Source organism: uncultured Campylobacter sp. (assembly GCF_937980635.1).
In the GTDB taxonomy this organism is placed as follows: Bacteria; Campylobacterota; Campylobacteria; order Campylobacterales; family Campylobacteraceae; genus Campylobacter_B.
In genome coordinates, this window is sequence record NZ_CALJPG010000020.1 from 1 (window position 1) to 57,671 (window position 57,671).

Genomic DNA, 57,671 nt, shown 5'->3' on the forward strand with positions numbered 1-57,671 from the left:
AACCTTAAGCGGGGCGAGCTTCTCGTTTTAAGTGGTATAAACAAAGACGTAGCCTATTCAAAACGCAACGGCGTGCCGCTACTCAAAGACATACCTATTTTAAAATACCTCTTTTCCATAGAGCAAAATTATAAAAGCACTAGCATTATAACCCTTACGATAGAGGTAAATTAAGATGAGTATGAGAGCATACGGCATATTATTCGGGCGACGGCCGCAGAGAAAAGCAAGCGACGAGGCACGAGGAGCGCGCTTTTCTCTGCTCCCTTGTCAATTTAATAAAAAACTGTTAGTTTGAAACAAAGCTTAAAATGTTCGGTTTAAATGAGGCTGATTTTTCAGCCGTAAAACTTAAAATTAACAGACAACGAAAGTTTTTGCAGGACTATAAATTTGTAAATTCTTTCGGCGAAGAAAAAAGCCTGCTTTCATTCTCAAAGTCCGCAAACTTTTCAAGCACCTATTACGCCGAAGTAGCTAATAGGACAAATACCATACACATGCTTTCTGTAAAGCACGAATTGGTGCCCGTGTTTCTAACCATTACCTTAAACGGCTGCTTCCGTAAGGCGCTAGTGGGAAATTTTGCCACATTCACTACAAAAGATATTAGATCGCTTCCTATCGAGCAGAAGCAAAAGCTAAATGAGGGCGTTCCCTTTAGTATAAAGGATTTAGCCAACGTGCTAAATTATAATTTTCATAAATTTACTATGCGATTTCGTTATTCTTACAAAGGCGAGGTATTTCAGTATATACGCACTTTTGAGCCGCATAAGAAGGACGGCGTGCCTCATATCCACGCTTTGATATATGCTCCAAGGCATACGATCCCGTATCTGCTTAAAATTTACAAAGACGTGTTTTATGCCCCGCAGAATTTGCGTAACGAGCGTTTAACTGCGTCCCAGATAGCAAACGGCGAGATAAACGGGTTTCAGACCTCGATTAACAACGCTACGGGCTACGTGATGAAATATATCACCAAGACCTTTATAAATTTTAACGAAACAGACGATATTAACGAGGTTCAGGCGTGGTTTATAAAGCACAAAATTCGCAGGTTTCTATCCTCGCAAAACCCAATTCCGCTTTGGGTTTATCGCAAGATAAATTTTATTAAAAGCCTGCGTGATCTCGGTAACCTCAATATTCTAAAAGACTTTGATAATACTCTTATAGAATGGGATTATAAGAGCCAAAGTATCTTTATGAGTATTCCTTATACTTCAGAGGAGCTTATATACGAGGACGGACACTTGCTGTATTACGTCTGCGGTCGGCTCATGCACGAATACGTAAAAAATATCAATCCAGTTCAAAGTAGCGGTAAAATCCAATCTCATGAACTTAAATCTATTAGGGAGGCTTATAATAGCGGTGTCGAGCCTATAATCTACAAGCCAAGCAAGATATTCCGCACCGCTTGGAAAGACATGAGCGATGAAAGGCTTAAACTCTATTGGCGCGATAATTGCAAAGAAATGACCGATGATATTTTAAGCGTTCAAGATTACGCTATGCTTGAGAATGAGATGATTGAGCGTGGCTTCTTGCAACGATATAAAAATCATATCAGATATTTTACCGAGCATGCTTTAGAGGATATCAGGGAGCTGGAATTTAAGTATTCTAACAATGGCGTTATGCCATATCCATTCTAAAAGGCTTTACAATGCTGCTTAACGAACTTTTTAACAATTACGTAGAATTTTACGAACTTATACTTCGTAAGCACACTTTAGAAAGTGATATATCAACCTACAAGAAACATATAGCTTCAAGCTTGGGCGAAAAAGACGTAAGCGATATAAGCTTTCTAGATATTCAAAGGCTTTGTAATAACTTAATTAAAGCTGATTATAAAATCAAGACCGTTAAAAATATCCTTGCAAAGCTGCACGTAATCTTTAAATTTGCTCAAAAGCTTGAGCTTATAGCTAAGAATCCCTGCGATTTCGTTGAATTGCCTAAATTTGATAATAAGCGATACTTTGATTATCCGCTATCTGTCCAAAGGCAGTTTATAAAAGCTATCTGTGAAAATGAAGCTGATAGCGCCGATATATTCTTTTTTCTACTTCACGGCAGGCGTAAAAATGAGGTTTTAAGCTTGTGTTGGAGCGACGTAAATTTAAAAACTAGAACTTACGTCATACCTTTTCAAATCAATAAAGCTAAGCGTGATATGGTCTATTCTATGAGCGACGAACTTTATAAAAGGCTGCTAAAGCGCTATATATCCGCAAAACAGAATAATCAGCTAAATAGCTACGTTTTTATTAATCCTGCCACTAAAACAAAATTTGTTGATCTACGTAGAAGTTGGAATTCTTTGCTTAAGCGAAACAATTTACCCAAAATCAGGCTTCACGACATAAGGCATCTTATTGGCACTTACTGCATAAATTATCTTAAGCTTCCGATCGAGCAAGTGAGTTTTACTCTCGGTCATACGAATATCATTACTACGCAAAAATATATCACTGCCAATATAAAACAATCGAAAAATACTATCGAAAATTTGATGTTTTCTGCTTTGGAAAAATAAGAATATTTTAAGATTTTATCAAATGGCCTTGTAATGGGTGTTTGGTTGCAGAGGGTGGATTTGAACCACCGACCTTCGGGTTATGAGCCCGACGAGCTACCACTGCTCTACTCTGCGATACAAGAAGTGCGAAGATTTAACAACATTCACCAAATGGATGGGGTAGGAGGATTCGAACCTCCGAATGATTGGACCAAAACCAATTGCCTTGCCGCTTGGCTATACCCCAATAAATTAACGAACTTAAATTATACATAATTTAAAATAAAAAGTCAAGCTTTTCAATAAAATAATAGCAATTGAGTATAAAATTTAGATATATTAAAATAGAAATAAAAATATTAAATTAATGTAAAAAGCCCTGGCTAAAATACCAGGGCTAAAAAAGTAAAGCATAATAATACTAGTTATAGTTTACGTTGCTTCCACCAAATTTAAATGTCTTATTATCACTCGCAATCTTATCGCTTAATTGGATTAGGCCAGGCATACTCCATACTTTTTTGCATAGACCAGTATTGTTATGAACGGTTACACCAACTGTATCATTTGTTATAGCACCAATTACCAAGCACTCTTCTTGTTTAACTTTTACTGGAGTAGCAACATTTGTCATAACACTTATAGTATTATTAAAGTGACCTTGTGCTGTATAATAAGCACCTAGATCTGTTGCTAAAGTCTGAATATTTGTAGCTGCTTTAGAAACCTCAGCGTCATCACGAGTAGCTGCAAGTCTTGGAATAGCAACAGCTGCCAAAATACCTAAAATAACGATAACGAAGATCAACTCGATCATAGTAAAACCTTTTTTCATGGTTTACTCCTTAAATAAAATTCATTCCGCATACCTATATGCGAAACTTGGCGTAATTATAGAGAAAAATTTAAAAATTGTCAATAGTTTTTGGTAAATTTTTTACAATTTATTTACAAAGTCCGATTTTGCAGGCATTTCAAAATCAAAATTTTAAACCAATTTGGTCTATTGATGTATTTCGGCGGCGCCTCTACACATTGATACCATAAAAATTATTTGCTTTCATTCTGTGCGCGTCCGATAAACCATATGTCTATTCGAGATACAAAATGCTACAACCCGTATCTCTTCGTAAGAATTCCATACTCCTCCACGCGTCTATCTCGCAAAAACGGCCACCAACGGCGCACATTTTCGCATCTTTGCATATCGATGGTTACGACTTCACATAGCTCGTCGGTGCTATTTGCGCGAAATAGCTGTTCGCCCTGTGCGCCAAAAACAAAGCTATTGCCCCAAAACCTAATCCCCTCTTCGCTGGCAAGCTGGTCTACGCGCTGTTTATTCGGCAGCACCTCTAAAGTTTCGCCGTTAAATTTTATCTCTATCGAAATCTTTAAATTCTCTCGTGCTGCCTCATTTTTCGCGGGCAAAATTTCGCCGCCGATCGCCATTTTGCCGCTATCCGTTAGCGCATCGTTATTAAAAGATAAAATTCCGCCCTCGCTTAAAATTTTACTCTCGCCTCCCGTATCCGCGGAGCGTAAAATTTTATCGCTGACTGCTCCGCCGTCGCTTGCTGGCGAAATTTTATTTCCCCCGGACAAAATTTCATCCGGCGAAGCTTCGCTCAGCGCGGCGCTCTCAAAGCCCACGCGATTTACGGCGATTACGGGCAGGGAGTTTGCCACCGCATGCCCGCGCTGTACCGCGACCCAGGCCTCCAGCTGACGCGCCTTTTCGTCCTCGTCGTCGCCGTCAAACCACCCGATAGCGGTCGGATATATGAGCAGCTCGGCACCGCGTAGCGCCATCGCGCGCGCCGCCTCGGGATACCACTGATCCCAGCACACTAGCACGCCGAGCCGTCCCACGCTCGTATCTATGGGCTCAAAGCCCAGATCGCCCGGCGTGAAATAAAATTTTTCGTAAAACTGCGGATCGTCGGGGATATGCATCTTGCGGTACCGCCCCGCGATAGAGCCGTCGCGCTCGAAGACCACGGCGGTGTTGTGATACAGCCCCGCGGCGCGGCGCTCAAAAAGCGAGCTTACCAACACGACGCCGAATCTCTTCGCTACCTCGCTCCACAGCCGCAAATCGCGCTCGAAATCCTGCGCATAGTCGAAATTTTCGGTATTTTCGCGCTGACAAAAATAATGCGTCTGATTAAGCTCTTGCAAAACGATTAACTGCGCGCCCTTCGCCGCTGCGCGCGCGATTAGCTCGATGCTGCGTGCTATCGTGCGCGATTTGGTACCTTCAAATTTATGCGAAATCAGCCCAACTTTTAAAATTTTCATATTTTTCCTTCGGTCTAAATTTAAAGCCTGAATTTATTCATGCACGAACAGTGTAGCGAGCCGTTTTGGCGGATGAAAACGCGCGCGTTTACTCCCACTACTTCGCGATCCGCGCACGCAGCTCGCAGACGCGACATCGCCAGCTCGTCCGCCGCGCGGTTTGGATCGTGCGGATCTGCGGGGTCTGCGTAGGTAGGCACGATGAGCGCGCCGTTTAAAAAGACGAAATTTGCGTAAGTCGCGGGCAGCCTACGCCCATGATAAAAGATCGCGCGCGGGATCGGTAGTTCGATCACGTCGTACCCAAGCGATAAAATTTCATCCTTCATCGTGCCAAGCTCCGCATAGTGCAGATCGCTCGGATTGTCGCACGATGAAACCGCCACGACGCGCGGGCTTAGAAAGCGCGCGAGGGTATCAACGTGGCTGTCGGTATCGTCGCCTTTTATGAAGCCGTGTTCAAGCCAAATTATGTTTTTTAGGCCGAAAATTTCACGCAGCCGCGCGTCCAGCTCGGCCTTGCTTAGGGAATTGCGATTTTCGTTCAGCAAACACGCGCTCGTAGTTAGCATCGTGCCCGCGCCGTCAAAATCGACGCTGCCGCCTTCTAAGATCAGATCTATGTCTCGTAGCGGGCGGGCGCTCGCAGCGTAAAGCTTAGAATTTAACGCGTCGTCCTTGGCGCTTGCGAACTTGCCGCCCCAGGCGTTGAAGCGAAAATTTAGCCCCGTGATTTTACCGCCCTCCTCTACGTCGATCGCGCCGTAATCGCGGATCCACGTATCGTCGGTATCGATTTGCGCGAAGCTCGCGTTTGCTAAGCCGCCACAAATTTGCTCAAAATCCTCGCGGTTCGGCGCGATCGCGACGACCGGCTCAAACCTCGCTGCAGCGGTGATAAAGTCGCGATAAGCCGCTCGTATCTCGCCCAAATACGGCGCCCAGTCGGTGCCCGCGTGCGGCAAAGACACCAAAAGCGCCTCTTGTTCTTCCCATTCGGCGAATGTTCTCATTTTTGCTCCAAGATTAAAATTTCACGGATTATAGCGAAGCTCGGTTTAAAAAGATATTTGTGGATGGTGCGCCCGGAGGAATTCGAATCCCCGACCTTTTGAACCGCAATCAAATGCTCTATCCAGCTGAGCTACGAGCGCACGAAATAAAAGAAACGGGATTATAGCGTTTTTAGCTTAAATTTAACCAAAAAGGCGGTTTAAATTTCGACATGCGATAAATTTCAGCTTCACATTTTTTTGCATTTTTGCGTTTGCCTTATCGCGACGCCTAATTTTTCGTTTAAATTCCAACTTGCAAGAATTTTAGCTTGCTCAAATTTATCGTGTATCGCGCCGAAATTTAACTTACTTAAGGATTCTGCTCGCATCTTGGAATTTAGAATTTAGCTTACTTAAAATTCCGCGAGCCAGATTTAAAATATCCTAAAAATTTTACAACTTTGCAGCCCAAATCCCACGCAAAATAAATAAAATTTATCGCTTTTTAGGTATCATGAGCGAATAATAATGAACGAGGAAGAGAAAATGAAGCAAGTATTTTTGGCGTTTGCGCTGTGGCTCGGTTTTAGCGGGGCTTCTTTTGCGATGCAAGATACGGAGCCGAGCGAGGCACAAGGACAAAATTCCGCGGAAGTTAAAATTTTAAGCGATAAGTTTTTTAGCTGTCCGCAAGAGAATACGCGAATGCAGTCGGTCGCTGCCTACCTTCCCATATCTATGACTATTGCGATAAAATTTATTCATTAGAAATTTCACGACTTATAAAGGAGTGCGGTTTCGGCGATGGAAAATATAGCGCTTGTCAAAATTTATTAAATATTGCGGATAGGAGTTGCTTTGAAAAGGATCAAATTGAAAATTCCTTGGCGTGCGGTTTATCCAGTGAAATTCTATTTAGAACAAATAGACCGTCAATTGGATTAAAACGATTAATAAGAGCTTGCGAAGTGGGCAAAATAGAAGATTTTTGCTTACTTTGTGCAGGAGCTCATTTTTACTATGATTTAGACATAGAAGAGGTAATAAAATATATGACGATGACACGAGATTTGGCGCATGACAAAGAGCATTTCAATAAAATCATCAAAAAATTGCAAGATTGCAAAGCCGACAAAGAGTGCAATCCCGCGAAATTAGAATTTCAATAAGCAAACGGCGAGAGCAAATACGGCGGGCTAAATTTCTAAATTTAAAAAGCAAAGGAAAGATCGCTATGGCGGATAGGCTGATCGACATCGGGCTTATTTTGTTTTTCGGCGGCTTTGGCTTTGTATGCTATATAAACGGCGTATGCGGGATCGGCAAAGACTATATGCAGCGCAATAAAATAGATTTCGTGCGCTGGATGTTTAATCCAAAGCACATCTTGCGCTCCAATACGCCGTTTGATTCGAACGAGCCTCTAGAATTAAAATTTAAAGAGCCCAAAAGCAAGCATTTGATCTACAATTTTTTCGAGCTCATCATCCACTATGCGATAATCGCGCCGTTTTTAGTGATCTATGCGGGGATTTTTCTATTTTGCGCGGGGCTCGTCATTAAAATTTTATCCTAAATTTAAAATTTGCGACGCGGATGCAGAGCGGGCATTGCATAGACGCCGTTTTCATTGCGGAATTTCAAATTTTACGCCGCATCTCTTGCTAAGCATGCACCGCTTCCGCGTCTTAAAAAGTAAAATTTCAAAATTTTATCCCCAAATTCACGACTTGCGAATTTTATGCCGTGATTTCCGTTTCTATCGGGGCGGGAGGGGGCTCCAATTGCGAGGCCGCATTTCTCGCGGGCGCCGCCTCCGCAGCACCGCATTGCTCTGCTCGCCCGCAAACCCCGCCTAACCCCTACAACGCTATATGGGCAAGCTGCGCTCGCGTTCAATTCTTTCTATTGCGGCTACGCCGTATGAAATTCTTTAGAGGTAAATTTATCATATTTGGAATTTTAAAATTCAATCCGTAGCCGCCGGCCGACCGCAAAACCGAAACGGCTTGCGGCAATGGAATTTAAGCAATGCGAGCTCAAATTCCATCCACGGCACGGCTTCTCCGTGGCGCGTTCATTTTGGCAGCGGTGCGACCGCAGCCGCACTCTATTAAAATTCTATTCGGAACCGCCCTCGCCTCGTTTAAATTCTATCGCACAAATTTTGCCGAGCGCTAAGGCGGAGGATGAACCGCCCCCGCTTTGTTTAAATTCCGCTGCACCGACCGATCGCCGACCAGCCCCGGGATCGGTTACGAGCTCATTACAGGACCTATCGGCAGCAAGCCAACCGTAAAACCGAAGCAGCCCGCCGAAGCAAACGATCTAGCAAAATCGAAAAGATCGGTCGCAAACAAACCTGTCGTCAAATCAAGGGATCGCCGAAGCGCTAAATCGGTCGTCGGTCCGGTTTCAAAACCGCTTGGTACGCCAAATGAGCAGGCCGATTAACAATCCGAGCCGTAAATCCCCGACCGATTGCAATCCGAGCGAACTGATCCGCAAATGAGTAAACGGACTAACGAGTTAGACGATCTAACCGCAAATTGCCGACTAATTGCGAGCCGAGCCGCTAAACCGCTCGGTCGCAGACCGGCCTCCAAGCTGCTCCGCCACAAGTCAGCCCTAAACCTGCCCAAGGCGTTAGCATGACACAAAGCCGCCCGGTCATAAGCCGATCCCGAAGCCGCCCGGCAAGCGGGCTAGCCTCAAAATCGCCCAAGCCGCAAGCCGGTCCCAAAACTGCTCGGTTGCAAGCTAAACCAGAAGCAGCCCGGTAAGCAAGCTAGCCCCGAAGCCGCCGCGTTATTCTACGTAAATTTTATAATCCCCGTAGCCGCGCGCGTCCATCTCCTCAAGCGGTATAAATTCCAAGCTAGCGCCGTTGATGCAGTATCTCATACCGCCTTTATCCCTCGGTCCGTCCTCAAAGACGTGTCCTAAATGGCTGCCTCCTACGCGACTGGAGACCTCGACGCGCTGCATACCGTGGCTATCGTCTTGCGCGTACGCGATCGCATCGGTCGTTATCGGCTTTGAAAAGCTCGGCCAGCCGCAGCCCGCGTCAAATTTATCGGTGGATGAAAACAGCGGCTTTTTCGACACGATGTCGATGTAGATGCCCTTTTTATAATTCTTGTCGTATTCGCTCGAAAACGGCCGCTCGGTCGCCTTTTCCTGCGTGACTTTATACTGAAGCTCGGTCAAATTTTTCTTCAGCTCCTCCTTGCTTTGCACTTTAAATTTTTCATCGTCCTCAAGCGGCTTTTTAGCAAGGCGCAGATCGATGTGGCAGTATCCGCCCGGATTTTTGCCGAGGTAGTCCTGATGATACTCCTCGGCGCGGACGAAATTCTTTAGCGGTGCTACTTCAACGGCGATCTTTTCTTTAAATTTCGCCTGCTGCGCCGTTATGAAATAGCGCGCTATCTCGCCGCTCGCCTCATCGGTGTAGTAGATGCCCGTGCGATACTGGCGACCGCGGTCGTTACCCTGCTTGTCGATCGAGAACGGATCGATGATGCGGAAATAATGCGCCAAAATTTCAGGCTCGCTGATGACGTTGGCGTCGTATTTTAAGTGTAGCGTCTCGGCATGATCGCTGCTATGTAAGCCCTCGTAGCTTGCTTTATCGCTCTTGCCGTTGGCGTAGCCCACCTGCGTCGCGACTATGCCGTCGAGCTGTTTGTAATACGCCTCCATGCCCCAGAAGCAGCCGCCTGCTAGATAAATTTCTTTTACGTTTGCGTTCACGCCGCCTCCTTTAACTTTAAAATTTGCGTCCGTCGAGCTACCGCCGCCTGCGGCATTGAGCGCGACTAAATAACCCGCCGCCAAAGCAAAGAGGCAGATTAAAACTTTAGAAATTTTCATTTTGATCCTTTCGTTTTGAATTTTGCGCAATTTTACAATCTCTAAATGAAGCGAGAGTGAAAGAGAGAAATTTTATCGCTTACAGCGGATCGGTACCCAAATTTTATCGCCGCAGGATCGGGGCTTTCGCTCGCCGTCGCCGCAGAATTAGAATTTTATCGCCGTAGTGACGCAGGACCAAAAATTTTATCTTATCCTCGCGGCGCACTGCAGCATCGGAATTTTACCTCCTCGCAAGCGGTTAAAATTCTATGCTATAACGAGGGCTGAAATTTTACCGCCCCCGCCAAGATTAAAATTTTACTGCTTCAAGCGGGGGCGGATTTCGCTAGCGCGGCAAGCGGTTGGATTTGATCGCCGCGGCAAGAATTAAAATTTTGCTACCGCTGCAGGGTTAGAATTTCATCGCCCTCACGCTACGATGAAATTTGTCCCTTTTACGAGCGAGACCCTTGCGCCGTCCATTCGCCTGCGCTACGGCTTGCGTGAAATTTATCCATTCGCGCGGCTTACGTGGGGATTTTAGAGATTTTGATACGTCCGGCTGCGGCGCGAAATTTTATCGTCGCGCCTCGCGGCTAGATTTTGCTACCGTCGTGGAGATCAAAATTTTACCGCCGCACAGCCGCGCTTCGAGCTAGGCTAGCGCCTTTGCAGGCTTTGCAGGCTTTGCAGGCTTTGCAGGCTTTGCAGGCTTTGCAGGCTTTGCTCAAAAGGCGAGATTTCGCGACGGGCATCGTTTTATTAGGGTACGGGCTGCTCGCGGGACGGAAGCTTTGCGCTGCGCCCGCTGCTTTGCCGTATATAAAATTTTATCTACGCACCGCTTAGGTTGCGGCACGGCGTCCATCTGCTTGCCGCGCGATTAAAATTTATCTACGAGCGCACCGATCGCGACGAGGCGCCGCCTTAAAAATTTATACTCCGCTCCGTATCTGCTGCGAAACGACGCCGAAATTTCAACGCAAAATGGGCGCCATGAATTTTCGCGCCGCGAGATAAAATTTGTGCGCCGTTATACGACGACGAGGCGCGAACCCATCCGCTGCGTGCGCGATTAAATTTAAAATTTTTGCGCCGCGGCCGCTAGATAAAATTTCGCGACCATTCAAGAGCGGCGGATGATTAAATTTAGATTGCGCCGCACCGATACGTAGTGCCATGCCGCGTAGCCAAAAACTCGCGCCGTGCAGTAGTATAACGAAGCGCGAACAGTCGGATTCGCACTGCCTCCGCCACGTAGCGGAGCGCAGCCAAATTTACATCGCGCACGGCTTCGTAGCTGAGATAGCCGGACCCGCGCCGCGTTGGTGCGTAACAAAGCGCCGTGCATTAGATCCGCGCCGCGCCACTACAAAACGATATACCGTGCAGCTAAACCATCGCCGCACAGCCGTATGGCAAAGCGCAAGTAGTCCAATTCGATCACGCCCGCCGCGTATCGGAGCGCAACCTAGGTCCGCGCTGCGCCCGCTACGTAGTAAGCAACGAGATCCGCTCCGGCGCGGTTTTCAAGATTTGCAACGGCATAAAAAGTTGCGAAGCCAGCACAATAAATCCGCCCGCGCCGCAGGCGAGCAAAATTTAGTGCAAAAAGTGGCGCACTCCCGTAAAATACATCGCCATGCCAAACTCGTCGGCGCTTGCGATCACCTCATCGTCGCGGATGCTGCCGCCGGGCTGCACCACCGCCGCGACGCCCGCGGCATGGGCGATCTCGATGCTGTCTTTAAACGGGAAAAACGCCTCGCTGGCAAGCGCGCAGCCGCGCAGATCGACGCCCACGTCGCGAGCCTTCGCTACTGCCGCGCGTGCGGCGTCCACGCGGCTCGTCATACCCATGCCGATCGCGACCATCGCGCGATTTTTGACGTAAACTACGCAGTTACTCTTCGTAAGTGCGGCGATCTGCCACGCGATTTTTAGGTCATCAAGCTCGCTCTGGCTCGCCGCGCGCCCCGTGACGCAGCGGGCGTTTGCGACCTCGTCCACGCCCACGTAGTCGCGCTGCTGATACACAAAGCCGCCGTCAATAAATTTAAAATCATACTTGTCGTTTTCGCGAATTAAAAACTCCCCGCCCTGCTCAAAAATTTTAATGCGCTTTTTCTTTTCAAATACCGCAAGCGCCGCGAGCGTAACGCGAGCGGCAAGGATAACCTCGACAAAAATTTCATTGATTTTATTCGCTAGCTCCTCGTCCAAAACGCCGTTTATCGCCACGACGCCGCCGTATGCCGAGACTGGGTCGCATTTTAGCGCCTCTACGTAGCTTTCAAGCAGGCTAGATTTCACGGCAAAGCCGCATGGATTGGCGTGCTTGCAGATCGCTACCGCAGGCGCCTCCCCAAAGCTGCTAGCCAGCATCAGCGCGCCGTGCATATCGGTCATATTGTTAAAGCTTGCCTCGCCCTTTAGGCTCTTAAAATGGTTGCTAAAAAACTCCTCGAACTCGTACAGCGCGCCTTTTTGGTGCGGATTTTCGCCGTAGCGAGTATCAAAAACCTTGCTGCCCGTGATAAATTTTTTCGCGCCGAAGCCGCCGTTAAAGCGCTCGTTCATATAGTTTGCGATCATCGCGTCGTAGGCGGCGGTGTGTTCGTAAGCTTTTATCATTAAATTTTGCCTAAATTTCAGCTTCTCGCTCTCGTCCGCGCTGCTTAAAGTTTGCAAAACCGCGCCGTAATCAAGCGGGCTGGTAACGACATAGACGCTCGCAAAATTCTTAGCCGCGCTTCGAACCATCGCGGGGCCGCCGATGTCGATATTTTCGATAATCTCTGAAAAATCGTCGGTGCGGGCTACGGTCGCTTTAAAAGGATATAGATTTACGCACACGAGATCGATGCCGCCGATGTCGTGCTGCGCGGCTTGGCTTACGTGATTTGCGTCGTTTCGCTTATACAAAATTCCGCCGTGGATCTTCGGATGCAGGGTCTTAACCCGCCCCTCAAACATCTCGGGCGAGCCCGAGTACTGGCTAACCTCGAGCGCCGAGGCGCCGTTTTCGCGCAAAAGCTTAAACGTGCCGCCTGTGCTTAAAATTTCAAATCCGAGCCTCTGCAGCCCTTTGGCAAACTCTACGACGCCCTTCTTATCGCTTACGCTGATTAACGCTCTCATCTTTTCTCCTTTTAATTTATTCGCATAATTTTTTAAAAATCAGCTCACGCATGTCGTTTGCATTAAGCTGAAAATACAAAATCGCCTCACGGCGAGCCTTTTGATACTCGCGCCTCGTCTTTTCATCTGCTGCGCCGAGCTTTGCGCCGTTAAATTTTGCCATACACGCCGAACTCAGCTCTTTAAGTCTCTCGCCGCCAGAAGAGATGCCGCCGCTATAATTAAACCACTCTTTGCTTTGAAAAATATTAAATAAAATTTGAAAATCTACGAAATTTCCCTTATTGTACTCGGCGCAGACCCCCTTTTTGTGGCTTGCGGTGTAGATCGCGCCGTATCTACGCTCGAAAAAATATAGTTTTATGAGCTTTGCATTTTTGTCTAAATTTGCACCGCTACCGCCTAAAATCGCAAGCTTCGCATCGCCTCGCGTTTCGTAAGGGCCTAAAATCGTGCCGTTTTCGTAGAGATTGCCGCCGTAAAAAGCGTATTTCGTATCCCTAAGCTCGTCCGAAAGAACGTAGGTTTTATCGGTTGCGAGCGAGTTTTTGCCCGCGCAGCCGAGCAGCGACAGAGCCAAAAACAGAGATGAGATAAAAAATTTCATCGCAAAAACCCTTTTAAATTTTAAAATTTTGCCGAATTTATGAAGCGGAATCGGCAAAGCGAAATTTAATAAATTTACCGCACGCAATTTAAATTTACTTCTCAAATGCCGCCGCCTTGCTCACGCGGACGTAAATTTTAAAATTTTGCGCCGCTTGCAAAGGCTAAATTTAAAAGCCGCAACGCAAAACGTAAATTTAAACCGCAGCGCAAATTTAGCCGCAAGGGCCTGCGCAAATCGGCTAAATTTAAAATTTCGCAGCGCAGCTTTTATCGCCAAGCCGGGTTGTACTTGCTTTTGCCGCTGCTGCTCGTTTAAATTTTACGCGCCGCTTTAAATTTTACAAGCTGCAAATTTAAATCGGCACGAGACCCAAAAACCGCGCTAAATATAATAGATGCTGTTTTTGATATTTTTGCCGTCGAGTTCGTTTTTACGCCACGAGCTCTCGTCGTTTAGCACGATCCAGCGCTTCTCCTCCTCACGGTAAAACCAATCCTTGTCGATCTGATAGTAGATCTGGCATCCCGAAATTTCGATGATATTGGCGATGTTGTTGTCGTGGTAGTTGTTCTCATCAAAGTCAGTGAAGGTGCGCTGCCCCATCTCGGCGTAGAGCTCGTTTAAAATTTGAAGCATCTCGCTTAGGCGCGTATCCATCTTCTCGACCTGAAGTCCAAGCTCATTAGCCTCTCTAAATAAGATCGGATAGTCGTGCGACGGATAGCCGCTGTTTAGCTTGTCGCTGATAAAGGCGATCTTTTGCTCATCGTCGAAGTGGTAGCGCAGAATTTCGCGGCAAATTTTAAGCGACAGGCTGCTTGCGCGATCGACGGCGCCGAAAACGAGCGGATGGATATACTTGTAAAGCTCCTTGTACGGGTTCTCGTCGTTGGGGCGCTCGTTATTTTTCCAAAGCTTCACCACGCGACTTAGCTCGTCCATCGAAACGTTGGCTTGATCGTTTGTGTTCGTAACCGGCGAAAGCTCGTGGCGCAGCGAAGTATCGACCGACGTGAGATAGCCTAGCGGCCCCATTAAAATTTTATTCGCCCCAAGCGCCATCATCGTAGCCGCCGAAGCGCAGTTTGCAGGCACTAGCGCGATCAGCTCGTCGCAGTGGTTGCGCAAAATCGAGACGATCTTGAGCGAGGCGATACCGCTGCCGCCGTCAGATTTGATGTAAAGGTAGAGCTTTTCGAAATGCTTGCCCTTTAGGTGGTCGTTGATACTGATCGCGTCGTTGCCGCAGACGCTGCCCGCGCCCGAATTAAAATATGTAAGCAGTGGCGCGCCCAGATATTTCTCGATATTGGTGATCACCTCTTGCGTTTGCTTCATCAAGATCGGCGGTTGCTTCGCCGCCTTTTTGGCGCCCTGCCTATGCGGCTCTTCGTCTTTGGATAAAAATCCCATGTTTTTCCTTTCGTGTTGGTTTGGTTTTAAAATTTTAACTTACAAATATCGCGCAATTTGTCTTGGTGCCACTCGATGCTCTCTTTAACCGTATTGCCTAGAGCCGTATGCGGGCTTTGCAAGAATGCCCTACTATTTTTTAGTCTTGAGCCCACGTATTCGTAGCGTGAGATCACGTTTGCGCTGGCGTTTTGCGACACCGAAGCCGAAAACGAGTATGAATAAAGCGGTGCGGAGGAAGCGTAGCCGCTAAAGTGCTCTTTTAGGCTTACGAATTTGCCCTCCGCAAAGGCCTTGCAAACGCCGCCGCTCGCGGAATACTCGGCGATTCGCAGCTCTTTATTGGGCGTAAAAACGTAGATCGTAAATTTATTTAGAGCTCTTTGCGAAATTTGATCCCTAGCCACGCTCACTCCTCTTTCGTCCGTAAATAGATAGAGATTGGAGCCCGCCTCTTCGTATTTTCCTAAGATCGCGTCATCTTTAATAAGCACGCCGCCTGAAATTTTATACTCGGTGGCGGTCTGCCCGTCATAGCTCATCATCACGGAATTTTCCGGATGTAGCTCGGCTTGCGAATATTTTACCTTCATGCAGCCCGTAAGCAGCACCGCCGCCGCAAGCAGCGCCAAAATTTTAATTTTATCCATAACTCCCTCGAAGCTTATCTGCAAAAATCGTCTAAGATCATGGTTTTAAGACCATCGATCGTCTTTTTGAAAAATCCAGCCACAGCCAACTCCTCCGCGATATATTTCGTATCTTTGCGATCGACCGCTTTTTCAAAATTCATATTTTTATATGCACTCAACGTTTTTGAGCTCATATTTTGCACCGAGCTCTCGCTTTTTGAAATTTTGCCGTCCGCATAAAGCCAATCGCCATCTTTGAACATATTTGAAGTATAGTCGAAATTTACGTATCTGCCGGCGTTATAGACGCTGCAAATCCCATCTTTGTGCCAAATGCTAAATACCATAGCCCTTTCGTCGTTAAAAAGATAAAATTTCATCCGCTTGGCGTTCAGCGCGGACTTGTAATTATTGCCGTAAGACTTGCCCGCCTCGTCGAGCACAAGCATCCTAAACTCGCCTCTATCCATAGAATAGGAGCCTAAATTTCTGCCGTTTTCATACAGATCTTCGCCGGCAAATTTATAGATCACGGTTTTGTTGCCGTCGTAAAATTTAAACTCCTTATCGCTCTTAGCCGGGCGTAATATCCCGCATCCTCCAAGCAGTGCCGCCAAAACGGCAAAAATTATAAAATTTTTCATTTATCTCTCCTTAAATTTAATCCAACCTTTTAGACTTTTCTCTGCAAAGCAGACCAAGAAGCGTAGCACCGCTAAGCACGACGGATGCTTGCACATGATCTGCTACTGTCGAATTTAGTTTTTCTAAAATTTTTTTATCCACATAAGATAACTTTTCATTAACGAAATCATACCTGGATGAAATTTTCCCCATTCCTTTTCTTGACATCAAAACATCATAACTATATGCCACGATCGGCTCACCTCGTGAATATATAGTGATATACTCCTTTATATGTACATATTTTCCTGCGGACAATGCTTTACAAACGCCGTCATTATGGCTAAAAGAGATCACTTTAATAAATTCGTTCGGAACGAATATTATCTCCGTAATTTTCTTAGAATTATGTTCCTTTATCGCACTGGGATCTATATAACCATTTCCCATTTCATCCGTATAAATGTGCATACCAAGTCCCGGTGCCGTAAGATATTTGCCCAACACTTTGCCATTTTTATAGAGTTTTCCGTTATGGGCTCGGTATCTGGTGGAAATATTTTTGTCAAAGCTTAACATTGCGATATCTTCCGAGTCGGCAATTCCGTTTTGATCTTTTTTACCCGCGCATCCTCCAAGTAGTGCCGCCAAAACGGCAAAAATTATAAAATTTTTCATTTATCACTCCTCAAATTCTAATCTTTCGCCGCACCTTGTCGCCGTATCGCGATCCATCTTAAAATTTCAAGGCGTTTTGCGCCCTCAAATTTTAAAATTTACTCGCCCTACTTCTCGCCGAAGCGCTCCTTTAAAATTTTATACGCCTCATTGATCTCCTGAAGCCTCTTCGTGCCCTCCTGGATGATCTCCTCGTCCGCGCCCTTGCCCATCAGGATGTCGGGATGGTATTTTTTCACGAGCTCGCGATATTTTTTCTTGATCTCGCTAAACGTAGCGTCTTTGGGAAGCCCCAAAATTTCATACGGATCTCTTTTGCTTTTGGCGGAGCCTTGCGAGCTGCCTGAATAGCCGCTACCATATCCGCCAGAATATCCGCCGCCGTATGAACCGCCCGAACTTTGCGAGCCTCCGTAGCCCGAACCCGTCGTGCCGCCATAACCGTAGCCAGTGCCGCCGCCATAACTGCTGCTTCCGTAGCCGCCGGTGCTTCTGCCGCCGTATTTATCCCAATACCCGCCGCTTCTTGTGCTATAGCCATCGTATTCGTCGTAAGCGGAATCGCTTTGCGCACCGCCGTTTTCGTAATATGTGCCGTAAAAGCTGCGCTCAAAGGTCGCAAACATCTGGCTTTGGATATGCTCGGGCAAGCCCAATCCGTCGCAAATCTGCGAGATCGTGCGCCGCTCCGCCGCGCTAAAACCGCGATCGACGTAGGCTAAATTTAAAAAGAAATAGATTAGCCCCGTTTTGCGGCTCGGGCTCGGGCGATAGGTTTGGTTGTATTTCTCGGCGAGCTCGCGCACGTTTGCGAGACTTTCTTTCTCGACTTTGTAAACGAGTTTCAGCGCCTCTCGCTCGCGCTCGCCGGCGCCCATTTGGCGCACCAAATCGTCCAAAATTTCGCTTATCATCGCGGCTTCGGACTCGCTTACGTGCCCGTCGCTTTTGGCGACCTTGGCTAGAAGCGCTACTAAAATTTTAGCCTCCCCTAGCTGCATTCGCGCCTTGCCGCGATAGCCGGAGTTGCCGAGAGCCACGCCGATCTGCGCGAAAATATACAGCGCGATTAAAAGAAATATGATGCTAAGCACGCGCTAGTCTTCGCTCTTTATGATCTTGGCAAACTCGCCGAAGTAAATTTCTTTTAGCGCCTTTAGATTTTTATGGACGGAATTTATGCGAAACACTTCGCCGCCGCTGACGCCTAAACGCATTAAGCTTAACCCGTATTTTGCGGCCAGCTCTTTAAATTTCGCCTCGTCGCGCACGCCGAAAATCGCGCGCGAAAAGCTCTCATCGAAAATATCTCTGCTATCATCGCAGCTCATCTCAAACTCGCCGCCGATACCGCCTACGCACGCCATCTTCGCAAGCGTAATCGCCACGCCGCCGATTCCTACGGAATTTGCAAATTCCAAAATCCCGCTCTTGCCTGCTTCTATCGCGAATTCCCACAGAGCGCGCTCGACCTTTAAGTTTAACTCAGGTAGGCTGCCTGCGACGCGGTTTTCTACCGCTTTCATATAAAGCGAGCCTGCAAAAACGCCCTTCGTATCGCCTGCTAGATAGACACTCACGCCGCTAGCGCAAAAATCGCTAGGGATGATCTCACCCTCGTTCGTGCCCACGCATACGATCGCGGGAGTGGGCTGGATGCTAACGCCGCCCGTTTCGTTATAAAGGCTTACGTTGCCGCTTACGACGGGGGTATTTAGCGCGGCGCAAGCCTGCTTGATCCCCTCGCAGCCCTGCGCGAACTGCCACATAACCTCGGGATTTTGCGGATTGCCGTAGTTTAGGCAATCGGTGATGGCTAAAGGCGTCGCGCCGCTCATAGCGACCTTTCGCCCCGCCGACGCTACCGCGAGCGCCGCACCTATGCGAGGATGGACGTAATTCATCCGCGTGTTGCAGTCCGCAGCCATCGCGAGCTTTACGCCGTTTTGCTTAACGCGCATCACCGCAGCGCCCAGCATACCGGGACGCTTGGCGGAGTTTAGCCCTACGTTGGCGTCGTATTGATCGTAGATGTAGGATTTATTTAGTACTTCGGGGTCTTCAAAAATTTTATCAAACGCCGCTTCCAGCTCGCGCTCGCTTGCGCCGCAGCCGCATAAATTTTGTTGCGCGATCTGCGCCATATATGCAGGCTCTTTTATCGGGCGATCCATCACGGGCGCTGCCTCGCTAAGCGGCTCGATCGGGATAACGCCCGCTAGCTCGCCGTGCCAAAAAAGCTCCATCTTGCCGCTATCCGTCACTTCGCCGATTACGGCGGCATCCAGATCCCATTTGGCAAAAATTTCTTTAATTTTCTCCTCGCAGCCCTTTTTGGCGCAGATCAGCATGCGCTCCTGGCTCTCGCTTAGCATCAGCTCATACGGGCTCATCCCTGCCTCGCGCATCGGCACCTTATCTAAGCTTAATCTCATGCCGCTGCCGCTGCGCCCCGCCATCTCAAAGCTGCTCGAAGTAAGCCCCGCCGCGCCCATATCCTGGATACCCACGACGTAATCAGTTTTAAAAAGCTCCAAGCACGCCTCCATTAGCAACTTTTCGGCGAACGGATCGCCCACCTGCACGGTCGGGCGCAGGGATTTGTTCGCGTCATTAAAGCTATCGCTCGCCATCACGGCTCCTCCGAGCCCGTCGCGACCCGTCTTAGAGCCCACGTAGATTACGCTGTTGCCCACGCCTTCGGCTCTGCCATAGAAAATTTCGTCCTTTTTAACGATACCCAGAGCAAAAGCATTAACTAAAATGTTGCCGTCAAAGCCAGCGTCGAACGTCGTCTCGCCGCCTATCGTAGGGATACCCATGCAGTTGCCGTAGTGCGCGATGCCTGCGACCGCTCCTTTTAGCAGATAGCGCTGTTTTCGCGCATTCTCGCTTCTTCCTCGCACCTCGCCGAAACGAAGCGAGTTCATATTGGCCTCGACGCGCGCGCCCATCGTAAAGATATCGCGCAGTATCCCGCCCACGCCGGTCGCAGCTCCCTGAAAAGGCTCGATGAAGCTAGGGTGGTTGTGGCTTTCCATCTTAAAAACCGCAGCCATGCCGCCGCCGATGTCGATGACGCCTGCGTTTTCGCCGGGGCCCTGGATAACCCAAGGCGCCTTGGTCGGAAAGCCGCTTAAGTATTTTTTGCTCGATTTGTAGCTACAGTGCTCGCTCCACATCGCGCTAAAAATCCCAAGCTCGAGCAGATTCGGCTCGCGACCTAAAATTTTTAAAATTTTTTCATATTCTTCGTCTGAAATTTTATGTGCCGCTACTACTTTTTTGTCCATTTTTTCGCCCTTTTCGCCGTTAAATTTAGGTCCGTATGATAGCTAAAATTTTCTATCATTTCGATTAATCTTCGCCCTTTTTAAGATACTTCTCGTAAAGTTTCGCCTCTTTTAAAAACGCGTAAAATGCGTTAATGTTTGCCGTGATAAATCCCTTGCGTCCGTCAAAAAGTGATCTGCGCAAAATGTATGATTTAAAAAACGCAAACGGATAGATCAGCAAAAGCTTCGCAAGGCTCGGCTTCTTGCCCTTCTCAAAATCCCCCTGTGCGCGCAGCGTGGAGTAGTTGTTGTTTTTCGTAACGAGCTCGGCGATCGGCTTTTCGCTAAAGTGATTGATGCAGAATTTGCTCTTTTTCACCGCGCCTTTTATGATCGAAATTTGCGCATGCACGCCCATATTTTTATACTCGCCGCACTCCTTGCGAAAGAAGCGGATGTGGGTGTTTTTGCGCACGAGATCGGAGCATCTGCGCCCGAGCGAGTATTCATGAAATTTAATATCCAGCGCAGAGTAATCGCTCTGGCTCATAAACTCCTCTATCTCGCCTTTTAGCTCAGGGCTTACCTCCTCATCGCCGTCGAGATTGAGCACCCATTCGTTGCTACATAGCGAAAACGCATAGTTTTTCTGCACCCCCTCGCCCTGCCAGTCGTGGTGGTAAATTTTATCGGTAAATTTACGCGCGATTTGCAGCGTGGCATCGGTGCTGCCGCTATCGACGATTATGATCTCGGCAAAATCCGCCACGCTACGCAGCATACGCTCGATGTGGCGCTCCTCATTCATCACTATCGCATAAACGGACGCTTTAATCATAGTTTGTTCCTTATCCTCGTAAATTTCAGCCAAAAATCAAAAAACCCCTCCGTACCCAAAATGCCGATACGCTTTACGGCGTATTTGTTGTCGCCCGCCTCGTAAAGTCCGCGCTTGACGACCACCGCGCCTTTGAAATTTGATCTGGCAATATTTAAAATTTCGTCGTTAAATTTACCGTACGGGTAGGCAAACACCTCGCACGGCCGCCCGCAAATACGCGCTACGCGAGCTTTGGATTCGATGATTTCATCTGCGGCAAGCTTGGGATCGCTCACATAGGTAAGGTCTAAATTTACGTGGTGCATCGTATGCGCGCCAAACTCCACCAGCCCGCTTGCTTGCATTTTTAAAATTTGCTCCTCGTTTAGCATCCGCGCGAGATGAGCGGTGTTGGCGCGCTCCCAGTCGTTTTGTACGGCATCCGGCACCAAAAATATGCTCGCTTTGAAATCGTATTTTTTCAAAATTTCAAAGGCGCTAGTAAAATTATTTTCAAACCCATCGTCGAATGTGATGCAAACCGCCTTTTTAGGCAGCCGCTCTAGCGCGATAAGCTCGCTAAGCTTAAAGCTGCTAAAGCCGTTTTTCGCAAGCCACGCGATCTGTCTTTCAAAATCCGCAGGCTTCAGCCGCCATTTATCGAATTTATCGCCCTTGTGCTCCTCTACGCTATGATACATCAGCACCCGCGCCTTATGCCAGCCCTGCGGGATCCGCCACCAGTTATACCGCAGCGAAACGCCCGCTGCGGCGGCAAAGATCAGAAAGGCTACAAAATAAATCATCTGAATTTCTCTCCGTTTTTATAGACGAACTCGCGCCACTCGTAGGGCTCGCTGTAAAAATCGCCCCGATCGTTTTTATCTTTTTCGCTTAACGCGCCGTGACGTTCGCCGCCGCCTTCGCTGCATTTTTCATCAGAAATTTCACCGCAGACATCTGCGCCGAAGCTCTCTTCAAAGATCGTCTCAAGCATAAATTTCGCCACTCGGGCGGCGTTCGCGATCCTTAGCGTCTTGGCTCTGCCGCGCCGCGCGATGCGTGCGTATTCGCCGCTAGCAAGAAGGCATTTGATCTTTGAAAAGCAATCCGTAGGACCGTCAAAATAAACTATCTCCGAGCCGTCTTCATAAAGCCGCTCAAACCCCGCGATCTTGGGGCTAAAAGTGCAGACGCCGCATCCTAAAAACTGCGCCATGCGGTCGCTCGCGCCGAGCAATTTACGAACACTCGCGCACTCAAGCTCGTCGTCGCGATTAAAATTTATCGCGATCTTCGCAGCCGCGATCTCGCGATGAAATTTATCGCCGAATACGGCAGGCGCGCCGAGGCTTGCAAAAATTTTAAGCCTAAGCCCCTCTTTTTTGCAAAAATCGCGCAGCAAAAGCGCAAATTTATACCTCACGTCCTCTTGATAATCGCGCGCTATGTAGATCACGTCGGTCGTTTTAGCGGCGTCTAGGCGTCTATCAAACGCCGCGTCGGAGATGTTTGGGAAAAAGGCGAATTTCGCGCCGTATCTTGCCGAAAGATCGCGCAGCTTCAGCGCATTCGCCCAAAAAAACACGTCGATGAAGCTTAGTTTTTCGAAAAATTCCCGTTTTTCTTGCAGATGATCGACGTACCAGATCGCGATTTTAATCTTAGGAAGCGCCGATTTTATCGCTCGCAGCGTGCCAAGACCGATCTTTTCGCCTTTGCCGATTAGAAGCAGATCGGCGCTGATGTTTTCGCAGATACGCACGAGTTTGGCGTTCATTTTCTCTAGCCCGCTGTTTTTCAGCCCGCAAAAGCGCAGGCTCCGCTCCCAATCGCGGTAGCTAAAATCATAGACGAAGTGCCCGCCGCGAACGAGGCCGTGGCTGATTTTGCGCTCCATGCCGTAGAAAAAACTGCCGTCGTCGTATTCGTTGAAAATACCGCAATGCACGATCTTTAGGCTTCGCATAACAGCTCCTCGTAGTAATTTTTAAGCGAGCTAATATAATTTTGCAGCGTCAAAGTTTGCTTGAACTTGGCGTGTTTTTGCGCAAAAGCCCGGGCGTATTTGCCGTAAGTGCGGTAAATTTCATCGATTTTAGCGCCCAGATCCGCCGTCTCGTACAAAAACTCCTCGCTTAAAATTTCCGAAATTCCGCCCACGCGGGTGGATATCAGCACGGGCGAATAAAAAATACCTTCGATCAAAATCACCGGAAAGCCCTCCTTTCGCGAGCTGATGACGTGCAGGTGCGACGCGCTCAGGACCGCCGCAACGTCGTCGCAAAAGCCGCATAGCCGCACGCGGTCCTGCAATTTTAGCGAATTAATTAAATTTTGCAAATTTTGCCTCTCGCCGCCCTGCCCGTAAATTTTAAGCTCGAAATCAAATTTCAGCTCGCTTGCGGCGCGGATCAAAAGATCAAAACCTTTGATCTTATCGAGCCTGCCGACCGCGACGATGCTAAATTTAAAATTTTCTGCCGCTGCGCTTGCGCCCTGTTGCGATACGAATACGCTGCTGGTCTTATTTTGCGATGCGTCCGCATCCAAAGCCCTATCTTGCGACACACGTGCCCCGGTAAGCGTATCTTGCGACGCAAATGCAGCGCCAGCCATGTTTTGCGACGCGAACGTACCGCTAGCCGAGTCGCCGCGCGCGCCATTTGTTTCCTTGGGCGCCATATTTGCAGCGCCCTCCGCGTCCTTGCAGCGCGCGAAAATTTCATGATTTACAAATTCCTGCCGCGGCTCTATGCCGAAATATATCACCTTCGCGGCGTGATTTATCGTGGTTGCGACCTTGCGCGAGGCTGCGATGACGTTTCGCACGCGATCAAAAACGGGCGCTTTTCGGTCGTTGTGTTTGGTCGCAACAAGCTTAAGGCTTAGAAATTTTTCGACCACATAGCCGATCTGCGCGGCTTTGGCGCCGTGCGAATGTAAAATTTCAAATCCGCCCGAGCGTAAAAACCGATAAATTTCAGCGAACAAAAACGGATTGTAGCGCTTGTCGCGGCTTTTGTACTGATAAATTTGCACGCGCGCATCCAGACGCTGCAAAAACTCGCATCTATCGGGTACGATTAGCGCTGCCTGCTCGCTTTTGCAAAGCTCATTTAGCGAGTCGATCACGATCTTTTCGACGCCGCCGTAAAATCTGGAGCAGCAAAGATAGGCGATTTTCATCTATTTCTGCCTTTCTTCATCTTTAAAATGAAGCTAAAAAGCCCATGCCTGCCGCTAACCATGATGCGCGGAATTTCAAAATTTGAGTAGTGAGGGCGCAACACGTCGTTTTGCGTCGTGACGGCGCAGCTAAAGCCCGCCTCGCGCGCGCAGCGCACGCTAATCTCGTCGTAAAAGCCGAACGGATAGGCAAAGGCGCTGCAGCAAATGCCGAATTTCGCCTCTATTTCGCGCTTTGATTCGCTCATCTGGCGCAGCTGCTCTTGCGCGCCTAAGCTAGGCAAGTTTGCGTGATCGAGCGTATGCGAACCGATCTCGATGAGCCCGCTTTGCAAAAGCTCGCGGACCTCCTCGTCGTTTAGCATCTCCTCGCGATTTAGTTCGTCACTTGATTTTTTCAGATCCTTATCGGTCGCCCAATTCCCATCAAAACGCCGGTTCACGATGAAAATCGTCGCCTTAAAGCCGTATTTTTGCAAAAGAGGCAGGGCGCCCGTAAGATTATCGCGATACCCGTCGTCGAAGGTAATACAAACCGCCTTTGCAGGCTTGCTATCCAAGCTTGCAAGCTCGCTTAGAGTGTAGCTCGTAAAGCCGTTTCGCTTCAGCCACGCAAGCTGTTTTTCAAACGCGGCGGGGATCACGCGCAGGCGGTTAAATTTAGAGGCGCGCTTTGGCAGATGCTCGCGGATCATATGATACATCAGCACGCGCGGATACTCGTAAGACAGATCCTTTGCCCACCACGCAAAGCGCAGGCTAAACCACGCAAAAAGCGCCGCAAAAGCCAAAACCGCCGCGTAGATCATCGCTCGATCCTCATGCGATAGGCCAAAAAGCTTAGTATCGTAGCCAGACTTAGCGCCTCTTTCGACAGATACGCGCCGTGATCGAACTGGCAATCTATCAAAAGATAAATTAAAAGCGTAAGAACCCCAAACTGCCTGCTTTGGACGCACTCCTTAAAAACGCTAAATAGGATCGCGCCGTAAAAGATAAGCCCAAGCGCGCCGCTATAAAGTAAAATTTCTAAAAATAAATTATGCGGTGCGTTGTATTCGGGATGCTCAAGAACCGGGGAGCCCAGCAAATTTATATATGAGCCCAGCCCATAGCCCAAGATAGGCTTTTCTTGCGCCATTTCTAAAATATAGCTCCAAATCACGGTTCTGCCTGAGGAGTCGCCGCTAAATAGCGCTGCTAGCCTTTGCTCAAACGACGGCGAAAGCGCGAGTAAAACGGCGAAAAGCGCGATGAAACATACCGTGAAAAGCAGGTATTTTTTGTTTAAACTCTTTAAATTTAGCGCGCCGTAAAACACAAGCGCGCAAAACGCGCCGACCCACGCCGCTCTGGAAAATGAAAAGATCATAAAAAACGCGAATAAAAATAAAGCCGCAAATTTGAGCGCCGAAGGCCGCCGTATCGCCACCGCGCTAAGGCAGAGCCCAAAGCCCATAAAAAGCCCTAAGATATTGCGGTTCGAAAGCGATCCGCTAAGACCGCCGCGAACAGAGTCGCTTGAAAAGACGATCGCATCGGTGCTGCTTAAAAGCTGATAGATCACGCTTGCCGATAAAATTCCAAGCCCCACGAACAAAAAGGCAAAAACGGCGTTTTGATCAAAAAATTTGAGCTTGTAAAAATAACAAAGCGCCAAAAATATCGCGCCGTATCGAAGCACAAAAAATAGCGTGCTCTGCCACGCTTTTTTTGAGATCACAGCCTCGTTTAGGAGGTTTGAGATCGCTAGCGTCGCTACCAGGCAGAGGAAGCAAATCGCGACAAATCTCGTTTTTTTCAAAATTTCGCTTAGAACCAAGTAGTTTTTAAAATATATCAGATGGACTAAAAATAGTAAATTTAGCGCCGCAAAGGAGATCTGATAGACCGCGTTTTTAAAAAACAGCGACGCGCACCAAAGAAGCAGCAGCGTTAAAAATGTGATTCTCCAGCCGCTAGGCGCGCCGTTTTCGTAAAAAAATTTTTTCATATTAAACTCTCATAAACCTTTATCGTTTTTTCTACCATCTGCTCTAGGCTGAAGTTTTGCGAAACGTAGCCGTAGCCGTCAAATTTCAGCTCGCGCGCGGGGGCAAACAGCCCCGCCAGCGCCTGCGCGTCGCCCACGTCAAAAAAATAACCGTTTTCGCCCTCTTTAATAATATCCAGCGCGCCGCCGTGGCGGGTAGCGATCACCGGGCAATTCAGCGCGATCGCCTCAGCCATCGAACGCCCGAAACTCTCGGGCTTACTCGAAGCGCTTACCATGACCGACGAGAGCGAGTAAATTTCGGCTACCTTGCTCTGCGAGCCCGTAAAAATTACGCACTCGCCCAGCCCAAGCCCCTCTACGAGTGATTTTAGCTCGGAAAAATACTCGTCGCGATCCGCTCTCACACCGCCTACGATCAAAATTTTAAGATTTTGTTCGCTCACCAAAGCCGCAGCGCGGATCAGGGTTTTGTAATCCTTAATCTGCGTGATGCGCCCAATGCTTGAGACGATGAAATCATCCTGTGCGAGGTGGAACTTCTGCCGAAATTCCGCAATGAAGCGCTCGTCTAAATTTTTGGGATTAAATTTTACTAGATCGATGCCGCGCGGAATGATCGTGATCTTGGCTGCGTCTACGCCGTAGCTTTTCACCACGTGATCGAGCGTATAGCCGCTAGGGCAGATAATCGCGTCCGCATCCGTCATGATTTTGCTGTAGAAATTTACGGAATTTATCCCGTGTACGGTGCTTACGATCTTTGCTTTGGGGCGAGCAAATTTAACCAGCCACGCCGGCACGCGTGAGCGGACATGCACGATGTCGGGGGCTATGCCGCTTAAAATTTTACGCAGCTTTAGCACTCTAGCGGGTGCAGTGAGGATATTTTTGGAGCAAACGTCGAGCTGTACGTGCACGCCGCCGTCTTTTTCTATTTCGGGCGCCAATTTGCCGCCGTTACTGATAACGAAATTTTCGATGCCGCGCCGCGCAAACTCTCTATTTAGCTCGACTACGCCGCGCTCGACGCCGCCTTCGTTAAGCTCGGGCAAGATTTGCACAACCCTCATATTTTTATCTCCCTCACAAACGCCCCAAGATCGTACTTCGCGGTCTTTTTTAGTGTTTCATCGTAGCGCCTAGCATGCCCAGTAGAAACGAGAGCGCTTATAAAATCGTCAAATTTATTATGAGCGACTTTGCGCTTTAGGCTCAAAATAGCCACGCTCGCGCTCCCGTTAGATACGGCCTCGCTTATCATCGAGACGCTGTCCTCGCTGATAAAGACCCACTCGCACTGCGCCAAAAAATCGCCGATTGGATTTACGAGCTCGCGACTATAAATCACGCTATAATCCCAGCCAAGCTTTTCTAGCGCGCTCTCGGTAGCCCGCGGCGTGCGCGGAGAGGTCGTTAGCGCAAACTCGCAGTCCGCAAACTGCGCCCTTACGCCCTCTATCTGCTTTAAAATTTCATCCCCCATCTCAAAGCAGGAATTCGGCCCGCCGATGATAAATCCGATGGATTTGCGCTGCGGCCGATACAGCCCGCTCGGGCGCGAAAAACTAAGCGAGACGGGCGAAATTTTAAGATTTGCGCGCGGCTTTGGGCGGTCATGCGCGCCTGCGATGATGACGCTAAAATCCTTACGGTAGCCCTTCGGATACATCAGCGCTATGCTCGGCTTTGCGTATCTGCGCGCGTAAAATTTCAGCGCGTAATAGGTCGTAGAGCCCGCTCCTACGAACAGATCAAAATCTGCGAAATTTAAATTACGATCTGATGCAGCGTCTAAATTTGCGCTATATGATACGGCATCTGAATTGGTGCCATTCGGCGCGGCATCTAAATTTATGCTATCTGATGCAGCGGGGCTGTTTAAAGCGGGATTATTTAAATTTGATCCGCTTTTGCAGTCCGCCGCTATGCCGCCCGCGCCGAGATCGCACTTAAAAATTTTAAAATAAAGCCCGAAAAAATCAAGCGCGTAGGAGCAGAGTTTAAGAAGTTTGTTTGCATAAGCGATCTTGCAAAGGCAAAACTCAAGCCTTCTTAGCTCGCAAAATGCGATGCTTTGGTTCTCGTGCCCCTTGCGGCCGTCGCTTAAGATGAGCGCTTTTCGATACGGATTTTTAGCGGCGGACGGATTTGCAGTGGAGCTTTCGCTGTTTAAATTTAAAGAGCCGCCGCCTGCGTGCCACGCCCAGCCCGAAGCGCCCGATCTTAAATTTTTATCGCTAAAGCTTCCGCGGCGCAAAATGCAAGAGAGGCTGCCGCAAATCGATATGAAATTTTTAAAGTTCGAATTTTTATAATCTCGCGCGGCGGCGATCGCCATAGAGCTTTCGTGATTTAAAATTTTACCTTCTCGCGCAGCTCTACTTAAATTTTCGACGCTTTGCTCTTTTGCAAAAAGGCGCGAGCCCTGCGGCGCGGATAAATTTCTCGCGATGCCCTGTCTGCTCTCGCCTCTTGAAATTTGCCGCGCCATAGCTAGTCCATCTTCCATCGTTTGTGTATCCAAAACCACTGCTGCGGCGCGGTTCGCACAACCTCTTCGAAAATGTCGTTGCACTTTTGCGTGATAAACAATTCGGCCTCGTCCTTATTTAGTCCTTCAGGTAGCGGCGGGAAATCCTTGATCACGATCTCGTAGCGATCATCCTCTCCGCGGCGCGCAAAAATGGGTATCAGCACGGGGCGAAATTTCAAATAAAGCGACGCGATGGTCTTTGTGGTGTAGCACTGTCGTCCAAAAAAGGTCGTAATCAGGCTGTTTTTAGGGCCTGGCTTTTGATCGGGCAGAATGCCTACGTTGCGCCCCTGCTTTAGCGCCTGCACGAGCCTGCGCATCGCATCGTCCTTGTAAATGAGGTCGTTACCGTAGCGCTCGCGAAACGGCGCCACGAGCCGCTCTTCGATCAACTCATTATCGCTGCGACGCCCGACTACCGAGACGGGAAAGCCGTTGGCGCCAAAAAAATTAGCTAAAATTTCCCAATTTCCAAAATGCGCGGTAAAAAATAAAATCCCGTGCGGATTATCACCTTTTAGCTTTCGGACGCGCTCTAGCGCCTGCTCGCCGTTTGAAATCAGATCATCAAATTTTAGTCTGCCATTGTAAAATAAAAGCGTGTCGGTAAGCGTCCTAGCGATACTGCGAAAATTCTCGATCGCAAGAGCGTGAAGCTCACTTTCGCTTTTTTGCGGATAGGCGGCGCGAAGGTTGTCTTGTGCGACTTTAACGCGCCTGCTAAGCTTCCACGATGCAAAAAGTGCGAGCTTGTCGAAAAATGCGAATATGAAGCTTTTCGGCGCGAATTTTGCAAATTTTATCAGACCCAGCGCCAAAAAATATTGGATTTTTTCCTTCATAAAGACCTCGTTTTAAATGCGAGATTATATTGAATTTTGGCTAATTAGTAGCTAAAACGCTATTTGCCGAGGCAAAAATTGCCAAACATTTCGTCTAGAATTTCGTCTCGCTCAAATGGACGCGAAATACGCGCAATCGCCTCAACCGCGCGATTTATCTCAAATGCAAAAAGCTCAAGCTCGCCGCAAGCTAGGCGCTCGCTCGCGTTTTTAAGAGCTATAAGCGCGCTCTCGCAAGATAGAATTTGCCGCTCATTGCTTAACATAAGGCCGTCGAAATTTTGAGAATCTAAGTAGCTCTCAAGCGCGGTTAAAATTTTATCCACGCCCTCGTTTGCAGAAATTTCAAGCGGCGCGGCGATAGAGTCTCCCGCCGAAATTTTAGAATTTTCTGCCGCGGCTTCGGTAATTTCGTCGGCGCAATCTTTTAAATTTAGCCTAGCAGAATTTTTGCTGGTAGAGCTTTGCGCTAAATTTTTAAAATCATCGGCATCCGCGGCAGCGAGTTTTTCGCACAAATAGTTCGCGTCCGCTTTAAATTTGCGCGGCAGGTCGCATTTATTGAATACGTAGATTATTTTCTTATCTTTTTGCTCGCGCAAAATTTTTAAAATTTCGCCGTCCTCTTCGCTAAATTCGCGGCTCGAATCAAAGATCGCCAAGATCACGTCCGCTTCGCTCGCCGCTCGAACCGAATATGAAATACCGATATTTTCGAGCTTAGAGCCGCCGTGTCTGATACCTGCAGTATCGACTATACGGATTAGATGAGTGCCTATCTGCAGGCTTTCTTCGATGAGATCGCGAGTAGTACCCGCCTCGTCGCTCACGATGGCGCGCTCGAAATTTAAAAGTGCGTTTAAAATGCTTGATTTACCGACATTGGGCTTACCCACAATCGCTACTTTAAAGCCCTCGATTAGCCCTCTTCGGCTGCGGCTTATGCGGGTGATCTTTTCCAGACTTTTTATGTTTTCATCCAGCATCTTTTGCGAGCTTTGCAGCACGTCGGAAGGCAGATCCTCCTCCGCGTAATCTATGCAAACCTCGACAAAAGCCAGCGTCTTAACCAGAGCCGCGCGCAGATTTGCGACGAAGCCTGCTAGCTCGCCTCGCAAGCTGCGCGCTAAAGCTTTAGCCGCACTTTGCGAGCGCGAATTTATAAGATCACTTATGGCTTCGGCTTTACTAAGATCCATTTTGCCGTTTAAAAACGCTCGCTTACTAAACTCGCCCGGATTTGCTATGCGCGCACCCAGAGCCAGCACGGCATCTAACGCCAAGGATGAAGCCGTAAAGCCACCGTGAGTCTGCACTTCTACGACATCCTCACCGGTAAAGCTATGCGGAGCTTTAAAATATATCAAAATCGCCTCGCCGAATGCTTCGCCACTCGCGTCAAAAAGATTCACAAGCGTGGCATAGCGAGGGCGCAAAGAACTGCGATGTGAAAGGCTTAGAGCGATAGATAGCGCTTCCTCGCCTGAAATTCTAACTATGCAAATTCCGCCGATGCCGTGAGCCGTAGCGATAGCGGCGATAGTCTCGCTCACGATTAGCTTTTTTCGTCTACGATGACGATTTTGCCGCTACGCGTGGATTTGATGCCCACGAAACGATCTGGATATGCTTGTTTTAGCTTATCGGCTACAATTTTGATAAATGCGCCGTCAAAAGTCTTCGTGACGATACGCTCATTTCCGGAGCGCTCCACGAGCGCATTTACATAAGAATCGATAAATCGTTCTTGATTTTGTAAAAATTCCGCGATTTCAAAAACCACAGCAAGATCATATCTGATGCTGATCCAGTTATAAATCATATACGAAAGAGCCTTGTAGCGGTGCCCCTCTTTGCCTATCAAAAGCGCGCTATCCTCGCCTTGCAACTTGATATAGACAGTATTTTCGTCTATTTTGCTAACATCGCTAACTTCGATATTAAATTCGCTTGATCTAAAAAGCGCAGATAGTTTCTCTTTGATATCGGATAGAATTTGATCCGTCACAACGCCCTTTTGCTTTTCTTTGCGATGTTTAGAATGCATGGCGCGCGGATTTTGCGGCTCTGATTTATCGCTCTGCTTTTTCTCTGCTTTGCCGGCTTTATTTTGCGGGGCGTTAAATTCCGGATTTTCGCTAAATTTCTCCCCTTCGAGAACCGCTTCTATTATAGCATTTTTTTTAAAAAAGCCTAAAAACCCACCGCTTGGATGCTGCAGCACGCGCACATTAAGCTGCGTTACCGAGCATCCTAGCTCAGCTGCTGCTTTATTATATGCGTCTTTTAAATTTTCTGCTTCAATTATCATGATTTTTTCTCCGCTATTTGAGCTTGTTTATGCCTAGCAAAGGCTTTATTAATGACGTATTGCTGAATAATGGAGCAGAAATTATTTACCGTCCAGTATAACGTAAGACCTGCAGGAAACATCACAAAAAATACCGTAAAAATAAGCGGCAAGAATTTCATCATCTTCTCTTGCATCGGATCAGTAAACGTAGTCGGCGTAATCTTTTGCTGTAAAAACATCAAAATTCCCATCGTAATCGGCAGGATATAGTATGGATCTTTAAGCGACAGATCGTGAATCCACAGCGCCCACTCCGCGCCCTTTAGCTCGATCGCATTAAGCAGCACGCGGTAGATCGCGAAAAATACCGGTATCTGAAGCAGGATCGGTAAGCAGCCGCCCATCGGATTGGCGCCGTTTTTCTTATACAGATCCATCATATGCATCTGCAGCTTCTGCTTATCGTCCTTATATTTCTCCTGAAGCTCCTTCATCTTAGGCGCCAGATCTTTTAGCTTATTCATCGATAGCATTCCCTTGTAACTTAGCGGGAATAAGATTAGGCGGATAATGAGCGTAAGCACTACGATCGACCAACCCCAGTTACCGATATAGCCGTGCAGCCAGTTTAGAAATTTAAACATCGGGCGGGCGATGAAAGTAAACCAGCCATATTCGATAATGTGCGTAAGAGCAGGATTTATCGAGCTTAGCGTCGCGTGATCTTTCGCGCCGATATAGCCCGTAAGACTAAGATCGCCGTCTGAGCCTATAAAAACCTGCGAAATTTTATCTGCGTCAGTCACGGTCGCATTCAAGCTCTCTCCGTAAAATAGCGTCGTATAATAACGATCTGAGCTCGCAGCGATATTTGCGCCACTTATTCGCTCGTTTTTATCCACATCGCCATCTTTAAAAATTTCTACGCTTTCGTTTATAGCTTGCGAGCCCGTAAAAAATGAAGCGATTTTATCTGAAATTCCAGCTTCGCCAGGTTTTCCAACGATGACGCCGTGAACCGTATAGCTATCTACTTCTACGTTCGGGCGCGAGCCAGGACTGATGAAATAACGCGCATTGCCGCTTAACTTCAGATCCAATTTATAACTACCATTTGGATAAAAGGTAAGAATTTTATTTATGCTAACGGCGCCTAAACTTTGACTTAATGTAACGCTAGCCTCTCCGTTTCGTACGTCCAGCTCGCTAGATGAAGCGCTGTAAGGAGTATCGAAAGCCATCGCATTCAACGCCACGTCCTCGAAGCGCATCTCAAGCGGTTTAGAATGCGATTTAGGATCGATCAAATTTATCGCATCGCCGTTTTCCTCACGGAATTTCGCATCGTTTAACACATATGAGCTTATGCGACCAAGTCCGTCGATCGTGAAATTTGCTTCTTTGCCAACCACGCGTACTAACGGTGCAGAGATGGAATTTGCGGTATTTAAATTTGCTCCCTGCGCGCTCACGCCAGCGGCGGAAGTTTGCGGAGCGGACTTGGCGGCATTTTTTTGCGCGATTTGCGCTGCGGTTGCGTTTGCCTCCATTGCGGCGCGAATTTTTGATAAATAAAAATGATCGTAAGCTACAAAAAATATGAGCGCAGTTGCTATCGCGATAGCAAGGCGCTTTGATTGAGGAAGTTTATCTAGCACTATTTTCTCCTAGTCGTATGACGTAATATCTATTTTTTTTATATGGTATAAACCAAAGCTTAAATTTCTGCGCGCGCGCGTTAAAGCCGCCTTCACAGGCTTTTGAAAATACGCAAAATTTGAAATTTCGCGCGATTATCGGATAATCTATGCCGCCGCTAAAGAGCGGATTGCATCTTAAAATTCTAGCCGTTACAGCACAGAGCGCGCCAAAGACGCCGTTAAACTTAAACTCATAAAGCGCGTATTCCGAACAGCTCGGATAATAACGGCAACAGCATGGCAGCAAAGGCGAAATAAATTTTTTATAAAATCCGATTGCGGCTATAAAAAATCTCTTCATTTTACTGCGCCGATCTTTTTAAACGCCCATTTTAAATTTCGCTCAATGTCTTCAAAGCTCATATCTATGATCTGCTTTTTTGCGATTAATATAAAAATTCCGCTAACAATGGCGTCTTTTTGATTATAAAACGCTGCGCGCAAACGTCTTTTAGCGTAATTTCGCGTAACTGAATTGCCTATTTTTTTACTGGCGACTGCGCTAAATTTACGCTGCTCGCTAGCCAAAAAATACACAACAGCGCATTCGCAATGCCACTTTGCCGCACTTTTATAAACCTCCGAAAAAACCCTGCTATCGCTTATCGCAGCAAATTCGCCTACGCAGCCAATCTTCTTCTGCCTTTAGCACGTCTTGCACTTAAAACTCTGCGACCGTTTTTTGTTTTCATGCGGACGCGAAAGCCGTGAGTGCGCTTTTTAGGGGTATTGTGGGGTTGGTATGTTCTTTTCATAACTGTTCCTTTAAGAAAATGTAAAGCGGAGATTTTATAGAAACTTTACTTAAAAACCAATAAACAAAAGCAGCCCTAGCGCCGATAAGCGTCGCCTTGCAGCTTTTTACGGCGCAGTTTTAAGTCCTTCTCATTTTTATTGTTTCGCTCCTTGATGTCTTGCATCGGCTGCTTTTTCATCGAAAAATCATCGTGGTCGCCTACGCCTTTTGATTCACGTTGCAAATTATTTTGCAGGCTTTGCTGATCTAATTCATTTTTTTGACGATTTAGCATAATTTCACTATGGTTTTTCTCAAATTCTGATTGTTTATCGTCCGCAACATAAGCGCTGGCACCAAGGCTTACTGAGTCATCTTGCGCTCTTAGTGCCGTGCAATCAGCAAATATCGCGCCGCAAAGCAGCCAAAATATCAAAGCCTTTTTCATTTGCGTTTAAATTTACCTGCCATCGCGCGATAAATTGCCGCCTCATTTTGCAGCGTCAAATATCTTTGGTTTAGCTCGTTTATCTTAGCGTTTACGGCGTCGGTGCGGGCTTCTAGCATATCCTTTAGCTCACTTGAGCCTGCTTCATATTTCGCAGCGTAAAGATCGGCAATGCGCGCCTTTTCATCGTAAGCAGCGCTTAAATTTTTAAGGCTAGCCAGATTGATCTGATAAATTCTATATAAATTTAGCACCTCATTCGTAGCGTTAGAGAGCGTCTGTTCGTAATTTACGACGTTTTTGCGAAAAGCGATCTCCGAAATTTTAAGGCGGTTTTCAACCCTCGCATAATCCAAAAACGGCAGACTTATACTTACGTTGCCGCTTAAAAAATTTAGCTTGAAACTATCGTTAGCGCTCACGCCTTGCCCGTTAGTAAGCCCTGCGCCTAAATTTACGCTAGGAAAGAAATTTAACTTAGCGGTCTGTTCGTCGTAAAAGCTGGAATTTAGCCTAGCGATCGCAGCTCTAATGTCGGGGCGGTTAGCAAGCGCCGTGTAAGGCACATTTAGATCAACGCCTTGGAATTCTATGGAATTTATCGAATCGGTGTTATCATCAAATTGCAAGCTGGAGGAGATGAGATTTCTCATATATTTATGATTATCTTCGATGTTTTTTTGAATGCTTAATACCTTGTTTTCAAGCCCTAGGATAGAATTTTGAATCTGCCTGTAATCTAGCTGCTCGGACTTGCCGTAATCATATTTTGCCTTGATTATTTTTTCGATCTCTCGGTAATCGCTTAAATTCTGTTTTGTCCATTTTAGCGAATCGTTTAGATAAAGCATCTCAAAGTAGCCGCTTACGACGGAATTTATAAGAGTCAGGCGAGTATTTTCAAGGTCAAACTCGCTAGCTTTGGCGTTCCAGCCCTCGGCATTTACCGCCGAGCGGATCTTGCCGAAAAGATCAAGCTCATAGCTTACGTTAAAGCCCGAACTATAGGTTTTGTTCCAATTCGAGCCGGTGCTTATGTCGCGATTAGCGCCCGCACTCCACGAGCTACTTAGCGTAGGAAAAAGATCAGCCCTGCTTAGCCCTAAATTTGCATAAGCACTCTCAACGTTTAAAGCCGCTGTTTTTAGATCGTAGTTGTTCGCAAGGGCTTGATCTACAAGCTTATTTAGATACGATTCGCCATATTTTTTATACCACAGCGTATCGATTTCATAGCTTGCATTTTCGTCCTTGAAATGCTCTACAGGTTTAAATTCGACCTCACTTTGATTTGAGGCACAACCGCCGATAAAAACAGCTAAAACGCCGCTTAAAATTACTTTGGAATTTATCATTTTCTCTCCTTGGTTATTCTTGTGCTAAAGCATCTATCGGATTTAATCTGCTGGCGTTTCTTGCCGGCAGATAGCCGAAAACTATACCGATCGCGGACGACGCCGCAAAGGCGATCACGAAAGGCGCCGTAGTAAATTTCATCGCAAAATCTAAGCTTATGGTATTAAACGCAAATCCAAGCGCCAAAGCGATTAAAATTCCTAAAGCTCCACCTAACGAGCAAAGCAAGATCGCCTCTATCAAAAACTGCTGCAAAATATTGGATTGCTTCGCTCCGATCGCCATTCTGATGCCGATTTCGCGCGTGCGCTCGGTAACGCTTACGAGCATGATATTCATCACGCCGATACCGCCGACGACGAGCGAAATCACTGCGATCGATGAGATCAGAATCGTCATCGTGCCGGTAGTGCTTTGTATTGTTTGTTTGATAGTATCTGCGTTCATCGTATGAAAATCCCGCGAGCCGTGTCTTTGGATAAGTAGCTGAGTTAGGCTCTCTTCGGCCACTTGAGTATTGACATCGTCTTTTATTTTGATGGTTATAGAGCTGATTTTTCGATTGCCCGTGATTTTATTCATCACGGTCGAATACGGCGCGTAAATTCTTAAATTTTCGTTGCTTCCGAAGGCGTTTTTATCCTTGCCCGAAACTCCTATGATCTTAAGTGGCTTACCCGAAAATAAAATCGTCTTTCCGATAGGATCGGAATTTTTAAAAAATGTTTTTTTGGTGTTGGGATCGATAATCGCGACAGAGGCAGAATTTTTAATATCATCGTCACTAAAATTTCTACCATCTTCTATATCTATGCCATTAACCGCCAAAGAATTCACGCCACCACCGCGCAGTTGAGCTTTGGAGCTTAAATTCGCATAGGTTGCCGTACCGCTTGCAGAAGCATTTGGTGTAGCATAATCAACGTAGGGCTGGCGCGCCAAAACTTTAGAATCGCTTATCGTAAGGGTGCTCACAAAGCCCGCTCGCACATCGCCGAAATTTTTACCGGGAAAGATATCGATCGTATTGGTGCCAATTTTACGGATCTCGGATAAAATTTTCTCCTCCGAACCCTTACCAAGAGCTACTACGCAGATAACAGACGCGATGCCGATGATGATGCCTAGCATCGTCAAAATCGATCTTAGTTTATGCGAAAATATCGCGCTAATGGACATTTTAAAGCTTTCGATGAGCTGATCTTTGCGCAGTATGAAAGAATTTTTCGTTTTGATCTGCTCTTTTTTGCGCTCAAAAATCCGCTCCGTCTTTCTTTTATCGCTTAAAATTTTACCGTCTTTGATCTCGATGATACGATCCGCAAATTCCGCAATATGCGCATCATGCGTAACGATAATGATGGTATGTCCCTCTTTATGCAGCGCCGTTAAAATTTGCATCACCGTCTCGCCGCTTTTGCTATCAAGCGCGCCGGTAGGCTCGTCTGCCAAAATCACTTCGCCGCCGTTTATCAGAGCGCGGGCGATGCTTACGCGCTGCTGCTGCCCGCCGCTAAGTTTGCTCGGTAAATTTTTAGTGCGATCGCCAAGCTCCAGCTTATTTAAAAGCTCCACAGCTCTTTTCGTCCGTTCGCTCGCCCCTACGCCCGCATACACCGCAGGTAGCGAGACGTTTGCGGTCGCGTCCATCGTGGCGATGAGATTGTATTTTTGAAAGACAAAGCCAAATTTTTTACTTCTAAGCGCCGCAAGCTCGTCGCCGCTTAAATTCGCGGTTTCGCGACCTTCGATCTTATAGCTTCCGCTACTTGGCGTATCGATGCAGCCGATTATATTCATCAGCGTCGATTTTCCGCTTCCGGATTGCCCGATAATCGATATAAACTCGCCCGCTTCGATATTTAAGCTTACGTCCTTTAATACGTGGATTTCGTTATCGCCGAGAATGAATTTTTTGTTTATATCTTTAAGCTCTAGCATATTTGCACCATAAAATTTTAACTAAAACACCATCGGAGGCCCGTCCATATTTAACGGCGCGGCTTTTCCGTCGGCAATAAGCACCTCATCTTTTTCATCCAAACCGCTTAAAATTTCAGTATTCAAATCATCGCTGACGCCCGTTTTTACGTATCGCTGCTCGGGCTCGTTGCCGTTAAGCACCGTGACGTAATCGCCTTTCGCGTCGCGCTTGATAACGGAGGTAGGTAGGTAGCTCGTATTGTTCGCTTCGCTTACGATTATGTTGTTTTCGGTCGTCATTCCAATCTTTAAAAAATCATTTTCATTGTCTACGAGCATCTTTGCGTAAAAATAGATCGCGCTGTCGCTGCTACTCGAAGAATAAGACGATCCGCTAGAGGTTTTATCGTACGTCCCGTCGCTAAGCGTGGTAAGACCGGGGTCGATCTTGTAAATTTTAGCCTTTTTGATATTATCCAGATCCGATAGTATGGAGTATTCTACGTCCATTCCGACCTTTACTTTGGATATATCGCCCTCTGCGATTTGCATCTTGATCTCCATCTTGCTTAGATCGGCGATCTTTACGATCGTAGGCGTAGTTTGGTTGGAATTTACCGTTTTTCCTTCCTCTACCGGCATTGAAACGATCGTGCCGCTTATCGGAGCCGTGATCTTGGTATAGCCGAAATTTGTCTCCGCCGTGCTTAGCTGAAGTTTGGTCTGCTCGATCTGCGCCTCGATCTGCTTCTGCTCGGCCTCTTTTAAAGCGGCGCTATTTTTAGCGTTTTCCACAGCCTCTTTGGAAGCGGCGTTTCTTTTATACAGCTCAAGCTCGCGGTTATACTGCGTTTTGGCGTTTTCCGCGGCGATCTTTGCTGAAGCCAAATTTGCCTCGTGGATCAGAAGCTGCGCCTTTTGCTGCGCGATCTCGTTTTCTTGCGTAACGGAATCAATCTGCGCTATCATATCACCCTTTTGAACCTTATCGCCCACTTTGACGTAGAGCTTTTTGATCTGACCGCTTACCTGTGCGCCCACATCGACCAAATCTCTGGCGTAAACCTCGCCCGCAGCCGTCACCGTGCCTCTTATATCGCCCTTTTCAAGCCTTGTGGTAAGGGCCTTCGGTGCCTCTTCTTGCTTAAAAAATTTACCGTATAAGAAATATATCGCAATAAAAATAAGTACGATAAAGACGATAAATTTCAAGGTTTTTTTCATTTTGCCAACTTCAAATAAAATAGGGGCTAATTCTAATGTAAAAATATAAAATTTTAGTTAAATACTAAATTCTTTGCTCGCGCACGGCGTAAAATTTCATAATCTTTTTATGTAAAATTAGCGAAACATAAATCAGCGCCGAGCCCGCAAGTAGGCGCGCCAGATCGGCATCCTTTTGCCAAAATACCAAATTTACGACGATTGCTGCGGGGATGAGCGCGTTATTCATAATCGCAAGCACGCCGCTATCGACTTCGCACGCGCCTTTGTTCCACAAAAAATACCCTAAAGCGCTTGCGACAGTTCCTAGATACACGATCACCGCGCCTTGCGAGAAGCTGGGATTAAATTTAGAAAAATCCCCGAGCACGATCGCAGCAATCGCCGTAACCGCGGTAGCCCCCGCAAAAAAGTAGCCGAAAAGCTCCTTCTGCTCGCTAAAGCCGTGGCGCTCCAGCATAAATTTATACGCGCTCTGTCCGAGCCCGAAGCATAAATTTGCGCCTTGCACGAGCAAAAAGCCCGTCAAAAACTCAGAATTTATCGCGCCGAATTTGATCACCAAGGCACCTAGCACCGCGACTGCGACGCTAAAAAGATATAGCGCGCGAAATCTAAGCTTAAGCGCGTCGTAAAGCAACGTCACGTAAAACGGAGTAAATATCGTAAAAAGCGCCACTTCATAGACTTTCAAATACGCAAAGCTGCGGTAATAGAAGATATACATCACGCCGATCTGCACGGCACCCACGGCGCAAATTTTAAGCGCTAAAGTGGGATTTACGCCGCGAAATTTCATAAACGGCAGGAAGCAAATTAGCGCCAACGATACGCGCGAAAACGCCAAATACGCGCTGTCTATGCCGCGCAAAAACTCGCCTATCAGCGAGAAGCTAAACGCCCAAATACAAGTAACCAAAATCAGTTTTTTCAAAACGTCCGCCTAAGCTTTAAAATTTAGGCGGACATTTTATAAAATTTTAGTTAAATTTGGGATTTAAATTTCGCCTGCGCGGCATAAATTTAGGTTTTTATTTATTTTAAATGTGTTAAAATTATCCGATTTTTGAAATTTAAGGGTAAAAATGAACGACGTTTCGGTTATAGTTCTTGCCGCAGGGCTGGGCACTCGGATGAAGTCGCAAAAGGCCAAGGTTCTTTTCGAGCTTTGCGGCGAGCCAATGATAATCCACATCCTAAAGAAAGCTTACGAAATTTCAAACGACGTGAGCGTGATTTTACACTACCAATTTGACGAGGTTAAAAGCACTATCCTGACGCGCTTTCCGGGCGCTAAAATCTACAAACAAGACCACGAGCATTTTCCGGGCACTGCGGGCGGGCTAAAAGAGGTCGAAATCTGCGGAGCCAAAACGCTCATAATCTGCGGCGATATGCCTTTGGTAAAAAGCGCCGAGCTTCGCAAACTCTGCGAGGGGGACGCGGAAGTAAATCTAAGCGTTTTTAGCGCTAGCGATCCATTCGGATACGGTCGAGTAATTACTCGCAGCGGCGAAATTTTAAAGATCGTAGAGCAAAAGGACGCAAGCGAGGAAGAAAAGGCGGTAAAAGACGCAAACGCCGGCTGCTACTGCTTCAAAAGCGAGGCGCTAAAACAGATCCTGCCGCAGATCAAACCAGATAACGCGCAAAAAGAGTACTACCTCACCGACGCGATCAAAATCGCCAAAGATATGGGCTTAAAATGCGCCGCCGTATGGGTGGACGAGCAAAGCTTCATGGGCATAAACGATAAGTTCGCCCTCAGCATCGCCGAAAATTTAATGCAAAACGAGATCAAAGAAAATTTGATGAAACAAGGTGTTTTGATGCGCCTACCGCAAAGCATCTACATCGACAGCAGGGCGAAATTTATCGGCGAATGCGAGCTGCAAGAAAACGTAAGTATCGTCGGTCCTTGCGTGATCGAAAGCTCGCTTATAAAAAGCGGCTGCGTCATCGAAGATAGCGTCGTAAAAAACTCCGACATCGGTCCGATGGCACATCTACGCCCAAAATGCGAAGTCATCGGCACCCATATCGGAAATTTCGTCGAGCTTAAAAACGCAAAAGTAAACAGGATCAAGGCGGGGCATTTAAGCTACCTCGGAGATTGCGAGATCGATGAGGGCAGCAATATCGGCTGTGGCACGATTACGTGTAACTACGACGGCAAGAAAAAATACAAAACGATAATCGGCAAAAACGTCTTTATCGGCTCGGATACGCAGCTAGTAGCGCCCGTGCGGATAGCCGACGACGTCATAATCGCTGCGGGCACGACGGTTACAAGCGACGTTCCGAGCGGCGCGCTGGCGATCAGCCGAACGAAACAAACTAACAAAGATGGGTTTTTCCATAAATTTTTTAGGAGCGAAGATGAGTAAGAAAAAGGTTTTACTGGCGGTTTGCGGGAGTATCAGTTTTTACAAAGCGTTTGAAATTTTATCCGCTCTGAAAAAGTCGAATTTCGACGTCTATGTCGCGCTCAGCGACGGCGTGCAGGAGTTTGTCAGCTACAAGGCGTTCGAGGCACTGTGCGATCACCCCGTGCTTTGCAAAGCCAACGAAAACTGGCAGGCTGGCATTAACCACATCGCTTATTCCAAGGTGGATTTAGTTTTGATAGCGCCTGCGACGGCAAATACGATAAACAAGCTCGCTTGGGGCGTCTGCGACAACGTATTTTTAGAGGTGCTAAACGCGGCTTTCGCCCACGCCAAGGTGGTCATCGCGCCGGCCGCAAATCCAGCGCTACTTGAAAACAATATCACAAAAAACTGCATCGATATGCTAAAAGCGAGCGTCAATGCGTATTTTGTGGATCCGATAGAAAAAACCCTAGCTTGCGGCGATACCGGCAAGGGCGGGCTAGCGAGCACCGAGGCGATAATGCAGACGCTAAAGCGCGCGCTTTACAACGATAAATTTTGGGAGGATAAAACCGTCATCATCACCGGAGGCGCGACGATCGAAAAGATCGACAGCGTGCGCGGCATTACGAATTTCTCCAGCGGTAAAACCTCCAAAGCGATTGCCGACGCGCTGTTTTATCTGGGCGCGGACGTGACGCTGATCTCTAGCAACGAATATGAAAATTTACCGTACAAGCTCGTTAAATTTGAAAGCACTATCGGGCTAAAATCGGCGCTTGACAGCACAAAATTCCCAGACGGCTCATATTTGATAATGGCCGCTGCGGTAAGCGACTACTCGCCGAAAGTTCGCTACAAAGATAAGGTAAAAAAAGCGGAGATCGGCGAAATTTGGAATTTACGCCTGGGCGAAAACGAAGATATCTTAAGCTCCGTGCGCGGAAATATCAAAAAAGTGGGCTTTAAACTCGAAACAGACCGCGAAAATGCCGTCGGCGAGGCCAAACGCATGCTAAATGAAAAGCATCTCGACGCCGTCTGCCTAAACGTGCTGGACGACATCGTTAGGCTCGGTGGCGACGTCCTTAAGGTCACCTTTATCACGAAAAACGATCAGGTCGTAATCGACACCGCGCCGAAGGACGAAGTCGCCCTAAAAATCGCGGCTGAGCTGAAAAAAATCTGATCCGTGAATAGCCTAAATCATCTAGCCCTTGTGATGGACGGCAACGGGCGCTGGGCGAAAAAGCGCGGTCTGCTGCGCACCGGCGGGCACGAAGCGGGCGCGGAGGTCGTGGAGCAGATCTGCGAGTTTTGCATCGACGAAAGCATCGCAAACCTCACGCTCTACGCCTTTAGCACCGAAAATTGGAAGCGCCCGAAAAGCGAAGTGGAATTTTTGATGAAGTTGCTGCAAAAATTCCTAATTTCACGCCGCGAAAAATTTACCCAAAACGGGATAAAATTCTATCCGATCGGCGACATATCGGCTTTTAGCGGCGATCTGCGAAGCGAGATCGAATATCTTTCAAATTTAACGCAAAACGGACGAGCGCTAAATTTTAACCTAGCGATCAACTACGGCTCTCGCGACGAGATCGTGCGAGCGTGCGAGAGGCTGCTTGCAAGCGGCGAGCGGCTAAGCGAAGCGGGCATCGGCGCGCATCTGGATACCGCGCATAGCGGCGACGTGGATCTGCTGGTGCGCACGGGCGGCGAGCAGCGGCTGTCGAATTTCTTACTCTGGCAGGCGAGCTATGCCGAGCTTGCGTTTACGCCGACGCTGTGGCCCGATTTCACGCGCGAGGAGCTTGCGCGCATAGTGGATGATTTCCGCCGCAAACAACGCCGCTTCGGCGGTCTTTAAGCTGCGGCGCAGTCGCTCTAACGGTCGCTTTAAATTTTAAAATTTTAATTTGCAGAACCGCCTGCGGCGCAGTAAATTTTAAAATTTAATCCGCGGGCGCTCGCGACACCTTGAAATTTTGAAATTTCAGGATTTTAATTTACAGCGCCGTAAAATTTAAAATTTTAACTACGTAGTCGCGCGACACCTTGAAATTTTGAAATTTCGTCCTTTTAAATTTAAACCTCTAGCGCGAGCTGTGTTATGAGGCGCGGTAAATTTAAACGCGGCAGAATTTTAAAAATCACGCCGCCAGTTCACGCTAAAACCGACAAGGAGGGCTATGAGCTACTACATACAATGTGGTTGCGGCAAAAAGCTTACCAAAAAGCCGATGAAAACTCTAAGATGCCCAAGATGCGGCAGCGTGTATAAAAAACCTAAGAAATTTATACTGGCGGTCTATATTTGCCTGCTTGTGTTTTTTGTGCTAGCATTTGCTTTCATCCCCGATAAAATGGGGATTTTGGCATCCGCAGGCAGCGGGATAGGCGCATATATTATGTTTTTATGGATCGTAGATACTTTGAACTTCGATCTTTTGGACGCCGTGATACTAGTGGCGGGATTTTTGATTTTCGGCGGATTATATGGGGCATGGGGCGAGCCGCTAATCGCAGGGCTCATAGCTATTTTATTTTGCGTGGGCGCAGCGGCGATTTTCGTAAAATTTTTCCCTTACGAGAGGCAAAAAATCAATGAAAACTAAGAAATTTCTCGCTACCATAAAGCGTTTGATTAAATTTTAAAAAGTTAAAGCTCCAAAGGAAAAAGATGGATTTAAATATCGTTTACGGCGTGATTTTTGCGGTATTCGGCACCTGCGTAGGCTCGTTTTGCAACGTCCTGATCTACCGCCTGCCGCGCGGACAGAGCGTAAATTTCCCCGCTTCGCACTGCCCTAAATGCTCTCACGCTTTAAAATTTTACCACAACATCCCGCTGCTTTCGTGGCTCTTTTTGGGCGGCAAATGCGCCTTTTGCAAAACCAAAATTTCGATCCGCTACCCGATCGTCGAGCTTTTAGGCGGCGCGCTTGCGCTTGCGGCGTATTTCGGCGAGCCCGATCTTGCAAAAGCCGCAGTGCTCGGGCTTTGTTTTATCTTGCTTATGGCGCTTTCGGCGATCGATTTTGAGTATAAAGCCGTACCGGAGAGCCTTCTTTACGTAGTTACGGCGCTTTCGCTTGCTTATACGCTGATGTACGATTTTGATCTCAGCGGCGTGGGCGCGGCGGCGGGATACGCGGCGATATTTTTCGTGCTGCGCCTCATCGTCACCTTCGTGCTAAAGCGCGAAGCGATGGGCAGCGCGGATATTTTTATCGCGGGCGTTATGGGGGCGATTTTGGGCTGGAAGCTGGGCGGCATCTCGATCTACATCGGTGCGATTTTGACGCTGCCTGCGTATCTCATCGCGAACAAAAGAGGCTACGAGCTGCCGTTCGTGCCGTTTTTATCGATGGGGCTGCTTCTTACCTTTATCTTCAAAGATCAAATTTTAAGACTCTTGGACGTCATTTATGGATAGGGTACAGCGCTATTTATTTAGCAATTTCGTCGGCTCCTTCGCGTCGCTTTTCAGCACGCTTTTTATCATAATGTCGATCGTCTTTTTTCTTCAGATCGCGCGCATTACGTCGTTTATCGAGATAAATTTTTCAGAGCTAGTAAAGCTCTATCTTTTCATGCTGCCGCGCATCCTCATATTTACGGTGCCGATCGCGTTTTTTGTAGCGCTTAGCATCTCGCTTTTTAGGCTCTCTAAAGAGAACGAAACCATCGTCATCTTCACCATCGGCTATGCTACGCGCAAGATCGCGCTGTTTTTTGGCATAAGCGCTGCGCTGTGCTCCTTGGCGCTGCTTTTCGTCTCGCTTTTTATGATGCCGATAGCCGAAAATTTAAAGGACAATTTCATCGATTACAAAAAGATTAGCGCGACGCTAAATATCAAATCCAACGAATTCGGGCAGAAATTCTCCGACTGGCTCGTTTTTATCGATTCACAGGAAAACAACGGCACAAGCACGCTGTATAAGGATCTCGTGCTGTATAATCCAGGTGGCTCGCAGGATCACGAGAGGATGATCGTAGCGCGCAGCGGCGAGTTTAAAAACGAAAACGCGAGCTTTTCGGCGATGCTGCACGACGGCAAAATTTACACGATGGGCGGCGATCAATGGCACGTAAGCGAGTTTGAAAGCCTAACTCTGCGCACGCAAAGCGACCGCAATATCCGCGGCGGAAGCGGCGTAATAGGATACTGGAGCGAGATGGGCGGCAGCGAAAAGCGCAGGAAAGAATTTAGCATCTACACCCTCGTCTCGCTCTTTCCGCTGGCGAGCTTTCTGTTTGCGCTAAGCCTCGGCATCGTGACCTATCGCTACGAAAAGGGCTTCGTTTACGCGGGGATCTTCGGCGTGCTTTTTAGCTACTTCGCGCTGATCATGCTACTCTCCAAACATCCGAGCATCGCGCTTCCCGTGACATTCGGCGTTACGCTTATCGCATCGCTACTTTACTACAGGATCAAAATTGCCCCGAGATACTGAAAAAAGCTCCGAGCTTTGCGGCGGCGAAATTTTAAACAAAAGCTCGTCCGTTCGAAATTTAACAGATAAAATTTCGGCGAGCAAGCCTAACGCCTCTGAAATTTTGCGTGGCGTAAATTTAAAGCATGAAGCGCAAAGCGGCGAGCAGGCTTTGATTTTAAACGATAAAATTTCAAATTTTAAAAATTCCGCTCTTGTAAGTTCGGCGAGCGATACGGCCACCTATACTGCGCCTGCTTGCAGTTTAAATCACGAAAGAGCCAAGCAAAGCTCTAGCGCCGTTTGCACCAAAAAGACCGCGCGCGTGGCGGATTTAAATTCCGCCCGCAAAAATTCCACCGATACCGCCGCTTCGGATATTTGCGCAGCAAACGCTGCGAAAGCTAATGTAGCGAGTGGCGACGCTTTAAAAATCTATACGTCGCCCGTCGCAAAATTTTACACTACCCGTCCCGCGTCCACCCGCGCTGCAGACTCCCGCAAAGCAAACGCCGCCTATAAAGCGGACGTCCCTGCAAACACGCCAGCAAGCGCGTCCGAACTCAAAAATATTATTAAAAGCGCGCCCGCAAGCGACTTAGCAGCGAGCGAGCTTGCGTACATCGGCAAAATAAGCGCCGCGCCAAATACCCCCGCAGATGCGTGCGCATATGCCGCGAGCGCAAACTCCGATCGCGTAAAGCTCAAGCTTGTCTATTCCTACGACGGCTCGAAATTTAGCGGCTCGCAGTCTCAGCCTCACGGGCGCGGCGTCGAGGACGTGCTACGTGCGGCTCTGGGGCGCGTGGGGATCTTTGCGCCGCTCATCAGCAGCTCGCGCACCGATAAAGGGGTGCACGCACTGCGCCAAGTAAGCTGCGTCGAATGCACCGTGCATTGGGAGTTGTCGCGCCTAAAAGAGCTTATCAACCGCCACTGCGCGCCCTATATTTTTGTACGTCACATCAGCCAGGTGCCGCGCGATTTTCATCCGCGTTACGACGCTATGGCGCGCTGCTATCGCTACGTTTTAAACCACGGACGTCCCAGCCCCTTTCTTAGCGATTTTTGCGTGTTTTATCCGCGCGTGGATCTTGCCGCGCTTAATACTGCGCTTGCAAATTTTATCGGCGAGCACGATTTTAGCGAGTTTATGAAAAGCGGTAGCGACATAAAAAGCCCCGTGCGCGAGCTCTACGTCGCGCGCGCCTACTCTTTTAGAAATTTAACCTTGATAAATTTTAAAGCCAATGGATTTTTGCGAGCACAGGTGCGGCTGATGGTCGCAAACGTCCTAAAATCCGTGCAGGGCGGGCGCAAGATCAGCTTCTCGCGAGCGCTTAGCAGAATCCCATTTCCACCAAACGGGCTGTATCTTAGCAGCGTGAGTTATTAAGGCTTGAAATTTATAGCGTTAAATTTTATCCACGGGCGTTTGGATTTCAAGCTTAGAATTTTATCGCGGTAAAATTCTGCATATCAGAGCAGATCGCCGAGCTACTTTGATATTAAATCACCTGCGCCGCGATGTGTAAAATCGTAAATTTGCGCGAAATTCAATCTGTTTTTATTAGAATTTTATAGAAATTTAGCAATACTTTCAAACTTTTAACTCAAAAAGGAGCAAAGATGAAAAAATTTTCTGTTGCTTTGGCCGGTTTGGCCTTACTAGCTAGCGTTTCAGGCGCTAAGGAGTTCATCAATATCGGCACCGGCGGTATGACCGGCACCTATTATCCGGTAGGCGGCGCGATTTGCCGCTTGGTAAATATGGATAAAAATATGAAATGCTCCGTGCAATCGACGGGCGGCTCGACGTATAACGTCAATAACGTGCTTAAAAAAGAGCTAAATTTCGGCTTCGTTCAAAGCGACGTCGTCTATGATAAATACAACGGTACGGGTAAATTTCAAGGCGCGGCGGATAAAAATTTACGCTCCGTAATTTCGATCTATCCGGAACTTTTGGCTTTCGTCGTCTCTAAAGAGAGCGGTATCAAAGCCTACGGCGACGCTGCGGGCAAAAAGATCAATATCGGAAACCCAGGCAGCGGTAACGAGCTAACCAGCACGATAGTTTTTGAAAACTACGACTTCGATCTTAAAAAGCTCGCCCAGCACGGTGTCTTAACTGCGCAAGAATGCCCGATGGCGCTAAAAGATAAGAAAATCGACGGATACTTCTACGTCGTAGGACATCCGACCGCAAATATCACCGATGCGGCGACTTCGCTTCCTATCGACTTAGTCGGCATCGACGATGAGCATATTAAAAAAATTCTAGAAAAATATCCATATTTTGCCAAAGGCGTGATCCCTGCAAAAATGTATGACGGTGTAGATCACGATACGCAGACTATCGGCGTAAAGGCCGTACTCGTAACCGACGCTAGCCAAAGCGACGAGGCGGTTAGAGCGGTAGTTAAAGCGATACTTGATAATTTCGACGAGTATAAAAAGCTACACCCTGCGCTAAATTTGGTAAGCAAAGAATCTCTTTTAGAGGGGCTTAGTGCGCCGCTTCATCCTGCGGCAGAGGCGGTGTATAAAGAAGCCGGGCTGCTGAAATAGGCTAGTTGATGGAGAAATCTACACAAAACGACGAGCAGGTTTTAGAGGTAAAAAGTAGAGAATTTACCTCTAAAAAGCTCTTCTGGCTCGTGACGCTGGTCTGCTTCGCGTGGTCGGTCTTTCAGCTTTATATCGCGTATTTTACGTTAAATACAAATATCGCGCGCTCAATCCACTTAGCGTTCGCCATTTTTATAATTTTTTCGCTTTTTCCGTTTCGCCCGCGCTCTAAAGCACATTTTTACATCCCGTTTTACGATTATATTTTATTAATCGTCGGAGTCGCCGCGATCTTGTATCCTGCGATAGAATTTAACGGGCTAGCGCAGCGCCCGGGAAATTATCTAACCAGAGATATCGTAGCAGCCTTTATCGGAATTTTCATACTCTTTGAAGCAGGTCGTCGTATGATGGGACCAGCGCTTGGCATTATCGCTTTTACCTTTCTTCTATATTGTTACTTCGGCCCTTATATGCCAGATATAATCGCGCACCGCGGCGCAAGCTTTGAACTGCTTGCAGGGCATATGTTTTTAACGACGGAGGGCGTATTCGGCGTGCCGGTAGGGGTCAGCACCAGCTTCATCTATCTGTTCGTGTTATTCGGCGCGCTTTTGGAGCGAGCCGGAGCGGGGCAGTATTTTATAAACGTAGCGTTTGCGATTTTAGGTCGCTTCCGCGGAGGTCCTGCCAAAGCTAGCGTAATCGCCAGCGGGCTAACCGGCATGGTAAGCGGCAGCTCGACCGCAAACGTCGTGACGGTGGGCACCTTTACGATACCGCTTATGAAAAAAGCGGGGCTTACCGCCACTAAAGCGGGCGCTATCGAGGTCGCCGCAGGCGTAAACGGGCAGCTTATGCCACCTATCATGGGCGCTGCGGCGTTTATCATCGCAGAGTTTTTAGGTATGAGCTACACCAACGTAATGATCGCGGCGGTGATCCCCGCTTTCGTCTGCTATGCGGGGTTATTTTTTATCGTGCATCTTGAAAGCTGCAAGCTAGGGCTTCGCGGCAGCCGCGATTACGCCAAGGTTTCAAAGCTAAAAATTATATTTAGCGGCATTCATTACATAATACCGATTTTGGTGCTTCTTTTCACTCTATTGATTCTAAAAGAAAGCGCGATCTCTGCGGCGTTTAACTCAATCTGCGTGCTATTTTTAATAATGATCGTACAAGAGCCCGCTAAAAAAACGATATTTGGCGAAAAAGTTGGCAAGTCCGATTTTATCGTCGGCTTTGTCGATATCTTTTGGGCTATGGTGGGCGCTGCTAAAAACATGGTCACGGTCGCCGTTGCCACCGCACTAGCGGGCATCATCATCGGCTCGATCTCGCTTACCGGGCTGGGACAGGTTCTTTCAGAGCTCGTAGAAGCAGTCGCAGGAAACAGCATAGTACTGATACTTCTGATGACTGCGATAATGAGCCTGATTTTGGGCATGGGACTTCCTACGACGGCGAATTATATCGTCGTTTCAAGCCTGATTGCGCCAGTGATTTTGATACTAGCGGGCAAAAACGGCTTTTTGATCCCTGCGATCGCAGTGCATCTTTTCGTATTTTATTTCGGAATTTTAGCGGATGATACCCCTCCAGTGGGTATTGCCGCATACGCCGCCGCGGGCATCGCAAAAGCAAACCCGGTAACCGTGGGACTTCAGGGCTTCGTGTATGATCTGCGCACCGCGGTGCTTCCGTTTGCGTTTTTCTTCAACAATAAGCTGCTTTTGATCCAAAGCATCGGCGATCCGATGGATTCAAAGAGCATCGTTTGGATCAGCGATCCACTGCAAATCGTGCTGATTTTTGCCACGGCGATCGTGGGTATGTTTGCCTTCAGCTCCTCGCTTCAGGGCTGGTTCGTAACCAAGTGTAACCCGGTAGAGCGCCTGCTCTTGCTGCTCGTAACGCCGCTAATGCTGGTGCCTAATATCTGCGCGAAATTCATAGAGTTTATCCCTAGCGAATACGCAAGCTACGGCATCGGCGCTGCGATCTACGCGCTGATCTTTGCAAAGCAGTGGGTTTTAAGACCTAAGGACTCGGACGATACGCACGCCGAAAATAGCGCGCCTGCGGCGTAAAGCCAAATTTGACCCCGCTAAATTTTAAAATTGGCGGGGTCTTATTAAATTTATCTTCTTACTTTGCATTCTTGCGCCAAGATTTTAAATTTGGATCGACTCTTTGCTCTAAATTTAAAACCTCGGCAGATTGTGCCGCGCTGATAAATCTAGTTTAAATTTAAATCCGCCTATATAAACTACTCAAAATTTTAAATTGCGCCGAAGCGATTATGCCACTTAGTAAGATAAATTTATTCATACGAAGCTACTGTGTTAAAAAACATCGCATATTAATCCCACGCATATTAATCCCATTGGTCTATAATTATCGCAAGCCGCAGGATGCACGAAATCAATAGAGTAAAGCTGTTTTCGCGCTGCCGCTTGTAATGCCTTCGATAGTTTAAAATATACACGTCCACAAAAGCGAAAATGATTCTTAGAGCAGATAAAATCAAAAACTGTGCAAAATTTTTTCAAAACGATTTGATAATTAAGACTGGGCGTTATAAAATTTTACTTATTTACAGCAATTTCTTGATTATATGTTGTACTTTATTTAAAATAATTTTTATAAAAATATCGATGGGATGGGGAATTATTAGTCAAATTTAATTCTATAAAAATACTTTAATAATTAATATTAAATTTATCCGCTTTGAGTTATAATCCGCGATTAAATTTCAAAATAGAGGAACAAAAATGCAAAAAGATATGTATTTTAAAAAGGCGAAATTTATCGCATTATCGATATGTGCGAGCGTTTCGATTTTATGCGGCGTCGAAGGCTCACACCTAAGCAGTGACGCAAATAGCACGAATCTTGGCGAAATCGTAGTAAGCGCGAGCGGCTTTCGCCAAGATATCAGGCAGGCGCCGGCCTCCATCTCCACCTTGGATAATAAAGAGATATCAAGCGGCAGCTTCACTTCGCTGCACGATATCGCGAATAAAATGCCGGGCGTCAGCGTTATCGCAGGCGACGACGGCCCGGCAAGCGGGATATCCATCAGAGGAATGGAAAGCTCTCAAACCCTTGTGCTTATCGACGGCAAACGCGTAAGTTCCGCGGCGGCGAACCCAAAAGGCGGAGCGGGCGATATGAACTCGAATTTTATCCCGCCCGCAGGAGCGATCGAGCGTATCGAAGTGATTAGAGGACCTATGAGCTCGCTTTACGGAAGCGATGCGGTAGGCGGCGTGATAAATATCATTACGAAAAAGAATTTTTCTAAATTTAGCGGAAGCGCCGCCATATCTACGACTATCCAAGATCACGAGGGTATCGGAAACGGTAAGATGGGCGAAGCCTACGTCAATATTCCCTTCGGGCAGTATGCGGCGCTTCAGCTGTGGGGATATAAGAAACTGCGCGACGAGGACGGCTATAAGGGAGGTTATCAAAAAAGCGATAAATCGGATTCTAACGCCAAGCTTTGGCTAACGCCGGATGAAAATAATAAATTTTACGTTCAAACCGGAAGGCAAAATCACGATTATTCAAGGACTCTTGGTAAAACCGCCGTTTATCCCAACGCGCGCGGATTAAATCACTATAAATATAAAAGAGAAAATCATGGCGTCGGATATTTGGGTGAGTTTGAGAGCTTAAGTGCCGATATAAGTTATTTTTGGGATAAGACTCGCCGTACGAGTATTTTTGATAGCCTTTCTCCCGCAATCGTAAAAAATAGAAATTTTAATTCCAAATTTACGACTTATCTCGGTATAAATACGCTTACCTTCGGCTATGATTTTAGCAAACAGGATGTGCGAACGACTTTCATCGTTTCAAACGCGAATAAGCAAAATTTACGCTCTCCGCAGCGATTTTCTATGAACGAGCATGCGGGATTTTTAGAGGATGAGATCGAAATTTTGGAAAATACGCTATTTTTAACGCTCGGCGGCAGGCTCACGCACAACGAATACTTCGGCAACCACTTTTCTCCTAGAGCCTACGCGACGTTTAATATAGGCGATACTTGGACGATCAAAGGCGGCGTCGCAACCGGTTATAAAACTCCCAACGTCAATCAAATTTCGCCTGAAGTAGGCACGATTCAGGGCGGCTGGAGGATTATAGATTTCGGTAACAAGGATTTAAAGCCCGAGAAAAGCACGACCTACGAGATCGGGCTTTATTACGACAATGCAGACAATCTGCGCGGCAATATCACGCTATTTAAAAACGACTTCAAAGATAAAATTTTAGATACCGATGGCAGCAATATCAATAGGATTCCCGCTTACGGAGGCTGCGCCGGCGCGCCGAGCATTAATTGCCCGGGTTGGGGAACGTATTTTAATATAGAAGGAGCCGAGGTTTACGGCGTTGAGCTGAGCGGCGATTACGATATTACTAAGAGGCTAAATTTCAAGGCGAACTACACCTATAGCCACTCCGAGATCGAAACCGGGGATCCTACGATCTATACGCCAAACGGCGCCGTTAAATTTAGCCAAACCAATCTTAGTAGGCTGGATGGCAAATCCCTGACCGCTACTCCGAAGCATGCCGCACATGCGACGCTTAGCTATAGGCCTATCGCTCCGCTTTCTACCTTTATCGGTCTTAATTACGAAAGCGAGCTTACAAGCGTGCAATTCGGTCCGGGCAATAGGGTTAGTAAAAACGACAAAAAGCTTTTTACTACGGATTTGGGCGCACAATACGATTTAAACGATAATCTGAACCTAAATTTAACCGCTTATAATATCTTTGATAACGTCCGATACGACGAGGGTCTCGCAGACGACGGCAATTACTATTGGTATCCCGAGGAGGGCAGGAGGTTTTGGTTTAAGGTAAACGCTAAATGGTAAGCCTAAAGAACTTTATTGCGGTATTTGACGCGCTCTTTTTAGCGTGCTTATTCGCTTGCGATCTGGGAGCAAAACCGCCGCAAAAGATTGAGCGAGTAAGTGGAGCTGCGCGCGAAATGTTTAACGTGAGCGATTTTATTCTAAAAAGCAAGAGTGGCGAAAAATATAAAATTTTTATAGCTCGCCAAAAAAATGTCGCTCGCTACGATAGGGTAGTTTTTATGGTTGATGCGAACGCGCAAGTTGCTATGTTTTTAAACTCTTATGCGCAAATTTACGCAGGTCGAAATAGCGCGAAAGAAAACGCCGAAACCGGGCCTAAATTAAATAAAACCGTTCTTATAGTAGGCATCGGATACGACAGCCCGCTAGCGTATGATATTAAGCGTCGCACGAGAGATTTAACGCCCGCGGCGAGCGACGAAGAATATGCAAACGGCGGCGGCGCAGCAGAATTTTACGATTTCGTAAAAGATGAACTATTTCCGCTCGTGGAGAAAAAATACTCTACGGCAAAAAGCGATAAAATTTACTTCGGACATTCTTTTGGCGGGCTATTCGGGATTTATGCTTTGCTGCGCGACGATGGGATTTTCGACGGGTTTTTTATTGCCTCACCTTCGTTGTGGTGGGGCGAATCACAGCTGATCAGAGATGCCCTAGACGAGGGAAAGCTTAGATCAAATTTAAAAGCGAAATTTATAATGCTCGTTGCTGGCTCGCGTGAAATACGTAAAGGAAAAACCGATAAAGCGGGAATTTTAAAAGTAGCCGATCTAGCTGAAATTTTAAAAACAAAGGGGCTTTCTTGCGAGTTTAAGCTCTACGAAGGCGCTTCGCACGGCGAAGTAATCCCATTGGCTTTGCGAGATTTAGCGCTATTTACGCAAAGATAATCTTCTATTTAGCCGGTAAGCTTTAATCTAAACCCGGCTCGTTTATATTTGCAAGCGTAAGACCGAGCGGCGCAGGCTCGCTGATCGCGCCAAAACGCGTCGCCGGATTTAAGAAATTAAACTTTAAAGCCGTTTTGGCTAGTATCGCGCAAATTTAAAGGAGAGAAAATGCAAAGTTTCAAATGGCAAATTTCAAAGCGGCTCAAGCAGGCGATGCGAGAGCGAGATATCGATAATCTCACGCTCGTGCGCCGCACGGACGAGCTGTATTCGCGCTCGCACCCGGGTCATGACGAGGATATGCGCGCCGAAGTTTACGCGGTTTTGGACGAATACGCGCCCAACGTCGATATCGAAATTTTCGATCTAGTCTGCAGGGTGCTCGGTATCAAAATCGAGCTAGGCGAGACGCTTGATTGAGTAGTCGTCGCCGAATTTTACCCGTGCCGCAAGGCTAAATTTAGCGCTACGATAAATCGCAAAATTCTATCTAAAGCCTAGCTACAGAGCTTGCTTAAGTAAATTTTGCCGCAAAATTTCGCTCAAAATCCGCAAGATTAATATCTATTTTAACTGCAAAGTGCTAAATTTAGCGCTAAATTTTAATCCGAGGTAAGCTTTGAACTACTTAATCCAATTCAGCGTAATTTTAGGGATATCTTTTGTTGCGGAGATTTTGGCGGCGCTCGTGCCTGTGCCGATCCCCGCTAGCATCTACGGACTAGTCATTATGCTTTTAGCCCTGATCTTCAAACTCATCAAAGTATCACAGATCAGAGAAACCGTGTCGTTTTTTATGCAGATTATGCCTGTGATCTTCATCCCGGCGGGTGCTGCGATCATCATCGCAGGCGACGCGCTACGCCAGCATCTTTTCGCAATCATCGCGATTACGGCAGTCTCTACGGTAGTAGTCATCGGTACAAGCGGCGCGGTAACGCAGATCTTTTATAAAATCGCACTCGCCCGCGTTAAGCGCAGGCTCTACGCAGCCGCACATGAACAAGACGGCGTGAATACAAAGGGTGTGGATGCGAAGCTGGAGCGCGAAATTTTATCCGGAGACGACAAAAAATGAGAGAAATTTTAATGAACTCCGCTTTTTTCGGCGTATTTTTGTGCCTGGGCTCATTTGAGCTGGGACTTTATCTAAAAAAGCGCTTTAAGCTAACTATTTTCAATCCGCTTCTAATCGGTATCGTGCTTACCGTCTGCGTGCTTTTACTCTTTAAAATTCCATACGAAAAATTTAACGCGAGCGCCTCGCACATTAGCTTTTTCTTAACGCCGATTACCGTCTGTCTAGCCGTGCCGCTATACGAGCAGCTGGCGCTTTTGCGAAGTAATTTTTTAGCTATTTTTGCAGGACTGATTTCGGGTATGATCGCAGGGCTAGGCAGCATCTACGCGATGTCTGTGATATTTGGGCTAAATCACACAATGTATGTCACGCTACTACCAAAATCCGTCACGGCGCCAATCGGTATGGGTATCAGCGAAAGCTTAGGCGGCATCGTGACACTAACGGTGGCCTGCATCATCGCTACGGGCATCATCGGCAGCGTATTTGGCGAGGCACTACTTAAAATTTTTGGCATAAAAAAGGCGATGGCAAAAGGTATCGCCCTAGGCTGCGCGAGCCACGCGATGGGAACGGCACGCGCTCTTGAGATCGGTGACGTAGAGGGCGCAATGGCGTCATTAGCAATGGCAGTTACGGGACTTCTTACCGTCATCGGTGCCGGTATTTTTGCACATTTCATCTAAGGAGAAAATATGATAATCTCGATCGCTAGACAAACGGGCGCAGGCGGGCGCGAAACCGCGCGCAAACTAGCCGAGCGCTTAGGCTACACCTATCTAGCTAAAGCGGATCTGCTCCGCAAAGCAGACGAGCTTGGCTGCTTCGAGCAGATGTATGAGTTCTACAACGAAATGCCCGTAAATACGCTACTTCAGGCAATATCGCACAACGAGCTAGCCAATGAGCAAAAGCGCGATCGCATCGTAGCAATCTACGAAAAGATCGTCTCGGGCGGCAACGTTATAGTGCTTGGACGCTGCGCCGGGTTTTTCTTGCGCGGACATCCGGATCTGCTGACGGTATTTCTACGTGCGAGTGATGAGTTTAAGCTTGCCAGATTAGAAAAAGAGGGCCATACTGACGCGCGCGAGTATATGGAAAACAGCGACGCGGGCAGGATGAGCTTTCATCAATACTACACCAACCAAGTCTGGGGCGCGTCCGCAAACTACAATATCTGCATCGACACATCGTATTGCGGCATAGATAATGCGGTAAATATCATCGAGTATCTAGTCAAACATCACATTGAAAAGTGATTTGCGCCTAAGAGCATAAAAGTGGAATTTATCTTTTCGAAGATGAATTCCACTTGATCTCGCAAACCCGCCCTATTTCTATCGTAATTTAAAATTTACATCTCTTTCAGCTTGAATTCCATTTATAAATGACGCATTTAGCTGTATTATAAAGTCTCTCGTTCAATGCGACATTAAATTCTAAACCGCGCCTACTCACCGAAAATCAGCAAAATTTAGCTAAAATTTGACGAAATTTAAATCCAAATTTAAGGAGATAAAATGCAAAGCAAAGCCCATCTATGCCCAAAATGCAGCGAAAACACGATCTATTTTGACGGCATCTGCCACTCATGCAGCCAAAAGCAGAGGCGAGAGGAGATTTTAAACCTAAGCGCGGACGAAGTGGAGGCGATGATCCTAAAAATTGCGGAGTGAATCGATGAGATCGAAAAATGGGATGAGATTTACAACGATTTTTGGGCGCTTTTTAGCCTGTTAGGTATCCACGATCCAAGGATCGCGCGAGCCGCTGCCGCGGCGGAGATATACTGCCCGCCGGAGCTTTACTTCTGCGCGCCTAAGGACGTGAGAGATGCGCTCGTCCGCAAGCTCGCCTCGCTACAAGACAATGCCAAAAACACTCTAAACGACCTACTGTGCGCGCTTGCGTGGCAGGGCGACGAGCAGACGACGCGGCTTTTTTACGAGCTGTATCAAAACCCGAAGCCGTGGCGCCAAAAGCTCTACGCAGGCACTGAAATTTACGCGCAAATTGGCGGCTGGAGCTTTGATCGGATGGGCGAGCGCAAATCGCTCGTTTTTGATAAGTGTCTCGCCGCGGTGCGCGTAAAAGATGGCGCGGAGAAAAACGGCGAGCGCACTAGCGGGCGCGGAGATGAAAGCGCGAGCGAAATTTTAAATTTCAAAGGCGGCGCGAGCGGCGCAAATTCCGAACAAAGTGCGCAAAAAGACGCGAGCAAAACTTCAAATTTACACGCGGGCGCGCAGAGTACTCACACGAGCATGGACGAAAACGCGAGCTTGCGG

General features: G+C 47.4%; 51 protein-coding genes, 3 tRNA genes and 2 pseudogenes (1 of these 56 running past the window's edge). 21 read left to right on the forward strand and 35 right to left on the reverse strand.

Features of this window, described 5'->3' with window-relative positions; translation table 11 throughout:
* The 3 genes and pseudogenes from Q0460_RS03985 to Q0460_RS03995 form a co-directional block, all read left to right on the forward strand.
* Window positions 1–174 (forward strand): annotated as a pseudogene (locus tag Q0460_RS03985) (type II and III secretion system protein); the annotation flags it as partial.
* Window positions 175–377: 203 nt separating this feature from the next.
* Entirely contained in the window at window positions 378–1,664 is a 1,287-nt protein-coding gene (locus Q0460_RS03990; protein ID WP_299085174.1) for a hypothetical protein, read from the forward strand.
* A gap of 11 nt (window positions 1,665–1,675) precedes the next feature.
* Complete coding sequence (locus Q0460_RS03995) at window positions 1,676–2,551, forward strand: tyrosine-type recombinase/integrase (RefSeq protein WP_299085177.1); 876 nt, start codon at window positions 1,676–1,678, stop codon at window positions 2,549–2,551.
* Between the two features lie 42 nt (window positions 2,552–2,593).
* Here the strand turns inward: Q0460_RS03995 and Q0460_RS04000 are convergent.
* The 6 genes from Q0460_RS04000 to Q0460_RS04025 form a co-directional block, all read right to left on the reverse strand.
* Window positions 2,594–2,668, reverse strand: a tRNA-Met gene (locus tag Q0460_RS04000).
* Between the two features lie 37 nt (window positions 2,669–2,705).
* Window positions 2,706–2,780: transfer RNA gene (locus Q0460_RS04005), tRNA-Gln, on the reverse strand.
* 174 nt (window positions 2,781–2,954) lie between these two features.
* Complete coding sequence (locus Q0460_RS04010; protein ID WP_299085180.1) at window positions 2,955–3,368, reverse strand: type II secretion system protein; 414 nt, start codon at window positions 3,366–3,368, stop codon at window positions 2,955–2,957.
* Between the two features lie 275 nt (window positions 3,369–3,643).
* A complete protein-coding gene (locus tag Q0460_RS04015) occupies window positions 3,644–4,834 on the reverse strand; it encodes a carbon-nitrogen hydrolase (RefSeq protein WP_299085183.1) in 1,191 nt (396 codons plus the stop codon).
* Between the two features lie 20 nt (window positions 4,835–4,854).
* Window positions 4,855–5,847 (reverse strand): agmatine deiminase family protein, encoded by a 993-nt coding sequence (locus Q0460_RS04020; protein WP_299085186.1) that lies wholly within the window; start codon window positions 5,845–5,847, stop codon window positions 4,855–4,857.
* Window positions 5,848–5,911: 64 nt separating this feature from the next.
* A tRNA-Arg gene (locus Q0460_RS04025) sits at window positions 5,912–5,988 on the reverse strand.
* Window positions 5,989–6,375: 387 nt separating this feature from the next.
* Between Q0460_RS04025 and Q0460_RS04030 the strand changes: the two genes are divergently transcribed.
* Both Q0460_RS04030 and Q0460_RS04035 read left to right on the forward strand, forming a co-directional pair.
* Entirely contained in the window at window positions 6,376–6,597 is a 222-nt protein-coding gene (locus Q0460_RS04030) for a hypothetical protein (RefSeq protein ID WP_299085189.1), read from the forward strand.
* A 466-nt stretch (window positions 6,598–7,063) separates the two neighbouring features.
* Window positions 7,064–7,405, forward strand: a complete 342-nt coding sequence (locus tag Q0460_RS04035) for a hypothetical protein (protein ID WP_299085192.1) — start codon at window positions 7,064–7,066, stop codon at window positions 7,403–7,405.
* A 1,232-nt stretch (window positions 7,406–8,637) separates the two neighbouring features.
* Here Q0460_RS04035 and msrB read toward each other — a convergent pair.
* From msrB to Q0460_RS04180, 29 genes are all read right to left on the reverse strand, one after another.
* Window positions 8,638–9,705 carry a peptide-methionine (R)-S-oxide reductase MsrB gene (gene msrB / locus Q0460_RS04040; protein WP_299085195.1) on the reverse strand — a complete coding sequence of 356 codons (1,068 nt, stop codon included), beginning with the start codon at window positions 9,703–9,705 and terminating at the stop codon, window positions 8,638–8,640.
* Window positions 9,706–11,289: 1,584 nt separating this feature from the next.
* On the reverse strand, window positions 11,290–12,828 hold the full coding sequence (purH, locus tag Q0460_RS04045) for a bifunctional phosphoribosylaminoimidazolecarboxamide formyltransferase/IMP cyclohydrolase (RefSeq protein ID WP_299085198.1): 1,539 nt from the start codon (window positions 12,826–12,828) through the stop codon (window positions 11,290–11,292).
* A gap of 16 nt (window positions 12,829–12,844) precedes the next feature.
* Window positions 12,845–13,540, reverse strand: coding sequence for a hypothetical protein (locus tag Q0460_RS04050; RefSeq protein WP_299085201.1), 696 nt, complete (start codon window positions 13,538–13,540; stop codon window positions 12,845–12,847).
* 279 nt (window positions 13,541–13,819) lie between these two features.
* Window positions 13,820–14,851, reverse strand: a complete 1,032-nt coding sequence (locus Q0460_RS04055; RefSeq protein WP_299085203.1) for a hypothetical protein — start codon at window positions 14,849–14,851, stop codon at window positions 13,820–13,822.
* A 26-nt stretch (window positions 14,852–14,877) separates the two neighbouring features.
* A complete protein-coding gene (locus tag Q0460_RS04060; RefSeq protein WP_299085205.1) occupies window positions 14,878–15,501 on the reverse strand; it encodes a hypothetical protein in 624 nt (207 codons plus the stop codon).
* Window positions 15,502–15,515: 14 nt separating this feature from the next.
* Window positions 15,516–16,127 (reverse strand): hypothetical protein, encoded by a 612-nt coding sequence (locus tag Q0460_RS04065; protein WP_299085208.1) that lies wholly within the window; start codon window positions 16,125–16,127, stop codon window positions 15,516–15,518.
* A 16-nt stretch (window positions 16,128–16,143) separates the two neighbouring features.
* Window positions 16,144–16,785, reverse strand: a complete 642-nt coding sequence (locus Q0460_RS04070) for a hypothetical protein (RefSeq protein ID WP_299085211.1) — start codon at window positions 16,783–16,785, stop codon at window positions 16,144–16,146.
* Between the two features lie 107 nt (window positions 16,786–16,892).
* Entirely contained in the window at window positions 16,893–17,879 is a 987-nt protein-coding gene (locus Q0460_RS04075) for a molecular chaperone DjiA (RefSeq protein ID WP_299085214.1), read from the reverse strand.
* A 3-nt stretch (window positions 17,880–17,882) separates the two neighbouring features.
* Entirely contained in the window at window positions 17,883–20,078 is a 2,196-nt protein-coding gene (purL, locus tag Q0460_RS04080; RefSeq protein WP_299085217.1) for a phosphoribosylformylglycinamidine synthase subunit PurL, read from the reverse strand.
* A 64-nt stretch (window positions 20,079–20,142) separates the two neighbouring features.
* Window positions 20,143–20,898, reverse strand: coding sequence for a glycosyltransferase family 2 protein (locus Q0460_RS04085; protein WP_299085220.1), 756 nt, complete (start codon window positions 20,896–20,898; stop codon window positions 20,143–20,145).
* Window positions 20,895–21,686, reverse strand: coding sequence for a polysaccharide deacetylase family protein (locus Q0460_RS04090; protein ID WP_299085223.1), 792 nt, complete (start codon window positions 21,684–21,686; stop codon window positions 20,895–20,897). The genes Q0460_RS04085 and Q0460_RS04090 overlap by 4 nt, the downstream gene beginning before the upstream one ends.
* Window positions 21,683–22,849 carry a glycosyltransferase gene (locus Q0460_RS04095; RefSeq protein ID WP_299085226.1) on the reverse strand — a complete coding sequence of 389 codons (1,167 nt, stop codon included), beginning with the start codon at window positions 22,847–22,849 and terminating at the stop codon, window positions 21,683–21,685. Before Q0460_RS04095 ends, Q0460_RS04090 begins: the two co-directional genes overlap by 4 nt.
* On the reverse strand, window positions 22,837–24,069 hold the full coding sequence (locus Q0460_RS04100) for a glycosyltransferase (protein ID WP_299085229.1): 1,233 nt from the start codon (window positions 24,067–24,069) through the stop codon (window positions 22,837–22,839). The genes Q0460_RS04095 and Q0460_RS04100 overlap by 13 nt, the downstream gene beginning before the upstream one ends.
* Entirely contained in the window at window positions 24,066–24,878 is an 813-nt protein-coding gene (locus Q0460_RS04105; protein WP_299085231.1) for a polysaccharide deacetylase family protein, read from the reverse strand. The genes Q0460_RS04100 and Q0460_RS04105 overlap by 4 nt, the downstream gene beginning before the upstream one ends.
* A complete protein-coding gene (locus Q0460_RS04110) occupies window positions 24,875–26,062 on the reverse strand; it encodes an O-antigen ligase family protein (protein ID WP_299085233.1) in 1,188 nt (395 codons plus the stop codon). The genes Q0460_RS04105 and Q0460_RS04110 overlap by 4 nt, the downstream gene beginning before the upstream one ends.
* Window positions 26,059–27,135: a glycosyltransferase family 4 protein gene (locus tag Q0460_RS04115; RefSeq protein ID WP_299085235.1), complete on the reverse strand. Its 1,077-nt coding sequence runs from the start codon at window positions 27,133–27,135 to the stop codon at window positions 26,059–26,061. Before Q0460_RS04115 ends, Q0460_RS04110 begins: the two co-directional genes overlap by 4 nt.
* Window positions 27,132–28,589: an ELM1/GtrOC1 family putative glycosyltransferase gene (locus Q0460_RS04120; RefSeq protein WP_299085236.1), complete on the reverse strand. Its 1,458-nt coding sequence runs from the start codon at window positions 28,587–28,589 to the stop codon at window positions 27,132–27,134. Before Q0460_RS04120 ends, Q0460_RS04115 begins: the two co-directional genes overlap by 4 nt.
* On the reverse strand, window positions 28,559–29,440 hold the full coding sequence (locus Q0460_RS04125) for a lysophospholipid acyltransferase family protein (RefSeq protein WP_297879820.1): 882 nt from the start codon (window positions 29,438–29,440) through the stop codon (window positions 28,559–28,561). Before Q0460_RS04125 ends, Q0460_RS04120 begins: the two co-directional genes overlap by 31 nt.
* A gap of 59 nt (window positions 29,441–29,499) precedes the next feature.
* Window positions 29,500–30,993 (reverse strand): tRNA uridine-5-carboxymethylaminomethyl(34) synthesis GTPase MnmE, encoded by a 1,494-nt coding sequence (gene mnmE, locus Q0460_RS04130; protein WP_299085238.1) that lies wholly within the window; start codon window positions 30,991–30,993, stop codon window positions 29,500–29,502.
* 2 nt (window positions 30,994–30,995) lie between these two features.
* Window positions 30,996–31,751 carry a Jag N-terminal domain-containing protein gene (locus tag Q0460_RS04135; RefSeq protein ID WP_299085240.1) on the reverse strand — a complete coding sequence of 252 codons (756 nt, stop codon included), beginning with the start codon at window positions 31,749–31,751 and terminating at the stop codon, window positions 30,996–30,998.
* Window positions 31,748–33,391: a membrane protein insertase YidC gene (yidC, locus tag Q0460_RS04140; protein WP_299085242.1), complete on the reverse strand. Its 1,644-nt coding sequence runs from the start codon at window positions 33,389–33,391 to the stop codon at window positions 31,748–31,750. The genes Q0460_RS04135 and yidC overlap by 4 nt, the downstream gene beginning before the upstream one ends.
* Window positions 33,381–33,734: a membrane protein insertion efficiency factor YidD gene (gene yidD, locus Q0460_RS04145; RefSeq protein WP_299085244.1), complete on the reverse strand. Its 354-nt coding sequence runs from the start codon at window positions 33,732–33,734 to the stop codon at window positions 33,381–33,383. The genes yidC and yidD overlap by 11 nt, the downstream gene beginning before the upstream one ends.
* Complete coding sequence (rnpA, locus tag Q0460_RS04150; RefSeq protein WP_366517542.1) at window positions 33,731–34,066, reverse strand: ribonuclease P protein component; 336 nt, start codon at window positions 34,064–34,066, stop codon at window positions 33,731–33,733. The genes yidD and rnpA overlap by 4 nt, the downstream gene beginning before the upstream one ends.
* Window positions 34,054–34,188, reverse strand: coding sequence for a 50S ribosomal protein L34 (gene rpmH / locus Q0460_RS04155; protein WP_005873223.1), 135 nt, complete (start codon window positions 34,186–34,188; stop codon window positions 34,054–34,056). Before rpmH ends, rnpA begins: the two co-directional genes overlap by 13 nt.
* 75 nt (window positions 34,189–34,263) lie before the next feature.
* The gene (locus tag Q0460_RS04160) at window positions 34,264–34,617 is read right to left on the reverse strand and encodes a hypothetical protein (RefSeq protein ID WP_299085246.1); all 354 of its coding nucleotides are present in this window, start codon (window positions 34,615–34,617) and stop codon (window positions 34,264–34,266) included.
* Window positions 34,614–35,972: an efflux transporter outer membrane subunit gene (locus Q0460_RS04165; RefSeq protein ID WP_005873225.1), complete on the reverse strand. Its 1,359-nt coding sequence runs from the start codon at window positions 35,970–35,972 to the stop codon at window positions 34,614–34,616. The genes Q0460_RS04160 and Q0460_RS04165 overlap by 4 nt, the downstream gene beginning before the upstream one ends.
* Window positions 35,973–35,985: 13 nt before the next feature.
* Window positions 35,986–37,914, reverse strand: a complete 1,929-nt coding sequence (locus Q0460_RS04170; protein WP_299085248.1) for a MacB family efflux pump subunit — start codon at window positions 37,912–37,914, stop codon at window positions 35,986–35,988.
* 21 nt (window positions 37,915–37,935) lie between these two features.
* Entirely contained in the window at window positions 37,936–39,120 is a 1,185-nt protein-coding gene (locus tag Q0460_RS04175; protein WP_299085250.1) for an efflux RND transporter periplasmic adaptor subunit, read from the reverse strand.
* A 64-nt stretch (window positions 39,121–39,184) separates the two neighbouring features.
* Window positions 39,185–40,054 (reverse strand): EamA family transporter, encoded by an 870-nt coding sequence (locus Q0460_RS04180; RefSeq protein ID WP_299085252.1) that lies wholly within the window; start codon window positions 40,052–40,054, stop codon window positions 39,185–39,187.
* Window positions 40,055–40,205: 151 nt separating this feature from the next.
* Here Q0460_RS04180 and glmU point away from each other — a divergent pair, with 151 nt between their 5' ends.
* From glmU to Q0460_RS04265, 16 genes and pseudogenes are all read left to right on the forward strand, one after another.
* Window positions 40,206–41,507 (forward strand): bifunctional UDP-N-acetylglucosamine diphosphorylase/glucosamine-1-phosphate N-acetyltransferase GlmU, encoded by a 1,302-nt coding sequence (gene glmU / locus Q0460_RS04185; RefSeq protein WP_299085253.1) that lies wholly within the window; start codon window positions 40,206–40,208, stop codon window positions 41,505–41,507.
* Window positions 41,500–42,681 carry a bifunctional phosphopantothenoylcysteine decarboxylase/phosphopantothenate--cysteine ligase CoaBC gene (gene coaBC / locus Q0460_RS04190; protein ID WP_299085257.1) on the forward strand — a complete coding sequence of 394 codons (1,182 nt, stop codon included), beginning with the start codon at window positions 41,500–41,502 and terminating at the stop codon, window positions 42,679–42,681. Before glmU ends, coaBC begins: the two co-directional genes overlap by 8 nt.
* A gap of 3 nt (window positions 42,682–42,684) precedes the next feature.
* On the forward strand, window positions 42,685–43,362 hold the full coding sequence (uppS, locus tag Q0460_RS04195; protein ID WP_299085260.1) for a polyprenyl diphosphate synthase: 678 nt from the start codon (window positions 42,685–42,687) through the stop codon (window positions 43,360–43,362).
* A 322-nt stretch (window positions 43,363–43,684) separates the two neighbouring features.
* The gene (locus Q0460_RS04200) at window positions 43,685–44,110 is read left to right on the forward strand and encodes a hypothetical protein (RefSeq protein ID WP_299085263.1); all 426 of its coding nucleotides are present in this window, start codon (window positions 43,685–43,687) and stop codon (window positions 44,108–44,110) included.
* A 65-nt stretch (window positions 44,111–44,175) separates the two neighbouring features.
* A complete protein-coding gene (locus Q0460_RS04205) occupies window positions 44,176–44,931 on the forward strand; it encodes an A24 family peptidase (protein ID WP_299085266.1) in 756 nt (251 codons plus the stop codon).
* Entirely contained in the window at window positions 44,924–45,955 is a 1,032-nt protein-coding gene (locus Q0460_RS04210) for an LptF/LptG family permease (RefSeq protein WP_299085269.1), read from the forward strand. The genes Q0460_RS04205 and Q0460_RS04210 overlap by 8 nt, the downstream gene beginning before the upstream one ends.
* Window positions 45,956–46,565: 610 nt before the next feature.
* Window positions 46,566–47,330, forward strand: coding sequence for a tRNA pseudouridine(38-40) synthase TruA (gene truA, locus Q0460_RS10615; protein WP_367178655.1), 765 nt, complete (start codon window positions 46,566–46,568; stop codon window positions 47,328–47,330).
* Between the two features lie 233 nt (window positions 47,331–47,563).
* Window positions 47,564–48,505: a TAXI family TRAP transporter solute-binding subunit gene (locus Q0460_RS04220; protein WP_005873238.1), complete on the forward strand. Its 942-nt coding sequence runs from the start codon at window positions 47,564–47,566 to the stop codon at window positions 48,503–48,505.
* An 8-nt stretch (window positions 48,506–48,513) separates the two neighbouring features.
* Window positions 48,514–50,595 carry a TRAP transporter permease gene (locus Q0460_RS04225; RefSeq protein WP_299085274.1) on the forward strand — a complete coding sequence of 694 codons (2,082 nt, stop codon included), beginning with the start codon at window positions 48,514–48,516 and terminating at the stop codon, window positions 50,593–50,595.
* 684 nt (window positions 50,596–51,279) lie between these two features.
* Window positions 51,280–53,403, forward strand: a complete 2,124-nt coding sequence (locus Q0460_RS04230) for a TonB-dependent receptor (RefSeq protein WP_299085277.1) — start codon at window positions 51,280–51,282, stop codon at window positions 53,401–53,403.
* Window positions 53,397–54,299, forward strand: a complete 903-nt coding sequence (locus Q0460_RS04235) for an alpha/beta hydrolase-fold protein (RefSeq protein WP_299085280.1) — start codon at window positions 53,397–53,399, stop codon at window positions 54,297–54,299. The genes Q0460_RS04230 and Q0460_RS04235 overlap by 7 nt, the downstream gene beginning before the upstream one ends.
* 168 nt (window positions 54,300–54,467) lie before the next feature.
* Window positions 54,468–54,719: a hypothetical protein gene (locus Q0460_RS04240; protein WP_299085283.1), complete on the forward strand. Its 252-nt coding sequence runs from the start codon at window positions 54,468–54,470 to the stop codon at window positions 54,717–54,719.
* 199 nt (window positions 54,720–54,918) lie between these two features.
* Window positions 54,919–55,377 (forward strand): CidA/LrgA family protein, encoded by a 459-nt coding sequence (locus tag Q0460_RS04245; RefSeq protein WP_299085286.1) that lies wholly within the window; start codon window positions 54,919–54,921, stop codon window positions 55,375–55,377.
* Entirely contained in the window at window positions 55,374–56,066 is a 693-nt protein-coding gene (locus Q0460_RS04250) for an LrgB family protein (protein WP_005873245.1), read from the forward strand. Before Q0460_RS04245 ends, Q0460_RS04250 begins: the two co-directional genes overlap by 4 nt.
* A gap of 9 nt (window positions 56,067–56,075) precedes the next feature.
* A complete protein-coding gene (locus Q0460_RS04255) occupies window positions 56,076–56,642 on the forward strand; it encodes an AAA family ATPase (protein WP_005873246.1) in 567 nt (188 codons plus the stop codon).
* A gap of 261 nt (window positions 56,643–56,903) precedes the next feature.
* Window positions 56,904–57,671: pseudogene (locus Q0460_RS04265) on the forward strand (cytochrome C) (it continues 627 nt past the right edge of the window).

What these genes read in the sequence shown, in the direction of transcription:
- Q0460_RS03995 (WP_299085177.1), top strand. Translation starts at nt 1,676, where the DNA reads ATGCTGCTTAACGAACTTTTTAACAATTACGTAGAATTTTACGAACTT.
- Q0460_RS04010 (WP_299085180.1), bottom strand. Translation starts at nt 3,368, where the DNA reads ATGAAAAAAGGTTTTACTATGATCGAGTTGATCTTCGTTATCGTTATT.
- Q0460_RS04015 (WP_299085183.1), bottom strand. Translation starts at nt 4,834, where the DNA reads ATGAAAATTTTAAAAGTTGGGCTGATTTCGCATAAATTTGAAGGTACC.
- Q0460_RS04020 (WP_299085186.1), bottom strand. Translation starts at nt 5,847, where the DNA reads ATGAGAACATTCGCCGAATGGGAAGAACAAGAGGCGCTTTTGGTGTCT.
- Q0460_RS04030 (WP_299085189.1), top strand. Translation starts at nt 6,376, where the DNA reads ATGAAGCAAGTATTTTTGGCGTTTGCGCTGTGGCTCGGTTTTAGCGGG.
- Q0460_RS04035 (WP_299085192.1), top strand. Translation starts at nt 7,064, where the DNA reads ATGGCGGATAGGCTGATCGACATCGGGCTTATTTTGTTTTTCGGCGGC.
- msrB (WP_299085195.1), bottom strand. Translation starts at nt 9,705, where the DNA reads ATGAAAATTTCTAAAGTTTTAATCTGCCTCTTTGCTTTGGCGGCGGGT.
- purH (WP_299085198.1), bottom strand. Translation starts at nt 12,828, where the DNA reads ATGAGAGCGTTAATCAGCGTAAGCGATAAGAAGGGCGTCGTAGAGTTT.
- Q0460_RS04055 (WP_299085203.1), bottom strand. Translation starts at nt 14,851, where the DNA reads ATGGGATTTTTATCCAAAGACGAAGAGCCGCATAGGCAGGGCGCCAAA.
- Q0460_RS04060 (WP_299085205.1), bottom strand. Translation starts at nt 15,501, where the DNA reads ATGGATAAAATTAAAATTTTGGCGCTGCTTGCGGCGGCGGTGCTGCTT.
- Q0460_RS04065 (WP_299085208.1), bottom strand. Translation starts at nt 16,127, where the DNA reads ATGAAAAATTTTATAATTTTTGCCGTTTTGGCGGCACTGCTTGGAGGA.
- Q0460_RS04070 (WP_299085211.1), bottom strand. Translation starts at nt 16,785, where the DNA reads ATGAAAAATTTTATAATTTTTGCCGTTTTGGCGGCACTACTTGGAGGA.
- purL (WP_299085217.1), bottom strand. Translation starts at nt 20,078, where the DNA reads ATGGACAAAAAAGTAGTAGCGGCACATAAAATTTCAGACGAAGAATAT.
- Q0460_RS04085 (WP_299085220.1), bottom strand. Translation starts at nt 20,898, where the DNA reads ATGATTAAAGCGTCCGTTTATGCGATAGTGATGAATGAGGAGCGCCAC.
- Q0460_RS04090 (WP_299085223.1), bottom strand. Translation starts at nt 21,686, where the DNA reads ATGATTTATTTTGTAGCCTTTCTGATCTTTGCCGCCGCAGCGGGCGTT.
- Q0460_RS04095 (WP_299085226.1), bottom strand. Translation starts at nt 22,849, where the DNA reads ATGCGAAGCCTAAAGATCGTGCATTGCGGTATTTTCAACGAATACGAC.
- Q0460_RS04100 (WP_299085229.1), bottom strand. Translation starts at nt 24,069, where the DNA reads ATGAAAATCGCCTATCTTTGCTGCTCCAGATTTTACGGCGGCGTCGAA.
- Q0460_RS04105 (WP_299085231.1), bottom strand. Translation starts at nt 24,878, where the DNA reads ATGATCTACGCGGCGGTTTTGGCTTTTGCGGCGCTTTTTGCGTGGTTT.
- Q0460_RS04110 (WP_299085233.1), bottom strand. Translation starts at nt 26,062, where the DNA reads ATGAAAAAATTTTTTTACGAAAACGGCGCGCCTAGCGGCTGGAGAATC.
- Q0460_RS04115 (WP_299085235.1), bottom strand. Translation starts at nt 27,135, where the DNA reads ATGAGGGTTGTGCAAATCTTGCCCGAGCTTAACGAAGGCGGCGTCGAG.
- Q0460_RS04125 (WP_297879820.1), bottom strand. Translation starts at nt 29,440, where the DNA reads ATGAAGGAAAAAATCCAATATTTTTTGGCGCTGGGTCTGATAAAATTT.
- Q0460_RS04135 (WP_299085240.1), bottom strand. Translation starts at nt 31,751, where the DNA reads ATGATAATTGAAGCAGAAAATTTAAAAGACGCATATAATAAAGCAGCA.
- yidD (WP_299085244.1), bottom strand. Translation starts at nt 33,734, where the DNA reads ATGAAGAGATTTTTTATAGCCGCAATCGGATTTTATAAAAAATTTATT.
- rpmH (WP_005873223.1), bottom strand. Translation starts at nt 34,188, where the DNA reads ATGAAAAGAACATACCAACCCCACAATACCCCTAAAAAGCGCACTCAC.
- Q0460_RS04160 (WP_299085246.1), bottom strand. Translation starts at nt 34,617, where the DNA reads ATGAAAAAGGCTTTGATATTTTGGCTGCTTTGCGGCGCGATATTTGCT.
- Q0460_RS04165 (WP_005873225.1), bottom strand. Translation starts at nt 35,972, where the DNA reads ATGATAAATTCCAAAGTAATTTTAAGCGGCGTTTTAGCTGTTTTTATC.
- Q0460_RS04170 (WP_299085248.1), bottom strand. Translation starts at nt 37,914, where the DNA reads ATGCTAGAGCTTAAAGATATAAACAAAAAATTCATTCTCGGCGATAAC.
- Q0460_RS04175 (WP_299085250.1), bottom strand. Translation starts at nt 39,120, where the DNA reads ATGAAAAAAACCTTGAAATTTATCGTCTTTATCGTACTTATTTTTATT.
- glmU (WP_299085253.1), top strand. Translation starts at nt 40,206, where the DNA reads ATGAACGACGTTTCGGTTATAGTTCTTGCCGCAGGGCTGGGCACTCGG.
- coaBC (WP_299085257.1), top strand. Translation starts at nt 41,500, where the DNA reads ATGAGTAAGAAAAAGGTTTTACTGGCGGTTTGCGGGAGTATCAGTTTT.
- Q0460_RS04200 (WP_299085263.1), top strand. Translation starts at nt 43,685, where the DNA reads ATGAGCTACTACATACAATGTGGTTGCGGCAAAAAGCTTACCAAAAAG.
- Q0460_RS04205 (WP_299085266.1), top strand. Translation starts at nt 44,176, where the DNA reads ATGGATTTAAATATCGTTTACGGCGTGATTTTTGCGGTATTCGGCACC.
- Q0460_RS04210 (WP_299085269.1), top strand. Translation starts at nt 44,924, where the DNA reads ATGGATAGGGTACAGCGCTATTTATTTAGCAATTTCGTCGGCTCCTTC.
- Q0460_RS04220 (WP_005873238.1), top strand. Translation starts at nt 47,564, where the DNA reads ATGAAAAAATTTTCTGTTGCTTTGGCCGGTTTGGCCTTACTAGCTAGC.
- Q0460_RS04225 (WP_299085274.1), top strand. Translation starts at nt 48,514, where the DNA reads ATGGAGAAATCTACACAAAACGACGAGCAGGTTTTAGAGGTAAAAAGT.
- Q0460_RS04230 (WP_299085277.1), top strand. Translation starts at nt 51,280, where the DNA reads ATGCAAAAAGATATGTATTTTAAAAAGGCGAAATTTATCGCATTATCG.
- Q0460_RS04235 (WP_299085280.1), top strand. Translation starts at nt 53,397, where the DNA reads ATGGTAAGCCTAAAGAACTTTATTGCGGTATTTGACGCGCTCTTTTTA.
- Q0460_RS04240 (WP_299085283.1), top strand. Translation starts at nt 54,468, where the DNA reads ATGCAAAGTTTCAAATGGCAAATTTCAAAGCGGCTCAAGCAGGCGATG.
- Q0460_RS04250 (WP_005873245.1), top strand. Translation starts at nt 55,374, where the DNA reads ATGAGAGAAATTTTAATGAACTCCGCTTTTTTCGGCGTATTTTTGTGC.
- Q0460_RS04255 (WP_005873246.1), top strand. Translation starts at nt 56,076, where the DNA reads ATGATAATCTCGATCGCTAGACAAACGGGCGCAGGCGGGCGCGAAACC.